Here is a 52,567-nt window from a genome sequence, read left to right as displayed (position 1 = left end):
CTGGGCAAGAAGAAGAAGGAAGTCCAGGGCAAGCTCGCCGAGGCCCAGAAGCTGCTCAACACCCTGACGGCCAAGGAGAAGGCGGCCCTCGCCGCCGATCAGGAGCGGGCCAGCCGCTCTTCCACCCAGCGCGTCGACCTCGGCGACACCCCGACCGCCTCCGGCCGGGCCGCCGCCGCCTTCGCCGCCGCCCAGAGCAAGATCGGCACGCCCTACGTCTACGGCGCCTCCGGCCCGTCCTCCTTCGACTGCTCGGGCCTGACCTCCTGGGCCTACGCCCAGGCCGGCGTCTCCATCCCGCGCACCTCCGAGGCCCAGACCGGCATCGGCACCCGCCTGACGCGCAGTCAGCTCCAGGTGGGCGACCTGGTCTTCTTCTTCAACGACCTCCACCACGTCGGCCTGTACGCGGGCAACGGCCAGATCCTCCACGCCCCCCGCACCGGCACGGTCGTGCGGTACGAGTCGATGGACACCATCGGCGGCCCGTTCATGTTCGGCGTCCGCGTCTGACCCGCCCCGCCTCCCCCGTCACCTCGATGTGAGGTCCTTCGGCGCCGGCACGCCGATCCTGCTGCCGTGCGGCGCCGATGCCGTGGAACCGCGTACCACCAGCTCCGGCATGAACACGAACTCGCTGTGCGGCGCGGGCGTTCCGGCCACTTCCTCCAGCAGCGTGCGCACCGCGGCCTGGCCCATCGCCGGCACCGGCTTGCGGATCGTGGTCAGGGGAGGGTCGGTGAAGGCGATCAGGGGCGAGTCGTCGAAGCCGACGACGGAGAAGTCCCGGGGAACCTCCAGTCCGCGCTGCCGCGCCGCTCGTATCGCTCCGAGCGCCATCATGTCGCTGGCACAGACCACCGCCGTGCAGTCCCGCTCGATGAGGGCCGCCGCGGCGGCCTGGCCGCCTTCCAGGCTGTAGAGGGAGTGCTGGATCAGCGTCGACTCGGTCACCTCCGACGACAGGTCCAGCTGGTCCTGCAGCGCCCGCACAAAGCCCTCGATCTTGCGCTGGACGGGGACGAAGCGCTTGGGACCCACCGCCAGGCCGATCCGGGTGTGGCCGAGGGAGACCAGGTGGGCCACCGCCAGCGTCATCGCCGCACGGTCGTCGGGCGAGATGAACGGAGCCTGTACCTTCGCCGAGAACCCGTCCACGAGCACGAACGGCACGCCCTGGGCGCGCAGGTGCCCGTAGCGCCTCATGTCGGCGGTGGTGTCCGCGTGCAGTCCGGAGACATAGATGATGCCCGCCACCGCACGGTCCACCAGCATCTCGGTCAGTTCGTCCTCCGTGGAGCCGCCGGGGGTCTGGGTGGCCAGCACCGGGGTGTAGCCCTGCCGGGTCAGCGCCTGCCCGATGACCTGCGCGAGCGCCGGGAAGATGGGGTTGTCCAGCTCCGGGGTGATGAGACCCACCAGGCCCTCGCTGCGCTGCCGCAGCCGCAGCGGGCGCTCGTAACCCAGGACGTCGAGGGCGGCCAGTACGGACTGGCGGGTGCCTGCCGCGACGCTCGGCTTTCCGTTGAGGACGCGGCTGACGGTCGCTTCGCTCACCCCGGCCTGCGCGGCGATGTCGGCGAGCCGGATGGTGACGGGGACGGACTGTACGGGACGCATGTCAGACTGCCCACCAGACGGCACACTCCCCGGGCAGTACCGTCGTCTCGGCGGCCAGTTCGACCTCGGCGGTGGCCAGCAGCAGTGCACCGGGGGTGGTCAGCGCGACGGGAGCGGCGGTGAGGTTGACCGTGCAGACCAGGGAGCCGTTCTCACTGTCGCGGCGGAAGGCCAGCACGTTCTCGGGGCTGTCCAGCCAGGTGATCTGACGGCCCGCGCCCAGCGCCGAGTACTCGCGGCGAACGGCGAGTGCGCTGCGGTAGAACTCCAGGGTCGAGGTCGGATCACCCTGCTGCGCCTGGACGGTCAGATGCTTCCAGTCGGTCGGCTGGGGCAGCCAGCTCGGCCCGCCCTCGACGGCCCCGAAGCCGAACGGCGGTTCCTGGCCGGACCACGGGATCGGCACCCTGCAGCCGTCGCGGGTCCCGTCCTGGCCGGTGTTGCGGAAGAACGCGGGGTCCTGGCGTACCTCGTCGGGCAGGTCGACGACCTCGGGCAGGCCGAGTTCCTCACCCTGGTAGAGGTAGGCCGAGCCGGGCAGCGCCAGCATCAGCAAGGTCGCCGAGCGCGCCCGGCGCAGGCCGCGTGCCGCGTCTCCTTCCGCGAGGCGCGTGGCGTGGCGCACCACATCGTGGTTGGACAGCACCCAGGTCGCCGGCGCGTGCACGGAGTTCATGGCGCGCAGCGAGCGGTCGATGACGTCACGCAGTTCGGCCGCGTTCCAGGCGGTTCCCAGGAAGTCGAAGTTGAAAGCCTGGTGGAGCTCGTCCGGACGCAGGTAGAGGGCGCTGCGCTCCACGGTCGGTGTCCATGCCTCGGCGACGGCGATGCGCTCACCCGGGTACTCGTCGAGGATGCGCCGCCAGCTGCGGTAGATGTCGTGAACGCCGTCCTGGTCGAAGTACGGCACGGCCTGCGTGCCGAGCAGCCTGACCTGCCCGTCGTGACCGACGTCCGGCAGGCCGACCGCCTTGACCAGGCCGTGTGCCACGTCGACGCGGAAGCCGTCGACCCCCAGGTCCAGCCAGAAGCGCAGGATGGAGCGGAACTCGTCGTGGACGGCGGGATGGTCCCAGTTGAAGTCGGGCTGCTCGGGAGCGAAGAGGTGCAGGTACCACTCGCCGGGCGTGCCGTCCGGTTCGGTGACCCGGGTCCAGGCGGGGCCGCCGAAGATGGACTCCCAGTCGTTGGGCGGCAGTTCACCATGGACGCCTTTGCCCGGACGGAAGTGGAAGCGCTCCCGGAGAGCGGAGCCGGGCCCCTCGCGCAGCGCCTTCCTGAACCACTCGTGCTGGTCGGAACAGTGGTTGGGCACCAGGTCGACGATGACCCGCAGACCCAGTGCGTGGGCGTCGTGCACCAGGTCGTCGGCATCGGTGAGGGTGCCGAACATGGGGTCCACGGCACGGTAGTCCGCGACGTCGTAGCCGCCGTCCGCCTGTGGAGAGGCGTAGAACGGCGAGAGCCAGACGGCGTCGACACCGAGCTCCTTCAGGTAGGGGAGCCGTGCGCGGATGCCGGGCAGGTCGCCGATTCCGTCGCCGTTGCTGTCGGCGAAACTGCGCGGGTACACCTGGTAGATGACCGCGTCGCGCCACCACTCCCGGCGCGCGGAGGCCGAGGTGGGGGCTTCGGTGGGAACCGTGTCGGTGACGTGCTGGGTCATGGAATCCCTTAAGGGGCGTGGGGGTAACGACGGATGTGCTTGCTCGCCGGGCAGATGACGGGTTCCGGCCGGTGTGGGGCCGGTCACGACTTCGTGCCGCCGGCCGTCAGCCCGGAGACGAGGCTGCGTTGCACGAGCATGAACACCAGGGCGGCCGGGATGGTGATGATGATCGCGGTGGCCGAGGTCCACGCCCAGTCGGGCCGCTGGTCCTGGGCGAAGGTGCGGATGCCGACGGCGAGGGTGTAGTGGTCGGACTGCATGAACTGCGTCGCGTAGGCGACCTCACCCCAGGCGGTGAGGAAGCTGTAGAAGGCCGTCACCGCGAGTCCCGGCCTGGCCAGCGGCACGATGAGCCGCCAGAACGTGCCGAAGGGGGTGAGGCCGTCCACCCGGCCCGCCTCGTCGATCTCCTTGGGGATCGTGTCGAAGTAGCCCTTCATCATCCAGGCGCAGAACGGTACCGCCGTGGTGGCATAGGCCAGGACGAGCCCGAGGTAGTTGTCCAGCAGGTGCAGCTGGGACATGAGCAGGTACAGGGGCACGATCAGCACGATGCTGGGAAACATCTGGGTGACCAGGAACGTCCACATCAGCTGCCGGCTGCCCGGGAACCTCATCCGGGACACGGCATAGCCGGCCGTCGCCGCGAGGAAGACGCCGAGCACCGTGGTGCCCGCCGCCACGATCACGGTGTTCCAGAACCACTGCGGCAGGTCCGAATGGGTCAGCACGTCGCCGTAGTTGTGAAGGCTGAGGTGCTTCAGCACCTCGCTCGGCTGCTGCCAGGCGTTCTTCGGCCCCAGGGAGATGAACAGGATCCACACCACGGGGAAGGCCGCGATCACGATGGCGAGGAGCAGCGTGCCGTGCAGGGCGATCGAGGCGGCGGGGCCACGCTCCTCCCGCCCGCGCACCTTGCGGGGACGCGCGGGGACGGGGGCGGACAGCGGGGTGGTGCCGCTGGGCGTGGCGGCGGTCTCATGGGTTGCTGCGGTCATGACGATGGCTCCTTACGCCTGCTCGGACTTCAGCGTGCTGCGGCGGTAGAAGGTCGAGAAGGCCAGCAGGAGAGCGAGGATGATGATCCCGTAGGTCGCCGCCCCCGCGTAGTCCGAGATCCCGTTGAAGGCCTTGTGGAAGGCGAAGGTGACGAGGATGTCGGTGTCGCCGGTGGTGTTGTTGCCCAGCAGCAGGTAGATGACGTTGAACATGTTGAACGTCCAGATGCAGCCCAGCAGGACCACGGTGCTCGACACCGGCCGCAGTCCCGGCAGCGTGACGTTGACGAAGCGCTGCCAGGGCGAGGCGCCGTCCGTCTCGGCCGCTTCGTACAGCTCCTTGGGGATCGACTGCAGTCCGCCGAGCAGGGCGACCATGTTGAACGGAATGCCGATCCAGACGTTCACCATGATGACGGCGATCTTCTGGGACAGGGGGGTGCCGAGCCAGTTCTGCGCGGGCAGGCCGACCGCCTGGATGATCTCGTTGAACACCCCGTACTGGGAGTTGAGCATCAGCCGCCAGGCGAAGACCCCGATGAACGACGGGACGGCCCAGGGCAGGATCAGCATCGCGCGGTAGAAGCCCCGAAGACGCATCTTCCGGTTGAGCAGCACCGCGAGCGCCATGCCGAGACCGACCTGCAGCGCGACGCAGGACACCGTCCACACGACCGTCCACCACAGCCGCGGGTAGAAGTCACCGTCCGCGCCGGACAGGATGTGCCAGTAGTTGTCGAGCCCGACGAAGTCGTACGTGGCCGGGCGGTGGAAGGCGCCGATGGTGGTGGCGACGTTGGACTCGTTCGCGTTGGTCAGCGACTGGTAGAAGCCGTATCCCAGCGGATACAGCACCAGCAGGGTGATGACGATGGCGACCGGGGCCACCATGGCCCAGGCGTACCGGTACTTCTCCCATGCACCCCTGAGCGCCGTTCCACGTGCGCGTGGTGTCCCGTGGCCGTGTGCTGTCTCGTCGGTCTTTCCGGTGCTCGTTGCGGTCGTCATACTCATCGGCTCTTTCACGGACGAAGTCGGGTGGTGCCGCAGCCCCGGGGAGCCCCGGTCGGGGCGGCAGCGGGGAAGTCGGTCCCCGGGGCTGCGTGTCCTTCGGTCACCGTCGGGCGGCTCCGGCCGCGGGTCAGCCGATGGAGTAGCCGGGCAGGAGCTTCTGGAACTCCTTGGCGGTGGCGTCGAGGCCGCCCTTGACCGACTCGTCGCCCTGGAGGATCTTCACGTAGTTCTGGGCGAGGGGGGTGAAGAGCGAACCGACCTGCGGGAGGGCGACACGGGCGCGCGCCGTCTGCTCCAGGATCGGCTTGAAGCCGGCGATCTTGGGCTCCGCGGTGACCTCAGCGGTGTAGGCCGACGTGCGGGTCGGCAGGGTGCCGGTGCCCTTGGCGATCGCGATCTGGCTCTGCGTGGACGTCATGAACTGCGCGAACAGGTAGCCGGCGTCCAGATTGCGGGACCCCTGGTAGACGGTGAGGTTGTGACCCCCGGTCGGGGCCTGTGCCTTGCCGCCGGCGCCGGCCGGGACGGGCGCGAAGCCGAGGTTGCCCTCGTCGCCCTTGAACGCCGTGCCGGTCAGGTCGTCGCCGACCGACCAGGGCCCCTGGATCAGCATGGCGACCTTGCCGTCCTTGAAGGCGGTCTGCATGTTCTGGTAGGCGTTCGCGAAGTCGACCTTCATCGACGCCTCGTCGTTGATCTTCTTCGCGACGGTGAGCGCCTTGACGGCGGCGGCGTCGCTGATGGTGACCTTCTTGGCCGACGGGTCGGCCAGGTCCGCACCGTTGCTGTAGAGCAGCGGGAGCAGGAAGTAGGAGTCCGGGTTCAGGTAGGTGCCGTAGGCCCCCGTCTTCCGCTTGACGGTCTTGGCGTCGGCGATGAACTCGTCCCAGGTGACCGGCGGCTCGGCGATGCCGGCCTTCTTCAGGAGCTTCTTGTTGTACAGCAGGCCCAGGGTGTCGGTGACCGACGGCACGCCGTAGGTCTTGCCCTTGTACTTGGCCGTGTTCAGCGGGACGGAGTTGAAGTCGGCGGTATCCTTCAGCGCCGGGGTGCCGTCGAGGGGGGCGATGTAGCCCAGCTCGGCGTACTCGGCCATCAGGCCCACGTCGGTCCGCACGACGTCCGGTGCGCCCTTGCCGCTCTTGGCGGCCGACTTGAACTTCTGCTCGACGTCGGTGAACGGGACGTTCTGGTAGTTCACCTTGATCTTCGGGTACTTGGCCTCGAACTGCTTGACCAGGGCCTTGTACGTCGGGGCTTCGGTCGCGGCGTCCGAGGTGTCCCAGTAGGTGATCGTCCCGGAGATGTCCTTGGGGTCCTTCGGCTTGCTCGACGAGCCACCGTCCGAGCCACCGCAGGCCGAGGCGGCGAGGGCGAGCACGGTGACCGCGGCGGCGATCGATACGCGACGTCGCATATGAACTCCTTGAGATGGATGCCCGGATCATCCCTCGAGAGGGCAGGGGTTGCCGCCTGTCCCAACCGACGGCCGCCGGGCGCGAGTTGAACATAACAAGGTTGCAATCCCTTGCGAAAGACATTGCAGTGAGATTCCCGGACGATTTCGCGAGCGTGACGACCTCGTTATCTGCGGGTACGGTTGTGCGAGATCATGCGCCAACGCCGCTTTGCTGAAGTGCAGTTGAGGCCAGGCATCCACTGTGGAGCTGCTCTTGCGTCCTCACGACCGCCTGCCCCCGTGCCCGGTGAGCAGGCCCCGGACGACGGCGACCGACCGGGATGCATACCCGCTTTCCGGCTCATCCGAGGGAACGTCAGGTCATTGAGTGCAGTGTCTTGCTGCAGCTTTCATATCTCTTGCAGACGGACTCCGGTGGCGGCGGGCAGGGCCCCGGCGGCGGCCCGTTGCGTGGCGACGAGCTGGGCGCGCAGGGCGGCCGGTACCCGGTCGCGGTCGCGGGGGTCGATCGTGAACGCCGGGTCATCGGCCGGCTCCGGGTGCGCCGGCCTCTGCGCGTCCGTCGGTTTCGACGGAACCAGCCGGAGCCGGTGGTCGCGCTGTCGGATCGGTGGGGAGCAGATGCACGGTGGTCGCTCCGAGCAGGGCGCCGTCCTCGCCGCGTTGGGTGGCGACCACCTGGCGGCCCGCCCGGGCCTCGGTGATCCGGCCGCGATCGCGGGGGTCGACGGTGAAGGCCTGGTAGTCCGCGAACTCCGGATGGGCGGCCCGCTGGGCCTCGGTGAGCCGAGTGGGGGTCAGGCGCAGCCACCGGCCCTCGTCCGACAGGGACCCGTGCTGGAGGGTGATGCCGCCGTCCGGCGCGTACACGAGCTGCTGACTGGCGACTCCGGCACCGGTACCCCGCCACACGACGGTGGTGCCGTCCAGCCAGGTCGCGGCCGACGTGCCGAGGTCCAGGCCGAAGGCGCCACCGAGGGAGGGCGTGAGGTAGGCGGGATCCCCGGCCACCCGCCAGACCTCGTGTCCGTAGAGGGAGAAGTCGAGGCTCTCGTCCGTGGGGACGTCCTTCTCCTCCTTTTTGTGCAGGAGGTAGCTGAGGGAGTTCGCGTGGTCGGTGAGCGGGACCTCGAAGACCAGGCCGAAGGAGTCGCGGCGCACGGGCCGGATGGGGTCGTTCCACTCCGGCGGGTGCGCCGCTCCGGTCCACGCGTGAAGGCCCCAGCCGTCGTAGTCGCCGTCGGGCCGGTGGTAGTGGATGACCGCCGTCGTCGGGTCCTGCGGCGGGTACGCGTCCACGGGCCGGGTACGGGTCGCCGTCGTGCTGCCCTGCTCGGTCCACACCTCGGGGGCCGCGGCGAAGTCGAGGGTGCGCTCGGGGCCGTCGGCGGTGCCGTCCTTCTCCACGGTGAAGGAGACGTCGGTGGCGCCCTCGGGCGGGGCGAACCAGGCGAAGGCCCCGTAGGCGTCCCGGCCGCTGAAGTCGGCCGTGCGGCCGTCGGCCGTCCGCATCCGCAGTCCCGCGTAGTCCCCGTCGGTGCGCCGGTAGTGGACGACCGCCCAGTGGCGTCGCGCCGTCGGTCTCGGGACCGCCGGTGCCTGGCCCGCGCTGCTCGTGGCGAGGCCGCTCGCGGTCCGGCCGGCGCTGTCGACGACGACCGCCTTGTACCGCAGCGGTGTGCCGGCCGGGACCGAGGCGGCGATGTTCTGGGTGATGCGGTAGGGGGCGTGGTCGGCGGTGCCGAGTGTCCGCCAGGCACCGTCGCCGGTCCGGGCGGCGAAGACGACCCGGTTGTGCCCGCCACCGGTGACCTCGGCGGAGATCTCGACGGTGCCGGTGGCGCCCGCGTCCGGGGCGTGGAGCGTGAGGGAGGGCTCGGTCCCGGGCGGGGCGAGCGGCCGTGTCGCCTCGTACACGACCGACGACAGGGCCGGGACGGTGACGGTGGTCCTCCCGTCGGCGTCGGTGCGCAGCCGGCCGGTGGTGCCGTACAGCGCCCGGTACGGCATGTCGGCCGAGCCGGTGGGCAGGGTGACGGTCCTGTCCTCGGCCGCGTTGTTGAAGGCGACCAGGTAGTCGTGGCCCTGGCGGACGTCGGTGCGGGAGAAGGCGTACACGGAGCCCTCGGAGCAGCGCTCGGTCTGGACGCCGTCGCGCAGGGCGGGATGGTGCCGGGTCAGCCGGGAGAGGGCGGCGATGGCCCGGTAGAGGGGATGCGTGGGGTCGTAGGCGTCGGAGGCGGCCGTGCGGTCGGTGCCGATCTCGTCGTCGTCCAGGTAGTCGGGGACCTTCGAGGCGAACATCGTCTGGCGGGCGTCCACGTCCCCGCCGGAGCCGGTGAATCCCTGCTCGTCGCCGGAGTAGATCACCGGGTTGCCGCGCGAGAGGAACATCAGTTCGTGGGCCAGACGGTCCCGGCGCAGCAGGTCCGCGTCGCTCGCGCCGGGGTTGTCCTGGGAGACGAAGGTGCCGATCCGCCCCATGTCGTGACTGCCGAGGAAGGTGACCTGGCTGTAGGCGTTCGTCTTCTCCGTGCTGTAGCGGTAGTCCTGCGCGAAGACGTGGGCGAGGTCGGCCGCGGGCCCGCCGCGCGAGGCGAAGTTGCGGGCGGCGGCCTGGAACGGGAAGTCGAGCGTCGCGTCGAGCCGGCCCTGAGTGACGTAGGGGGCGGTGATGGACGCGTCGGCCGAGAACGCCTCGGCGAAGAGGAAGAAGTGCCGGTGTCCGTGCCGCGCCGCGTACGTGTCGAGTGCGGTGGCCCACTGGGTCCAGAAGTCCATGCCGACGTTCTTGGCCGTGTCGACCCGGAAGCCGTCCACGCCGTAGTCGTCGGCCCACTTCTCGTAGATCCTCTCCATGCCGCGCACGACCTCGGGCCGCTCGGTCCACAGGTCGTCCATGCCCTGGAAGTCGCCGTACAGCGCGCTCTCCCCGGCGAAGGTGGAGTTGCCGCGGTTGTGGTACACCGACGGGTCGTTCAGCCAGTCGGGCACCTTGCGGTCCTGCGGGTCGGTGGAGACCTGCGGGGTGTACGGGGCGCCGGACGCGTCCGTCGGCCGCATGCCGGTGCTGTCGTCGAAGGGGCGGCCGTCGGTGTCGAGGTAGGGGTAGGCGCCCTTGCTGCGGTATCCGTACCGCTGCTCGGCGTAGTCGATGGTGTCCGCGGTGTGGTTGGTGATGACGTCGAAGAAGACCTTCATGCCCTTGGCGTGAGCCTTGTCGATCAGTTCCGACAGGTCGGCCTCGGTGCCGAAGTGCGGGTCGACCCGGGTGAAGTCGGTGATGGCGTAGCCGTGGTAGTTGCCGGTCGCCCTGCCGTCGCGGACCGTCACGGGCTTGTTCTTGAACACCGGTGCGAGCCAGAGGGCGGTGGTGCCGAGGCCCTTGATGTAGTCGAGGTGGTCGATGACGCCTCTGAGGTCGCCGCCCTGGTAGAAGTCCTTGTCGGTGGGGTCGTACCCGGTGGCCGTGCGGTCGCCGCTCAGGCCTCCCCGGTCGTTGGCGGTGGTTCCGTCGGCGAACCGGTCGGGCAGCAGCAGGTAGAACTGTTCCCTGCTCGCGGCCGGACGGGCCGCTTGCCGCGCGAGCCGTGCGTCCGCCGGGGGCGGGGGCTGCTCGTCGGCCGCCGCCGGGGGCGCCGGCGGTGACAGCGCCGTGGCGAGCAGCGCGGCGGCCAGGACGGTTGCGTGGTGTAAGGGGCTGCCGACCACGTGACGCATCTCCTCGGGATGTCGGTTGCGGGCAAGGACGGGGCCACCGCCGTGCGGCGGTGCGCCAGACCGCCCGGCACCGGTGGGGCGGGCCGGGCGGTCCTTGCCCGCGATCACCGTTGGCCGGTGATCGGAGTGCGTCGCCGGGAACGGCGGTCAGCTGCGCCAGGTGTCGTTCAGCGTGACGACACCGCTGGACCCAACGGTGGCCGAGCGGTTGGAGCCGCTCTCCCAGGTGACGTTGCCGGCCGCGTCCTTGCGGATGTACTTGTACTCGAACGAGGTACCTGCGGGCAGGGACACGTCAAGCTTCCAGACGGGGTAGCTCGCCGGGTCCAGCTTGAGGGCGTTGGAGGTGTTCCAGTTGCCGAGGGCGGAGTTGCTGCCGACGACGTAGATGTTCTCGCCCCACTGGGTGGTGGCGTTGACGTTGAAGGAGGCTCCGGTGGTGGGTGTGGGATCGGTCGGGGGGGTGGTGGTGCCGCAGTCCTTCGCCCCGACGTGCAGGGCGAGCGCGGTGTTGGCGCCGAGGGTGGCCGTGAACTGACCGGACGAGTTCACCGTCACGCCCTTGCCGCTCTGCACGTCGCAGTAGCTGCCGGCGGGCAGGGAGGTCTGGAACGTGCGGGTCAGCGAGGAGCCCTCGTGGTTGATGGCGACGTACGCCTTGTCACCGCGGCCGAAGGCGATCTGGTTGTTGCCGTTGTCCCACCAGCTGGTCACCGCCGTGCCGGCGGCCGTGTTGCGGAACTTGACCATGCTCGCGATCTCGCGCCAGGCGTGCTGGCACTTCCAGCCGTCGGTGTAGCAGGCGTTCACCTGCCCGTTGTTCGGGCCGCCGGCATCGGTGTTGCTGAACTCGTAGCCGGAGTGCACGTCGGGCGAGCCGTAGGGCCAGGCCAGCATGAAGACGTGCGCGAGCGTGTAGTTGGCGCCGTCCTTGTAGGTGAGGGTTCCTCCGTTGCGTTCGGTGTCGTGGTTGGTGACGAAGACGGACGCCTTGCCGCTGGAGACGTAGCCCCAGGCCTCGCCGAAGTTCTTCAGCTCGGCGAGCTTCTCGTTGTTGAAGACCCGCTTGAGGTCGTAGGCGTAGTGGAACTCCTGGACGTCGCCGGTGTTGTAGAACTCGGGCGGCTGGACCGCCTCGCCGGAGGCCCCGATGGTCTCCTGCTTCCAGTACACGCCCGGGTTGGTCAGGCGGGACTTGATGTTGGCGAGGTCTTCCTCGGCGATGTGCTTGGCGGCGTCGACGCGGAAGCCGTCGACGCCGAGGGAGAGCAGGTCGTTCAGGTAGCCGGCGATGGTCTTGCGGACGTACTCCTCGCCGGTGTCGAGGTCCGGGAGGCCTCCCATCTCGCAGTGCTGGACGTTCCAGCGGTCGGCGTAGTTGGTGATGGGCGAGGTGCAGTCGTCCATGTCGGCGGCCGAGTAGGTGCCGGGGTAGTTGTACTTGCTGAAGGACGACCCGGCCGTGCCGGTGCCGGAGGCGTTCGCCATGTGGTTGATCACGCTGTCGGCGACCACCTTGACGCCTGCCGCGTGACAGGTGTCGACCATGCTCTTGAAGGCCGAGCGGTCGCCCAGCTTGGTGCCGATCTTGTAGCTGACGGGCTGGTAGGCCGTCCACCAGGAGGAGCCCTGGATGTGCTCGTTCGGCGGGGAGACCTGGACGTACCCGTACCCGTCGGGACCCAGCTCGTCCGTGCAGGCCTTGGCGACGGAGCTGAAGTTCCATTCGAACATCACCGCGGTGACGTCCTTGCCGCCGGGCGCACTGGCCTGCGCCGGCGTCGGTGCCGTGACGGCCACAGCGGCTCCCGCCAGGACGGCGAGTGCAGCGGCCACGGTCTTTCTGGCCATGATTGCTCCAGTGTGAAGTGGGGGTGGTACCGGAGACCGGCCTCGATTGACAACGCGCCATGCCAGGAGGGCCGTTCGATGGTTCTTTCTGCAAGAAATTGCGGTCGAGACCGTACGGCGCCGCTTGCCGCAGGTCAACCCTTCCTGGAAAAGAAGCAGATCAGCAGGCCGTGGTCGAACGTGATCCGTGCAAGCCCTTTCGCAAAGGTTTCATCGGTGTTACCTTCAACCAACTCCGGCCCCCGGTCGAGGGGTTCGCGTGGAGCGCGGCCCCGACGCGCCCGGCCGAGCAAGCCGGAGTGCCGCGCGGTCCCGGCTGCCGTGCGCACCCCGACCGGGTGCGGAGCCGGGCCGTGCGGAGCCCCCTGGCAGGGCCGTCGCGGTCACCCCGGACGGGGCCCGCCGCCGTCAGACGGACGCCAGCAACGGCTGCCACCACGACCAGTGGGTGCGGTACCAGTCCACCGTGGCGGCGAGCGCCGACTCGAAGTCGGCCCGCGGCCGGTATCCCAGTTCCGCGGTGATCTTTCCGTGGTCCACCGCGTAACGGCGGTCGTGGCCCTTGCGGTCCGCGACGTGCCGGACCCGTTCCGGGCCGGCGCCGCACCACCGCAGCAGGCGGTGGACGAGTTCCAGATTGGTCAGGGAGGTGCCGCCGCCGATGTTGTACGTCTGGCCCGGCCTTCCCGCCGTGCGCACCAGCTCCACCGCACTGACGTGATCGTCCACGTGCAGCCAGTCGCGCACCTGCCTCCCGTCGCCGTACACCGGCAGGTCCCCGCCGGTGAGCAGGGTGGCCACGAAGCGCGGAACGGCCTTCTCCGGATGCTGGTAGGGGCCGAAGTTGTTGGAGCACCGGGTCACCCGGACGTCCAGGCCATGGGTGTGGTGGTGGGCCAGCGCGACGAGGTCGGCCGCGGCCTTCGACGCCGCGTACGGCGAGCTGGGCCTGAGTGGGTCCTCCTCCCGTGCGGCGCCCTCGGGTACCGAGCCGTAGACCTCGTCGGTCGAGATCTGGACGAACGTCCGGACCCCGTGCCGCAGTGCCGCGTCCAGCAGCGTCTGGGTGCCCACCACGTTGGTGAGGGTGAACCCGGAGCCGTCCTCGATGGAGCGGTCCACGTGCGACTCCGCCGCGAAGTGGACGATCTCGTCGTGCCCGGCCGCCAGCCGCCGCACCGTCGCGGCGTCACAGACGTCACCGTGCACGAAGGTCAGGCCGGGGTGGCCGCGTACCGGGTCGAGGCGGGCGAGGCTGCCCGCGTAGGTGAGCTTGTCGAGGACCGTGACCGCGACGCCGGGTGGACCCGACGGGCCGAGCAGCGCGCGGACGTAGGCGGATCCGATGAAGCCGGCTCCGCCGGTGACGAGGATGCTTGACGTCATGGGGTGAGCTGCACCTTGCTGTGGTCGCCGATGACAAGACGGTGGGCCTGGGGAGAACGGGGCGCCGCGGCCACGACCGCTTCGCGGCCGATGAGCGACCGCTCGATGCGCGGGGCGCCCTCCACGCACGCGCCCTGGAGGAGCACCGAGAACTCGATCGTGCTGTCCTCGATCCGGCAGTCCTCGGCGATGGCGGTGTAGGGGCCGACGCTGGAGTTGCTGATGACGGCGCCGGCTCCGACCACCACGGGGCCGACGATCCGTGACCCCCTGACCACGGCGCCCTCCGCGATGCGGACCCTGCCCACGAGGACACTGTGCGGGTCGACCTTGCCGTCGACGCGTCCTTCCATCCGGTCCAGGACGTGCCGGTTCGCCTCCAGCAGGGCGTCCACGCTGCCGGTGTCGTGCCACGGCCGGGTGGTCGTCTCCGCCCGCACCCGCAGACCGCGGTCGATCAGCCACTGCACCGCGTGGGTGATCTCCAGCTCGCCCCGCCCCGAGGGACGGATGGCGCGCACCGCCTCGTGCACGGCGGGGGTGAAGGCGTAGACACCGACCAGGGCGAGGTCGCTGCGGGGCCGCTCCGGTTTCTCCTCCAGCCGCCGCACCATCCCTTCGTCATCGACCTCCGCGACGCCGAACGCGCCGGGGTCGGGCACCGGGGTGAGCAGCAGCCGGGCGGCGTCGCGGTGCGCGGCGGCGCGCCGGACGAACCCCGTCACGCCGTCCTGAAGGTGGTTGTCCCCGAGGTACAGCAGGAAGTCGTCGTCCGCCAGGAAGTCCCGGGCGACCGCCACCGCGTGGGCGAGTCCGAGGGGCCGGGACTGGTGCAGGTAGGTCAGGCGCAGCCCGAAGGCGGATCCGTCCCCGACCTCGCGACGGATGTCGTCGCCGTGGTGGCCGACCACCACGCCCACCTCCTCGATGCCGGCGTCGGCGATCGCCCGCAGTGCGTAGTGCACCACCGGCCGGTTGGCGACGGGGAGGAGCTGCTTGGCACGTGTGTGGGTGAACGGCCGCAGTCTGCTGCCGGTGCCACCCGCCAGGACCAGGGCTTTCATGTCGGCCACCGATGTCGCGGAAGTGGCTGGGTCTGTGGTCTCACGGATGTCTCCTTGCGCGAACTCGCGGGGTCACCGGTGGAACTCTCCCGACTCAAGCAGAAGCCGCACGAGCCACGCAAGCACGTTCCGCAATTTTCAGCAACTTCTTGCATACACCGGGAGGTTGGTGTTTGACTCCTGCTCGGCATCACGCAACGGCGTTGCCAGGCACAGCAGTTCGCACGGAAGGGGGTGGGCAGCAATGACAGCTCGGCACCAGCGGGAACAGCTGGAGCGGGAGGCTCGGCACCTGGCTCCGGGCGCCTCCGAGGAGGCGGCCGTCGGGCGCCGGGTCTTCGCCGAGGGGCACGGCCCGGTCCTCACGGACCTCGACGGCAACCAGTACCTGGACTTCGCGGCGGGCACCCTGACCCAGTCCCTGGGACACGGGCACCCGGAGGTCGTGGAGGCGCTGACCGGGCAGGCACGGCGCCTGTGGAACGTGCACGATTCGGCGACACCCGATCGTGCCGCGCTGCTGGAACTGCTGGCCCGGCTGCTGCCCGAACAGCTGAACACCTACGCCCTGTTCTCCACCGGCGCGGAGGTCGTCGAGGCCGCGTTGCGCGTGGTGCAGGCGACGGCCGAGCCGGGCCGCAACCGGGTCGGCGCCCTGCGCGGGGGCTTCCACGGCAAGACGATGGGCGCGCGGATGCTCGTGCACTGGGACGTCGGCCACCAGGCCTTCGCCGGCAACAGCGTCCTCGGGTACTCGGCCTACTGCTACCGCTGCCCGCTGGAGCTCACCCACCCCTCCTGCGGGCTGCGGTGCGCCTCCCTCGTGCGCAAGCACATCGCCGCCAAGCCGAACGTCTCGGCGCTGGTCTTCGAACCCGTCCTCGGTGCCGCCGGCGTCGTCGTGCCGCCCCCGGGCTACTGGGAGCAGATCGCCGACGCCTGCCGGTCCAACGGGGTGCTGCTCGTGGCCGACGAGGTGCTGACCGGGGGCGGCCGGACGGGGACGTTCCTGGCGAGCGAGCAGTTCGGCATCGAGCCCGACCTGGTCACCCTGTCGAAGGGCCTGGCCAGCGGATTCCCCTTCGCGGTCCTGGCGGGACGGGCGGAGCTGCTGCACCATCCGGCGGCCGGCGGGGCCGGCGCCTACGCGTCGACGTACGCGGGCAACCCGCTCGGCATCGCGGCCGCCCGGGCCACCCTGGAGGTCATCGAGCGCGACCGCCTCGTCGAGCGCGTGCGCGTCCTGGGCGAACTGCTGCACGAGCGGCTGTCCGCCCTCCCCTCCCGCTTCGAGAACCTCGGGGACGTGCGCGGCCTGGGGCTGCTGTACGGGCTGGAGTTCGTCACCGACCGGCAGAGCCGTACCCCCGCGCCGCACCTCGCGCGGTCCGTGTACGCCACCGCCCTCGATCTGGGGCTGCGAGTGGCCCTCGGCGGTCACATCCTGCGCCTGGCACCCCCCTTCACCCTCGACGAGCCCCTCCTCGACGAGGGCGTCGGACTCCTCGAACAGGCTCTGGAGCAGGTCCTGTCGTGATCGTCGCGGAGAACCTCGTCAAGGAGTTCCGGCTCACCGAGCGCAAACCGGGCCTGGTGGGCAGCCTCGCCACCCTCTTCACCCGCGAGCACCGGATCGTCCGCGCGGTCGACGGCGTGTCCTTCACCATCCCGGCCGGCTCGAAGACGGCGTACATCGGTGCCAACGGAGCGGGCAAGTCCACCACGATCAAGATGCTCACCGGCATCATGACGCCCACCGGCGGGCGCTGTCTGGTCCGCGGCATCGAGCCCTACCGGCACCGGCAGGCCAACGCCCGGGGCATCGGGGTGGTGTTCGGCCAGCGCAGCCAGCTGTGGTGGGACCTGTCGGTGCCGGACTCGTTCCGCATCCTGCGCCGTGTCTACGACATCCCCGATCCGGTGTACCACCGTAATCTCGCCCTGTACCGGGAGCTGCTGGACATCGACGCCCTCGGCACCACGCCCGTGCGCCAGCTGAGCCTGGGGCAGCGGATGCGGGCCGAGATCGCGGCGAGTCTGCTGCACGACCCGGCGGTCGTCTTCTGGGACGAGCCGACCATCGGTCTCGACATGGTGCTCAAGGACGCGGTACGGCACCTGGTCAACCGGGTCCACGAGGAGCTGGGCACGACCGTCCTGCTCACCAGCCACGACATCACCGACATCGCCGCCATCTGCGACAGCGCGCTGGTCGTGGACCGGGGACGGGTGGTGCACCAGGGCAGCATCCGGGACCTGCTGCGCACCGCCGACCGGCGGTCCGTCGTGTTCGACCACCGGGGCGGCCCGGACACCGGGCGCGCCTGCGCGGAGATCGAGGGCGGGCTGCCCGGGGTGAGCGCCTCGTCGGCCGAGGACGGCCGGATCAGGGTCGACTACCCGGCCGACCGCTTCACCTCCCGGCAGGTGCTCACCTTCCTGCTCGAACGCTTCGACCTGGCGGACTGCTACGCGCCCGAACCCGATCTGGAGGACGTCCTGCGGAGGATCTACGGGGGCGGGCACCGCGAGACGGTCCCGGCCGAGCTGCCCGGCCCGCGCCGGGAGCGTGCGTCATGAGCGGCCCGCTCCACCGGACGCGGGAGCACCGCGCTCCCCTCCCCCGGTCCGCGCGTGCCCGGCACTATCTGCCGTTCGCCACCGGGGGACTGCAGTCCCTGCTCCAGTACCGTTCGACGTTCGTCACCACCGGGATCACGGCCGCCGCCGGCGCGGCGGTCACCGTCTTCCTGTGGCGGGCCGTGTACGCGGGCGCCCCGCCCGGCGGCGGTCCGGGCGGCTTCACGTCCCAGAGCATCACCACCTACCTGCTGGTGGCGCAGGTGCTGCAGATCCTGCACGCCAACCGGGTGGACGACGAGGTCGCCGCCGAGGTCTACCGCGGTGACGTCGCCGTCATGCTGGTCCGGCCCGTCAGCTACCCGGTGGTGCGGTTCTTCGCCTGCCTCCCGGTGGTCGCGGCCAACGCCGTCCTGGTCGGCGTACCGGTACTCGGCCTGTTCGCGCTGATCGTGCCGCTCACCGTGCCGCGCCCCCTGGACGCGCTGCTGTTCCTGGTGTCCACCGCGCTCTCCGTCCTGCTCGCCTTCCTCGTGAACCTGCTGGCGGGGATGACGGGCTTCGTCACCACGAACACCTGGGGGGTGCGCATGGTGAAGCAGAGCGTGGTCGCCTTCTTCGCCGGACAGCTGGTGCCCCTCGCGCTGATGCCGCGGCCGCTCGCGGCCCTGGCCGACGCGCTGCCCTTCCGGGGCATGGTCGACGGGCCTCTCACGCTGCTGCTCGGCCGCTACTGCGGGGTGGCCGGCGCGGCGGACGTGCTGGCCCGCCAGATCGGCTGGGTGGCCGGTCTGACGCTGCTCACCGGCCTCCTGTGGCGGGCCGCGCTGAGCCGTCTGGAGGTGCTCGGCGGATGACCGGCACGGTGTGGCGCCATGTGCGGCTCGCCTTCTTCCTCGGCGGGGTCGGGCTGCACCGGCTGAGCGCGTACCGCGTGGACTTCGCCCTCGGGGCGGGGGCCTTCCTGGTCCGCGTGGGCCTGCAGACGGCCGTGGTGGGCCTGGTCTTCCGGCAGGTGCCCGCAGTGGGCGGCTGGACCTATGACGAGGTGCTGTTCCTGCTCGGCTTCTCGCTGCTGCCCCGCGGCCTGGACCACCTGTTCACCGACCAACTGTGGGAGCTGGGCCGCAAACTGGTCCAGCGCGGCGAGTTCTACCGCTACCTGATCCGCCCCGTGAACCCGCTCTTCTCCCTGCTGTCCGAACGCTTCTTCCACCCCGACGGATTGGGCGAACTGGCCGTGGGCGCCGTCCTGGTGGGCTGGTCCGGCAGTGAGCTCGGCCTCGGCCTCACCCCGCTGCAGTGGCTCGTCGCCCCGTTGCTCGTGCTGTGCGGCGCCCTGATCCACACCTCGGTGAAGCTGCTGTTCGCCTCGCTGTCCTTCTGGACCGTGACCAGCCTGCCGTCCATGTACGCGGCGAACCAGGTGTCCGAGTTCGCCGGCTATCCGCTGGACATCTACCACCCCTCGCTGCGCGCCCTGCTGACCTGGGTGCTTCCCTTCGCCTTCACCTCGTACGTGCCGTGCGTCTACCTGCTGACCGGCGCCACGGGGCTGGTGGTCTGGCTGCCGGTCGTGACGGCCGGCGCCCTCGCCCTCGCCCTGACCGTCTGGCGGCGCGGCATCAACGCCTATGAAATGACCGGGAGTTGAGCTCACACGTGATCCGCGACGAACACCTCGAGCCCCTGCTGCGCACCGCGTCCTGGATGCCGCGCGACCTCCGCGCCGCCCACCGCTACGAAGTGGCCGACCATGCCGAGCTGGGCGCCGGCGACCTGCTGCTGGTCGTGGCGGCCGTCGGCGGTCCCGCCTCGGGCGAGCGGATGTTCGTCCCCGTCCGCGGGGAGCCGTCGGGCGCCGTGACCGAGGCCCGCGGCGAAGGAGCGCACGGACTCGCGGCCGTGCGCCGTGTGCTCACCGGCGCACGGCTGCGCACCACGCGCGGTGGGTACGTGGACTTCCGCCGGGCACCCTCGGCGCCGGCCGGGCAGGTGCGGTCGCTGCCCTTCGACCAGGGCTGGTCCTCCAACTCCCTGTCCCTGGTGGAGGTGGACGGCTCCCCTTACATCCACAAGACCTACCGCCGCCTGACCGGGGCGGTCCACGAACCCGAGCTGCTGCGGCTCATGAGCGGCACCGGACACACACCCGAGTGGACCGGGGACTACACCTACACGGACCCCGTCCACGGGACCCGGCACCCCGTGGGCGTGCTCTACCGCCATGTACCGGGCCGCGGCATCGACGCTCCGCTGCGCGAGAACCTGCGCTCACTGTGGCCGCGGCTCACCGACGGCACCGCGCCGGAGCAGCTCGTACGCTCCCATCTGCTGCCGCTGGAGGCGGGGCTGCGCACCGCCGGGCGTTTCCTGCGCGCCTTCCACCGTGACCTGTCGGCGCGCCTGGGCGCCCCCGCCACCGGCTACCCCGTGGCCGACGCCCTGGCGCGGTCCTCGGCACGGCTGGCCGAACTGGCCCGGGCCGACGCCCCCCTGCCCCGGGAGGCCCGGAACGCGGCCTTCGACGCCCTCGCAGCCGAACTCAGCGCACTGGAGATCGAGTTCACCGACCGGACGACGACCGTCGGGGCCGGCCCCTGTCACGGCGACCTGCACCTGTCGCACCTGCTGTACTCCGACGCGGCCGTCGGTGCCTGGCGCATGAGCGTCATCGACCTGTCGACGCCCGCCCTGTCCCCGGACGACCCCGGCTACGCGGCCCAGTCGCCCCTGCAGGACCTCGTCGCCGTGCAGCGCGCCCTGGAGTACTTCACCGCCGACGAGGCCGCCTTCGAGAGCGCCCGTCGCCTGGGGATCGACTCGGCCGAGACCATGAACGGCTCCCTGGACGGCGCGCCCGGCCTGCCGCCCGCTCAGCGGGCCGTGCTGCACAGCGTCTTCCACACCGCCGGCATCTGGCGCGAGCGGGTGCTGCGGCTGCTGCTCGGCCCCGCCTCCGGCAGTCCGCTGCGGCGGCTGCTGTACCTGCGCCGGCTCCTGCACGAGCTGGGCTACAACCACGACCACGCCCGCCCGTACCACGCCGCGATCGACCTGCGCCACGCGCTCGCGCTGGCCTCCCCCGCCCCGACGACCTACGCGAGGACATGACCGTCGTGAACGCGTTCCGGATGCACATCATCGAGACGTACTTCGAGTGCTGCGGATTCGACCACACCTTCCTGCAGGGCGGCACGTCCGTGTACCTGTGGAACCTGTCGAAGACCTTCGCCGCCCGGGGTCACCGGGTCTCCATCGTCACCCCGGCCCACGGACGGCTCGACGACCTGCGGCAGCGCTACGAGGTGGAGGACCTGCCCTACGAGGACACCTACACACTGCCGGTGGTCCTCGACCCCCGGGTGTGGCAGGGCTTCCCGGAGCGGGTGGATCTGCCGCTGCGCACCACGGCCCACCGCATCCGCCTGGAGGGCGTGGACCTGTACTTCCTCGCCAACGAGTACCTGGACCGGCTGCCGGACACCTTCTACCCGCCCTACTCCGCCAAGGGCCGGGACCTGGTGTTCTTCAAGCCGCTGGTGTTCCAGGTGGACAGTGTGCGGTTTCTGCGCGCCTGGTTCGACGGTGAGAAGGCGATCGTCCACGCGCACGAGCCGTACTACCACTACCTGCTGCCGGGCGCCCTGCGCGACGACCCGACGAAGCTGGTGGTCAGCAACGTGCAGAGCAACATGCCGATCGCCAAGAAGGTGTACGCGCCGGAGGTGGAGCGTCTCTTCGAGCTGCTCGGCGCGGACGTCAAGCTGCCCGGCCCCGATCCCGAGCCCGAGGTGCCCGCGGCGGTCGTGCAGTACCAGCAGCGCACGCACCTGCACTACACCTATCCGCCGGACCACGTCGCGATCTACGAGCTGACCGCCGAACACGCCGACCTGATCGACTTCCTGTCGCCCGGCCAGCTGGACTTCTATGCGGGCTTCCGGGACACACCGTTCGAACCGCTCTTCCGGCGGCTGCCCATCGCCGGCGTGGTACGCCGCAACGCCCACAAGATGTTCGTCGGCGGCTGTGCCATCTCCGACCGGTGGCTGGTCTGGGATCCCGCCGGCGTGGACCGGGCGGAGGTGCTCGGCGGCCTCGGTCTCGACCCCGCGCTGCCGACCTTCTTCCACAACGCCCGCTACGCCGTCCACCACAAGGGCCAGATCGAGCTGATGCGGGCCGTGGACCGGGTGCTGGGCGAGGGGCTGGAGGCCAACTTCGTCATCCGCTGCATCTCCGGCAACGGCATCGACGACCCGTTCTTCCACGAGGTGGCCGCCCGCCATCCGGGCCGGCTGCACTTCGAGTGGGAGCGTGTCGAGGAGGCGCGCGTCTTCTCCTTCGCGGCCGCCTCCGACTTCGCCCTGTTCCCCTCCAAGTTCGAGATGGACACCTTCCTGATCGCCCAGGGCGAGGCCATGGCCGTGGGAGCGGTACCGATCGCCACCGACCAGCGCGGTATGGAGCACTTCCGGCACGCCGACGGCCCGGAGACGACCACCGGTTTCGCGGTGAATCGTTCCTTCGCGGAGGACGACGAACTGCTCACCGCCGCGCTCGCGGAGCGCATCCGGCAGGCGGCGGCGCTGTGGTCGGAGGATCCCAGCCGCTACCGGACGCTGTCCGAGCGCGCCGCGGCCGTCGCCCGGGTCTTCACCTGGGACCACTGCGCCGACCTGCACCTGGCGGCGTTCACCCGGCTGTGGGAGGGCCGGCCCGCCGTCCTGTCCACCGAACTGGCGCTCCGTCACGGCTGGTTCGACCTGCTCACGGACGATCTGGTCACCACCTGCGCCGCGATCGAGCACGGTGACATCGAGGCCTACGAGCGCCGCGCCCCGCTCGACCCTGACGCGGCGCTGAGGATCTTCCGTGCCGCGTGGCAGCGGGCCGACTTCGCCGCGTGCGAGCGGGTGCTCGCACGGCTCCCCGGGGCGGTGCCCGCGGCGGAGACCGCCCGGCTGCGCGACCGTTCCCGCATCCTCCCCGACGGGCGTCTGGAGTACCGGCTCCCGCACGCCGAACGGGTGGAGGTCGTCGAGGCGCGGCGCGGCCCGGACCGGGCCCTGCCCGACGTACACACCCTGGAACGCACGGCGCCCGGCGTGTTCGTGGGCGAAGCTCCGGGCGCCGAAGGCCGGCTGCTGCTCACCCTGTCCTCCGGTCGGGTGACCTGGGACGAGGTGCGTCATGGCTGATCTGCGCACGGTGCGGGCGGTGCTGCTCGCGGGCGGTGAGGGACGCCGGATGGGCCCGCTCGGCGCGGGGCGGCTCAAGCCGCTGGTCCCGTACGGGGGCACCTGCCGGCTCATCGACTTCAGCCTGGCCAACGCCCGCGCATCGGGCCTGGGTCAGGTGCTGCTCCTCTCCCAGTACGAGGAGCGGCTGCTGATGGACGACCTGCACCGGGAGTGGAACACCGGACCTGGCTTCCGGGTGCACTTCGGGCCCTACGACGCCGCCTACCGCGACCGGGAGCCGCCCGCCGAGCTGCCGCGGCGCACCTGGCCGCTGGAACGGGGCACGGCCGACGCGCTGATCCGCAAGGCCGAGTACGTCTTCACCGAGGGCACCGAGGACGTCCTCGTCCTCCACGCCGACCACGTCTACCGGTACGACTACGGTCCACTGGTCGAGGCGCACCGGGCCTCGGGCGCGGCGCTGACCATCGCCTACCAGCGCATCGACACGCGCTGGGTGCACCTGTTCGGCATGGTCCGCTTCGACGGCGGCGGCCGGCTCACCGAGTTCACGGAGAAGCCCGAGAACCCCACCTCCGACCTGGTCTTCGCCGCCTTCTGCGTCTTCGACGCCACCGTGCTGCGCCGGTATCTGACCCAGCTGGACGGCAGCGACTGGCAGCACGACATCAGCCGCGACGTGATCCCCGCGATGCTCGCGGCCGGAGAGCACATCCGCGGCCACGAGGTGCACGGCCACTGGGAGGACATCGGCACCGTCGAGCGCTACCACCGGGCGCACCTGGCCCTCGCCTCGGGGCCACGCGCCCCCCTGCCCGTCGAGCGGATGCCCCGGACGGTGCGGCCGGGGACCGCGCGGCGCTGGGTCCGGGACGCCCCCGGAGTGCGCACGTCGGTGATCCCGTCGGACCTCGTCAACGCCGGGCTCGTGGAGGACAGCGTGCTCTTCCCCGGGGTCCGGGTCGGCGCGGGCGCCCGGGTGCGGCGCAGCGTGGTGCTGCCCGGCGCGGTGATACCGCCCGACGCCGACGTCGACGGGGCGGTCGTCCTGGAGGACGGACACATTCAGCACGTTGCCGAAGGAGTGAGCTCATGACCCTGCGCGAACCCCCCCACAGCGAACGGCGGCCGAGCGACTACGACGTCCTCGTGGTCGGCGGGGTCGGCGTGGACACCATCGTGCGCGTGGACGAACTGCGCGTGCCGCCGGGCGACTCGGTTTTCGTCGAGCCGCTGCGGGACTACGTCGGGCACACCGGCAACGGCGTGGCCCTGGGCTGGCACGCACTCGGCCTGCGCACCAAGTTCATCGACTTCCTCGGCGACGACCCCCAGGGCCGGATGGTGCTGGAGCACTACGCCCGTCACGGCCTCGACTTCAGCCACCTCGTCTCGCCGCACGGCACGCCGCGTTCGGCGAACCTCGTGGACCCCGAGGGCCGCCGCTTCTCCTTCTACGACGGCCGCCACCCCGCCGACCTCCGGCTGCCACGCGACTTCTACCTGCCCTTCCTGCAGCGGTCCGCGCATGTCCATCTGTCGATCACCGGTCACAACCAGGACATGTACGAGGACATCCACCGCCTCGGCGTGACCAGCTCCACCGACCTGCACGACTGGGACGGCCGCAACCCGCACCACCGCCGCTACGCCCTCGACTCCGACTACGTCTTCCTGAGCGCCGCGGCCGTCCCCGACCGGCTGCACACCGTGCTGCGGACCGTCATCGACGAGGGGCGGGCCCGGTTCGTGGTCGCGACCGACGGCGCCGACGGCTGCTACCTGCTCGAGCGCGGGGACGACACGATCCGCCACTTCCGCGCCGTACGCCCCGAGCGTCCGGTGGTGGACAGCAACGGCGCGGGGGACGCCTTCGTCACCGCGTTCCTGCACTCCTGGTTCGAGGGCCGCGCGCTGGAGGACTGCGTGCTGAGCGGTTCGGTGGCCGGGGCGTTCGTGTGCGGGAGCGCCGGCACCCACACCGAGTTCATCGACCTGCCGGGTCTGCGCGCGGCCCGTGCGCGGGCCGCGGTGGACTGGTGAGGCGCGGGCGCATGCACATCATCCACTTCGCCTTCGAGTGCGGCGGGTTCGACAACCGCCTGATGCGCGGCGGACTGTCCCCGCTGGTGTGGAACCTGTCGCGGGAGTACGCAGCACGCGGTCACCGCGTCTCGCTGGTCACCCCCGCACACGGCCTCCTCGACACGCTGCGGCGCGACCATCCGATCGAGGACCTCCCCTACGTCCACGAGCACCGCGTCCCGCTGGTGCTGGACCCCAAGACGTGGCCGGACCACCCGGCCGAGATCACGCTGGAGCTGACCACCCGGGCCCACCGGCTGCGGACGGACGGCGTGGACGTGTACTTCCTCTCCGACGCCTTCCTGGATCTGCTCCCCGACCGGCTGTATCCGCCGCCCGGCACCGAGGGCAGGGATCTCGCCCACTTCAAGCCGCTGGTGTTCCAGGTCGCGGGAGCGCACTTCATCCAACGGCAGCTGAGGGACGAGCGGGGCGAGCAGGCGGTGGTGCACGGCTTCGAGCCGTACTACCACTACCTCCTGCCGCCCCTGTTCGCCGGTGACCCGGCCCTGCGGACCGTGAGCACGGTCGCGGCCAACGCGCCCGTCACGCAGAAGGTGTACCGCCCGCAGGTGGAACGGCTGCTCGAGATGTTCGGCGTGCGCGCGGACCTGGACGCGCTCGAGGATCCGCCGCCCGAGGAGGACAGCCCGCAGGCGACCATGGCGCGGGTTCTCGCCGGCACCCGGATGCACGTCGAGTACGGCCCGGACCACGTCGCCCACCTGCCGCTGGTCCTGACGTACGCCGATCTGGTCGACTTCGTCTCGCCGGGCCAGCGGGACTACTACAGCACCTTCCGCGACACCCCGTTCGAAGACCTGTTCCGGGCCCTGCCGGTGTCCCGCATGCTGCGCGAGCAGGCGCACAAGCTCTTCACGGGAGGCTGCGGGATATCCGACAGCTGGCTCGCGCGGGACCCGCGCGCCGTGGACCGCGAGGCGGTCCTGCGATCCCTTGGCCTCGATGCCCGGCTGCCCGTCTTCTACCACGCCGCCCGCTACGCGGTGCACCACAAGGGGCAGTTGGAGCTGGTCCGCGCTGTCGAGGACGTCCTGGCGAGCGGTACGGAGGCGGCGTTCGTCCTGCGCTTCGCCACCAGCGGGGGCGGACAGGCGGCGCCCGTCGGCAACGCGTACTTCCAGAGCGTCGCCGACCGGTACCCGGGCCGGGTCCACCTGGAATGGCGCCTGGCCGACGAGGACACCCTGTTCGAGCAGGCCGCGTGTGCCGACTTCTGCGTCTTCCCCTCGAAGTTCGAGCTCGACGGCTTTCTCATAGCCCAGGCCGAGGCGATGGCGTGCGGCGCGGTACCGATCGCCACCGCGCAGAGCGTCACGGCGCACTTCGGTCACGCGCTGCCCGCGCACGATCCGCGGGCGACCGGGTTCTCGCTGCCCGGCTCGTTCCGCGACGACGACCCGGCCCTCGCCGAGAAACTCGCCGAGCGCATACGCCAGGCCGCGGCACTACGGCGCGCGGCCCCCGCGGACTACGCCCGGCTGTCGGCCAACTCCCGGATCACCGCACGCGAGTTCACCTGGGCGCGGAGCGCGGACCGGCGCCTGGCGGCCTTCGAGGACCTGCTGCGCGGCCGCCCCAGGCCCTTCCCGGCCGAGGACGCGGTCCGGTACGGCTGGTTCGACGCCCTGCCCGCCGCCGCCTGGGTCCGGCACCGCGGACCCATCGCCCGGTCCGCGGCGCTCCTGGGGGACACGGAGGCCTACGGACGCTGCGCGCCGCTGGACGAGGAGGCGTACGAACGTCTCTTCGAGGCCGCTTACGCGCGGGCCGACTTCGACCGGTGCGCCGAGACGGCGCGGGCGGCTGTCCGGGGCGACTGGGCCGAGCGGGTGCGCGGGCGGTACGAGGTGCTCCGGGATCCGTCGGGCCGCCGGCACCTCGAGTACCGCCACCCGCACGCGCGGCACGTGGAACTGGCGGTGCCCGCCACCGGTGGTACCGGTGCCTCCCGGGCGGGCCTGGAGTCCCGCGCGGAGGCCGTGGCCTCCGACGAGGCCGTGCCCGCGGACAGCGGCGTGGCGCTGATGCCCCTGACACCGTCCGGGGAGGGCGTCTTCCGGGGCGTACTGCCCGGACCTCCCGTCGGACGGCACCTGCTGGTCATGCTGACCCTCGACTCGGGGCGGGTCACCTGGGACACCCTCCGCTACGAGGACCCCGCCGGCCCGCCGCCCTTCCGGCTGGTGGCGACCGATCTCGACGGCACCCTGCTGCGCAGCGACCAGACCGTCTCCGACCGCACCCTGCGCGCCCTCGCCAGGGCGGCCGAGGCCGGAGCACGCCATCTCGTGGTCACCGGGAGGCCCGCCGCGGCCTGCCGGCAGTACCTGGCGGCGCTCGGCTACCGCGGGCTGGCCGTGTGCGGGCAGGGCGCCCAGCTCTACGACGCGGGCGCCGACCGGCTGCTCACCTCGGCCTCGCTCGACCTCGACGTCGCACGCGAGGTGGTGGAACGCGTCGAGGCGGCCCTGGGGCCCCTGGAGCTGGGCGTCGTGACGGCACCGCCGGAAAGCCGCTTCAAGGTCACCCCCGGGTTCGGTGAACGGGTCCGCCACGGCTGGGACGTCACGACCGACCGCGGCCTGCTGTGGACGGACCCCATCGACAAGCTGGTCCTGCACCACCCGAGCGTGCCGGAGGAGGAAGTCGAGTCCGTGGCACGGAGGTTGTGCGGTGACCGGGTCACCGTGGTGCATTCGGTGCGGGGAATGGTGGAGGTACTGCCGCCGGGCACCACCAAGGCGGCCGGGGTGGAGCGGGCGGCGCGGCTCCTCGGCTGCGACGCGGCCGGGACCGTCGCGTTCGGCGACATGCCCAACGACATACCGCTGCTGGCCTGGGCCGGGCACGGCGTGGCCGTGGGCAACGCCCACCCGGCGCTGCGGGCGATGGCCGACGAGATCGCGCCCGGAAACGACGAGGACGGCGTCGCTGTCGTCCTGGAACGCCTCTTCGGCGCCCCGGAGCAGGGGTCATGACCGAGGTCCTGCGCGAGCTGGCCCGCGCCCACGGGACAGCCACCGCCTACACCACCGACCGGGGGCGGCGGGTGGCGGTGGCCCCGGACACCCTCGTGGCCGTGCTCGCCGCGTGCGGGGTGGACGCGGCCACCGACGCGGCGGCCCGCGCCGCTCTCGCTGCCCACCGCGAGCGTGCGGCGGCCAGGCTGCTGCCCGAGTGCGTCGTCGTGCGCGGGGGCGCCGTGCCCTCGCTCGGCCTGCCCGGGAACGCCACGGCCGAGGCGGAACTGGAGGGAGGGGGCACCGCCGCCCTGTCCGGCTCCCTGCCGGCCGGCCGGCACACCCTGCACGTGAGCGTGCCGGGGCGGAGCGAGTCCGCACCGCTGCTGGTCGTGCCGGAACGGCTGCCCGTGCCGGCCGCACGGCACTGGGGGTTCCTGGTCCAGTTGTACTCGGTGCTCTCGCGCCGCTCCTGGGGCATGGGCGATCTGGGTGACCTGGCGGAACTGGCGTCCTGGTCGTCCCGCGCGCTCGGGGCGGACTTCGTGCAACTCGGCCCGCTGCACGCCGTGGAGCCCGGTCCGCTGCCGGACCCGTCGCCGTACCGGCCCGGTTCGCGCCGGTATCCGGATCCCATGCACCTCAGGGTGGAGGCGATCCCGGAGTACGCGTACCTCACGGGTGAGGCACGCCGTAACGCCGACCGGTGCGTGACCCGGGCACGGGCCCTGAACGAGGCCGTGCTGCGCGGCGAGGCGCTCATCGACCGGGAGACGGTGCGCCTCCTCAAGCACGAGGCGCTGCGGGCGGTGCACGAGGTGCCGCTGTCGCCCGGGCGGGCCGCCGCGTTCGCGGAGTTCACCGCGCGTGAGGGCAGCGACCTGACGGACTTCGCCACCTGGTCCGCGCTGGCCGGCGTGCACGGCGGGGCGTGGCGTTCCTGGCCCGCCGGGTTGCGGGATCCGCGTTCGCCCGCCGTGGCCCGCGCCCGCGAGGAGCTCGCCGCCGAGGTGGGCTTCCACCGCTGGCTCGCGTGGGTCACCGACGAGCAGCTGGCCGCGGCGCAGGCGGCGGCCACCGACGCCGGCATGGGGATCGGCCTCATCCACGACCTGGCGGTCGGGGTGGCTCCGGAGGGCGCCGACACCTGGGCGCTCCAGGACTGCCTGGCCGGGGGGATGAGCGTCGGCGCGCCGCCGGACGACTTCAACCCGCACGGTCAGAACTGGGGGCAGCCGCCGTGGCGTCCGGACGGGCTCGCCGCGTCCGGCTACCGGCCGTGGGCCGGGCTGCTGCGGGCAGGGCTGCGGCACGCGGGCGCGCTGCGCATCGACCATGTGATGGGCCTGTTCCGGCTGTGGTGGGTGCCCGAGGGCCGGCCGCCGTCCGAGGGCACGTACGTCCGTTACGACGCCGAGGCCATGCTGGGCGTGCTGATGCTGGAGGCGCACCGCGCCGGGGCCGCCGTGATCGGCGAGGACCTCGGCACGGTCGAGGCAGGCGTGCGCAGGGCACTCGACGAGCGGGGGATCCTCGGCACGGCCGTGCAGCGGTTCGAGTACCTCGGGGGCTCGGAAGGACGACACGGTCCGCTGCCGCCCGATCAGTGGCGGCGCGACTGCCTCGCCACACTGACCACGCACGACCTGCCGACGACCGCGGCCTGGCTCAGCGGCGAGCATGTCGGCCTGCGGGCCCGCCTGGGCCTGCTCACGCGTCCGGAAGCGGAGGAGCAGGCCGAGGCCGCGGCCGAGCGCGACGCCTGGCTGGCGGAACTGGAGCGGCTCGGGCTGCTGCCCGACCCGGACGGTGACGTCGTCGCCCTGCACCGCTTCCTGGGCCGTACCCCGGCTCGTCTGCTCGGCGTCTGGCTGCCGGACGCGACCGGCGACCGCAGACCCCAGAACATTCCCGGCACGTCCACGGTGCACCCCAACTGGCGGCTGCCCGTGAGCGACGGCCAGGGCCGTCCCGTACCGCTGGAGGACCTTCCCGGACGGCCCCTCGTGGCCGCTCTGTCCCGGGTGTTCGCGGACCTCCGGCAGCACCGTGAGAACACTTGAGGAGAAAGATGTCAGGCCAGGTTCTTGATCGGGTCGACCATCCGCCCACGGGGGTCCGAGAGGATCCCGGCGGATTCGACCTGAGAGCGCCGGACGGCACCCGGTACCGCGTCGACCTCGGCACCGGGGTGCTCGACCCGCACAACACGCTGCTCGCCGGACACCTCCAGGGCCGCCGTGTCGTGGCCTTCGTCAGCCCGACCGTCGACCGGCTCTACGGAGACCGGCTGCGCGCCTATCTGGAGGCCCACACCCGGCCCGGCCAGTGGACGCTGCACGTCATACCGACCGGTGAGCACCACAAGACGCTCGCCGCGGCGGAGAGCGTCTGCGCCCTCGCTAAGGCGGACGGTCTCGACCGGCACGGAGTGATGCTCGCCGTCGGCGGTGGCATCGTCGCCGACGTGGTCGGTTTCGCCGCGTCCATCTACGCCAGGGGCATCCGCTACATCAAGGTCAACACCACCCTCGTCGGCCAGGTGGACGTCGGCGTCGGCGTCAAGACCGGGGTCAACGCCCTGCAGACGAAGAACATGTTCGGCGCCTACCACCCGGCCCATGCCTCCCTGAACGACCCGGCGTTCCTCTCGACGCTCGCGCACCGGGAGATCCGCTGCGGGCTCGCCGAGATCGTGAAGATGGCCGTGATCCTGGACGAGGACCTCTTCCGGACGCTGGAGCAGCACCCGGACGCGTTCCGGCGCCCGGGCACCGCCGGGCACCCCGGCCATGCCCACGGGCACCTGGAGACCTACATCCTGCGCACCTCGATGCGGCTGATGATGGAGGAACTCTGCCCCAACCTCCACGAGCACGAACTGGCCCGGCTCGTCGACTTCGGCCACACCTTCAGCCCGGTCGTCGAGACGGCCGGCGGCCACCGCCTGGAGCACGGCGAAGCGGTCGCCGTCGACATGGCGCTGTCCGCGCACCTGGCGCGGCTGCTCGGTCTGGCGGACGACGAGACCTGCGAGCGAATCGTCCGGCTGCTGCGGCGGATCGGGCTGCCGGTGTTCGATCCCGCGACCTGCACACCGGAGCTGATGACACAGGCCCTGCGCGCCTCCTGGCAGCGCCGCGGCCGCAAGCTGCACCTGGTCGTACCGACGGGGATCGGCAAGGCGGCCTTCGTGGAGGAACTGGAGAACGTACCCGGGGAGGTCCTGGTGGCGGCACTGGAGGCGCTGGCGGCGGACGGAGGACGGCGCGATGCCTGAGGCCGTGGTCAACCTGCGGGAACTGCTGGCCGGCAAGGAACGGGACCACGGCGGTCTCGGCACCATCCTCGCGCACCGGGTCTTCGCACGCCGGCCCGGCTCTCCCGGTGCGGACTTCATCGACCTGGCGGTCCTGCCGCCGGGCACCTCGATCGGCCGGCACCGGCACGGCGCCGACCGCGAGACCTACGTCGTATTGGACGGCAGCGGCCTGATGTACCGGGACGGCGAGGAGTTCCGGGTGGGGCCGGGCGACGTCGTCGTCAACGACGCCTACGGCGAGCACGGCCTGCGCAACGACGGTGAGCGGGAGCTGCGGCTGCTCGTCTTCGAGGAGGAACTGGAGGAGCGGCGTGCCGGCTGACGAGGTGTTCACCGTGCTCGACGTGGGCGGCACCACGCTGCGGGTGGGCACCTACGATCCCGCGACGGGAGCCGTGTCCCGGGTGCGCCGGGTACCGGTCGACGGCATGCACCGCGACCCCGGAGCCCCCGTGCCGGTGCTGCAGCGGCGGGTGCTGGAGCAGATCGTGCGCGAGGTCGCCGCGCACACCGGCGGACGGCAGCCGCGGGCGCTGGGTGTGGCCTTCGCCGGGCCGATCACGGCCGCAGGGCTCGTGCTCGCCGCCCCCACCGTCTGGGGACGCCGCGGGGAGCCGTTGCCGCTCGGCGAACTGCTGACGGAGCGGACCGGGACGCCGGCCGTCGTGGTCAACGACCTGACCGCGGCGGCCTGGCGGTACGCCGCCACCGAGCCGGGCGACTTCTGCCTGCTCACCATCAGCTCCGGAATCGGCAACAAGGTGTTCCGCGGCGGCGAGGTCCTGGTGGACGCCGACGGCCACGGCGGCGAGCTGGGGCACTGGGTCTGCGACCCGTCCCCCGACGCGCCGCTGTGCGACTGCGGGGGTCGCGGACATCTGGGCGCCATCGCCTCCGGGCGGGGCGTGCTGGCCGCGACGCGCCGGGCCGCGCGCGTCCACGAGGTAGCCTTCCGCGGCTCCCGGCTCGCCGCGCTGTGCGACGGCAGCCCGGAGCGCATCGACAACCGGGCGATCGCGGAGGCGGTCCGCGCCGGTGATCCCTTCGGCACCGAGGTGCTGCGCGGCACCCTGACCCCGCTCGCCCAGGCGGTCACCGGGGTGTTCGCGTCGGTCGGGGTGTGCCGATACATCCTGATGGGCGGCTTCGCCCTGGCGGTCGGCGAACCGTACCGGCGCCTGCTGGTCGCGGAGTTGGTGCGGCTGGGCTGCTTCGGCCTCGACCCCGGGCAGATCGACGCGATGGTGTCGCTCGGGGTCGCCGACGACGACCACGGACTGATCGGTGTGGGCCGGCTGCTGGCGGAGCGGACACCCGTGCCCTTCTCCCAGGGGGCGTCATGACCGGTGAACCGGTCCTCGTCGTCGGCAGCGGCCTGGTGGGCACCGGGATCGCCCGGCGGCTCGCGGCGGCCGGGGAGCCCGTGACGCTCGTCTCGCGCCGCCCTCCCCTGCTGCCGCCCGACGGATACGGAGCCCGCTGGGCCGCTCTGGACGCCACCGACGCCGAGGCCTGCCGACGGCTGCTCGACCGGCTGCGTCCCGGGCGCATCGTCCTGGTGCACGGCCCGTCCGACGTCACCTGGTGCGAGAGCCATCCGGAGGAGGCCCGCGCCGCACACGTCTTCGTGGCGGACACCTTCGCCACCCTGGCGCCGGACACCCGGATCGTCATGATCTCCACCGACAACGTCTTCGACGGCGGTTCGGCGCACAACACCGAGAGCACCCCCGTGTCGCCGGCCAATGCCTACGGCCGGGCGAAGGCGGCGGCCGAGGAGGCACTGCTCGCCAAGGCGTCTCCGGCGGTGGCGCTGCGGGTCAGCCTCGTCTACGGCCACGAGCCGGCCGACGCGGGCAAGTGGCTGAACTTCTTCGCCGCGTGCGCCCACCGGCTGCGGCGCGGCGAGCGGGTCGAAGCCCCTGACGACCACTGGACGACACCGGTGCTCCTGGACGACGTGGCCGAGGTGACGGCGGCGCTCCTGCACGCCGAGCACCCGCTGCCACCCGTGCTGCACCTGGGCGGGCCCGACCGCGTCACGCGCGCCGAATGGGCCACCGTCATCGCCCGGGCACTGGGAGCACCCACGGATCTGGTGACACCGGTACCACGGGCGCGCACCCGCTACGCCTCCCGCCCGGTGAACGCCTGCCTCAGCAGTGGGGCGCTGGCGGCCCTGCCCGCCACCGGGAGCATCGCGGTCCGGGGGGTACGCGAGGGAGCCCGCCTGCTGGCGTCCGCGTTCACCGGAACTTTGGCCGTCTGACGGTGTGTTCCGGTTCGCCCCGGTGACTGGCGAGACCGTGCCCCTGACCGACACCCCGAACCTTGCCGGACGCTGATGCGTGTGGTGACCGAGTCGCAAGGGAGCGACCATGACCAGTTCATCCGTCCCGTCCGGCTACGACGTCGTCGTCCTCGGCGGCGGAGTGGCCGGATGCGTACTGGCTGCACGCCTCACCGAGGATCCCGGCCGGTCCGTATGCCTCGTCGAGGCGGGCCCCGACTACGGACCGCGGCAGCGGACGTGGCCGGAAAAGATCTTGAATGCCCGTGTCCTGCCGCGCGACGACGTGTGGGAGCGGCACACCGCGTTCTACCGCATCCGGGCCCGGATCCTGGGCGGCTCGTCGTGCATCAACGGCGCCTGGAACACCTGGGGGTCGCACGCCGACCACGCGGAGTGGACACGCGCCGGCGGTGAGCGGTGGTCGGCCCGTGCGCTCGAGCCGTACCGGCTCCGGGCCGTGGAGCGCATGGGGCTGCGCGCCGTTCCGGACAACGAACTCTCGGCCTGGGCCTCGGCCGCGCTCGGGGCGGCGCGCGAACTCGGCTACCGGGAGGTGGACATGGGTGCCCCCGGCCGGCCCGGCTACGGCCGGCCGCTGCTCAACTCGGCCGGCGGGCTGCGCCGGAACGCGGCCTTCGCCTACCTGGACCCGGCGACCCGGTCACGGCCGAACCTGACGATCCTCGCCGATGCCCTGGTGGACCGGCTGTCGGTACGCGCGGGCCGGGTGTCCGGGGTGCACGCCGTCCTGGACGGGGAGCGGGTGACCCTTCAGGCCGACACGTACGTACTGGCGTCCGGCACGTTCGGTTCCCCCGCCGTGCTCCTGCGCAGCGGCATCGGTCCCGCCGCGCAGCTGAAGGAGAACGGGATCCGCTGCGAAGCGGACCTGCCGGGCGTCGGCGCCAACCTGTCCGACCAGCCGGGTGTCTTCGTACCCCTGTCGCCCACGGACGGCCTGAACGGGGCGCTCGCGGCCAAGGAGGCGGCCGGGGAACTGTACAACAGCCGCATGCTGATCCGGGCGGCCAGCGAGTACTGCCCGGACGGGGCGTGGGATCTGCACCTCCTGCCCACGGCCGGCGCGCCGCTGTTCGGCGCGCTTCCGCCCGGGCGGTACGAGGCGGGTGTCTCCGCCTTCCTGATGAAGCCGGTCTCCCGTGGGCACGTCCGGCTCCGCTCGGCCGATCCCCTGGAACCCCCAGAGATCGCCCCCGCCTTCCTGACCGATCCGGCCGGCCGTGACATCGCCGTTCTCCGGGCCGGTCTGGAGAAGGCGGAGGAGCTCGCCGCGGTCCTGAAGCCGCTGGCGGTCCCCTCGGACGGGGCACCGGCCCACGCGCTGTCCGACGCCGGCCTACGGGACCGGGTAGGCACCTACTGGCATCCCGTGGGGACCTGCGCCATGGGCCCGGCGGAGGATCCGCGGTCCGTGGTCGACGGGCAGGGCGCCGTACACGGTGTGGCGGGGCTGCGCGTCGCCGACGCCTCCATTCTGCCGACCGTACCCGCCGCCAACACCCAACTGCCGGTCCTGGCCGTCGCCGAGATGCTCGCCGACACCCTGCGCACCTGACCGACGGCCCTCCCGCCTCTCTTCTCCCCCCCACCCGCACTCACCACGGAGACCCGCATGGCGGCAGTGACCGACATACGCGCGCACAAACTGCTCTACGGCTGCATGGGACTCGGCGGCGGCTGGGACCCGACGCCCTACACACCCGAGGACGTCCAGCGGGCCGAGACCGCGATCGAGGCTGCCCTGGCCGCCGGCATCACGGCGTTCGACCACGCCGACATCTACCGGTACGGCAAGTCGGAGGCCGTCTTCGGCGAGGTGCTCGCCCGCAGCCCCGGGCTGCGCCGACGTATCGTGCTGCAGACCAAGTGCGGCATCCGGCTGCCCGACGGCGACCGGCCCGGCCACTACGACCTGCGGGCGGCCGGCATCCTGCGGCGGGTCGAGGAGAGTCTCGTCCGGCTGCGCACGGACGTCCTGGACGTCCTTCTCCTGCACCGGCCCGACCCCCTCGCCGATCCCGCGGAGATCGGCGGAGCGCTGGCCTCCCTGCGTGCCCAGGGGCTGGTCCGGCAGTTCGGCGTGTCCAACATGAGCGGCCCGCAGATCGCCGCCCTCCAGGAGCACACGGATGTGCCGCTGGTCGTCAACCAGCTGGAGATGAGCCTGGCGCGGCGCGACTGGGTGGAGGCGGGTGTCCTGTTCAACACACCGGACGCCACGCGGAACGGCTTCGCGTCCGGCACGCTGGAATGGTGCGCGGCCAACGGCGTCCGGCTGCAGGCCTGGAGTCCACTCGCCCGGGGCCGCCTGACGACCCACGCGGACACGGGGGTGAACCGGCTCGTCGCGGACCTCGCACGGCGCAAGGACACCACGCCGGAGACCATCCTGCTGTGGTGGCTCCGGCGCCACCCCGCGGGCATCGCCCCCGTCGTCGGCACCACCCGCCCCGAGCGCATCAGCGCCTGCGCGGACGCGGCACTGCGCGACCCGGGCCTCACCCACGAGGAGTGGTACGGACTGTGGGTCGCCGCACGCGGCGCCTCCCTGCCCTAGTAGGGCTTCGTCAGGTATCCCAACTAGTGCCCGGCAGGCAACGTTTGCCCGCCACGGAGCGGCGTCCGGTGCGTGCTCTGGGGGAGCGTGCCGGGCGTCGCGACGGGGCGAACGTTGCCTACCGGGGCACCAGAGGTGTCGCCCAAGGCTCACCACCCAGTGGGGCGCGGGCCCGCGGTGCCCCGAATCCTCCCGTCGGCGAGTCCGATGCAAGCAGGATGACGCGCACGAAGGCACTCCTGTCGCCTGGTGGCTCAGGTACCCGTTCGCGACCCATCACCCCTGCACCGGTGAAGCAGCCCGGACCGGTGGCGAACGAAACCGGTGCTGTTCTACGGTCTGGAGACGATCGCCGAGGCGGGCATCACGCAGGTCGGGATCGTGGTCGGGGTCCTCGGCGACAGCTTCGCCGTCGGGGGGCACCACCGAGGAGAAGCCCAGGCGTCCCGGACGCGAACTGGCTCCGGTGGGCGGGTAAACATCCGAGTGCCGAACTCGAGGAAAGGTTCAGCCCATGAACGTCAGGGTCCAGCCGACCGCCCAGGTCGACGAGACGGCCACGATCGGCGACGGAACGACGGTCTGGGACCTGGCCCAGATACGCGAGGACGCCCGGCTGGGCAGCGGCTGCATCGTGGGCCGGGGAGCGTACGTCGGCCCGGGGGTGCGGATCGGCGACCGAGTGAAGCTCCAGAACTACGCGCTGGTCTATGAGCCCGCGGTGCTCGGTGACGGGGTGTTCGTCGGCCCGGCGGCGGTGCTCACCAACGACTCCTTCCCGCGTTCGGTGGACCCGCAGGGCCGGCTGAAGCGCGGTGGCGACTGGGAGGCCGTGGCCGTGGTGGTGGCCGAGGGGGCCTCCCTGGGGGCCCGTTCGGTGTGCGTGGCGCCGGTGCGCGTCGGGCGCTGGGCGCTGGTCGCGGCGGGGGCCGTGGTGACCCGGGACGTGCCGGACTTCGCGCTCGTGGCCGGCGTGCCGGCGCGCCGGATCGGCTGGGTGGGGCGGGCCGGCGTCCGGCTGGTGGGACGGGAGGACGAGCCGGGCGCGTGGGAGTGCCCCGAGACGGGCGCGGTGTACGACGAGAAGGACGGCGGACTCGTCGAACGCGCATGACGCCTGTTTTCAGCTGTTTCCCTCAAAAGGCAAATCCTCGAACATCTAGCGGCATAACATGTGCGCGAACTGTGCAGGGCAAGCACAATGAGCACACAAGCCAGTAGTGCCCAGGGGGGGTACCGGGTGGTGGGGACACCCGTGCCTGCAGCCAGGAGCGACAGCCGCTCCGACGGCTGACGTCTGCCTTGCTTCGTTCCGCCCGGCCGCCGCCGAGGCGCTCTCGAGTCTGCGCACAAACAGGACCCACAGGGGGGTTGGTGTGCCCAAACGATGACCACCACACGTCTGACGGCGCTCGGTCACGAGGACCCGCCGCTGTTCGCGCTCGCCGGGCGACTCCTCGCGGTCGCCGAGTCGGGACTGCCGTCGATGCTGCTCCCGGGTGGTGAGGCCTTCGCCTTCACCATGGCCGGCCGGAAGGGTCCCGACGGCTCCTGGACCCTGGAGCGGCGCGGGATCAGCACCCGGTACGCGGCCATCACCGTGCTGGGCGCCCGGTACCTCCCCGAGGACCGCCAGCGCGCGGTGCTCGGCGGGCGTACCGCCCAGGAGTTCGCGGGGCTGCTGGTCGAGTCGCTGCCCGCGGTGACCAACCTCGGTGACGCGGCGCTCATCGCCTGGGCCACCGCCGAGACCGAGCACCCCAAGCTGTCCGACGCCCTGGCACGGGTCGAGGCGCTGGACGTGCCGGGCCGTCCGCAGTACACCGTCGAGGCCGCCTGGGTGCTGTCCGCCCTCGCGGCGGCTCGCGACACGGTCGATGTGGAGAGACGTTTCACCGCAGCTCGGGACCGTCTGTTGCGGGCCCGGATCGGCGACAGCCCGTTGTTCCCGCACGCCACCGCGACGGGCCTGGTGCCCTGGTACCGGGCGCATGTCAGCTGCTTCGCCGACCAGACGTACCCGCTCCAGGCCCTCGCCCGCGCCCACGCCAGCGGCGAAGGGGACGGCGACCCGGAGGCGCTGGCGGCCGCGGAGCGTTGCGCGGCACGCATCTGCGAGCTCCAGGGCGACGGCGGGCAGTGGTGGTGGCACTACGACGCGCGCACCGGCGGTGTCGTGGAGGGCTACCCGGTCTACAGCGTCCACCAGCACGCGATGGCGCCGACCGCCCTGTTCGACCTCGCCGACGCCGGCGGCACCGACTTCGGCGCCGCGATCCGCAAGGGCCTGCGCTGGATGACGGACGTGCCCGAACTGGCCGGTTCGGAGCACCGGGAGCCGATGATCCTCGACGAGCTCGGCGCCACCTGGCGCAAGGTCCACCGGGGCGACCCGAAGAAGGCCGTACGCGCCGCCCGGGGTCTTGCCACCCGGGTGGCTCCGGGCCTGCGGCTGAAGCCGCTGGACCGGGTCTACCGCCCGCTCTCCGTGGACCGCGAATGCCGGCCGTACGAGTTCGGCTGGCTGCTCCACGCCTGGCAGGGGGGCCGGATATGACCGCACGTCGGACGCTGTTCGGAATCGAGCTGGACCCGCTGACCATGGACGAGACCGTGGCGCGCTGCCTGGAGGCGGTGCGGGACGGCAGACAGCTGGAGATCGGCGTGGTCAACGCCGCGAAGCTGGTGAACATGCGGCGGGACGACCGGCTCGCCAAGGCCGTCGCCGGCTGCGATCTGGTCCTCGCCGACGGACAGGCCGTGGTGTGGGCCGGCCGGATACTGCGCGCCCCGCTGCCGGAGCGGGTGGCCGGGATCGACCTGTTCCTGCGGCTGCTGGCCGAGGCGCAGGCCTCGGGCAGCTCCGTGTACTTCCTCGGCGCCAGGCAGGAGGTGCTGGACCGGATGCTGCTGCGGGTGGCCGACCGCTTCCCCGGGCTGAAGGTGGCCGGCAGCCGCAACGGCTACTTCGACGACTTCGAGCAGGCTGAGATCGCGGACGCCATCGCCGGAAGCGGCGCCCACATGCTCTTCCTCGGCATGACCTCGCCGAAGAAGGAGGTCTTCACCGCCGCCTACGGCGCCCGCACCGGAGCCCGGGTCGTGCACGGGGTCGGCGGCTCCTTCGACATCCTGGCCGGGGTCACCAAACGGGCCCCCGAGTCCTGGCAGCGGTGGGGCATGGAGTGGCTCTACCGCGCCGTGCAGGAGCCGCGCCGTCTGGGCCGCCGCTACCTCACCACCAACGCCTCCTTCCTCCTCATGACGGCGCGCGAGCTGATCCGGCTCACCCCGTCGGCCGCTCCCGCGAACAGGAGTCACTGATGCGCGTCGTCGTGGTCGGACAGGGATACGTCGGCCTGCCGCTGGCCGTGCGCGCCGCCGAGGTCGGGCACGAGGTGATCGGCTACGACGTCGACGCCCGGCGGATCAAGAGCCTCGCCGCCGGTGAGTCCTTCGTCGAGGACGTCTCCTCCGAGCGGATCCGCGCGGCGCTGGACAACGGCACCTACCGCCCCAGCGAGTCGGCCCGCGACTGCGGCGGTTTCGACGTGGCCGTGGTGACGGTCCCGACCCCGTTGCACGAGGGCACTCCCGACCTCCGCTACATCAAGGAGTCGGCGGTCACCCTCGCTCGCTACCTGCGCCCCGGGGCCACGGTCGTCCTGGAGTCGACGACCTATCCCGGCACCACCCAGGAGCTGTTCGCCCCGATCCTGGAGGAGGGCTCCGGCCTGACCGCGGGCACCGACTTCCACCTCGGCTACAGCCCGGAGCGGATCGACCCGGGAAACACCGTCTGGGGCTTCAAGGAGACCCCGAAGGTCGTCTCCGGTGTCAACGAGGCCTCCCTCCAGGCCGTCCAGGACTTCTACGCGCGGCTCGTCGACACCACCGTGCCGGTGAGGTCGCCCAAGGAGGCCGAACTCGCCAAACTGCTGGAGAACACCTTCCGGCACGTGAACATCGCGCTGGTCAACGAGATCGCGATGTTCGCCCACCACCTGGACATCGACGTCTGGCAGGCCATCGACGCCGCGTCCTCCAAGCCGTTCGGCTTCATGAAGTTCACGCCCGGACCGGGTGTCGGCGGCCACTGCCTGCCGATCGACCCCTCCTACCTGTCCTGGCGGGTGCAGCGCGAACTGGGGCAGAGCTTCCGCTTCGTGGAGCTGGCCAACGACATCAACGGCCACATGCCCGAGTACGTGACGCGCCGGATCAGCGACCTGTTCAACGCCAGGCGCCGTTCCGTGAACGGCTCGCGCATCCTGCTGCTCGGCCTGGCGTACAAGAAGAACACCGGCGACGCGCGCGAGTCGCCCGCCCTGCGCATCTCCCAGCTGCTGCTGGACATGGGGGCCCAGGTCAGGGCGGCGGACCCGCACGTCGTCGAGAGCCTGCCGATGGACACCCGGCTGGTACGGGTCGAGCCGACGACGCAGGAGCTGGCGGACGCCGACGTGGTGGTCCTGCTCACCGACCACGACGGCTTCGACTACGAACGCGTCGCCGAACACGCCCGCTCCGTCCTGGACTGCCGCCGCCGGCTGCCGTCCGGACCCACGATCGAGGTGCTCTGAACCATGCGAGTCGTCTGTGTAGCCGGGGCACGCCCCAACTACATGAAGATCAAACCGGTGATGGACGCCCTGGAGCGCCGGGGCGCCGAGGTGGTCCTCGTCCACACCGGCCAGCACTACGACCCGGCCATGAACGACGTGTTCTTCACTGACCTCGGCATCCGCCCGCCCGACCGCTTCCTCGGGGTCGGCTCCGGGACCCACGCCGAGCAGACCGGACGGGTGATGACCGCGTTCGAGCCACTTCTCGACGAGGTGGCCCCGGACCTCGTCGTGGTGGTTGGCGACATCAACTCCACACTGGCCTGCGCCCTGGTGACCGCCAAGGCCGGCCCCCTGCTCGCCCATGTCGAGGCCGGGCTGCGAAGCCGGGACTGGAGCATGCCGGAGGAGGTCAACCGGGTCGCCACCGACCGGGTCAGCGACTACCTGCTGGCCCCCTCGCCCGACGCCGTCCGGAACCTGCGCGCGGAGGGGTACCGGGAGGACCAGATCCACCTGGTCGGCAACGTCATGATCGACACGCTGCTGGCCAATCTGGAGCGTGCCCGGGCGTCCGACGTCCTCGGCCGGTACGGCCTGGCCAGGGGCGAGTTCGGCCTGGTCACCCTGCACCGGCCCGGCAACGTGGACGACCCGGCGGTCCTCACCGGGCTGCTGAAGGCCCTGGGCGAGATCGCCGGCCGCTGCCCGCTCGTCCTGCCCGTGCACCCGCGCGCGGCCGGACGGCTGGCCGAGACCGGCGTTCCCGGGGGCATCCGGCTGGTACCGCCCGCCGGTTACCTGGACTTCATCGCCCTGCAGGACTCCGCCCGCGTCGTCCTCACCGACTCCGGCGGTGTGCAGGAGGAGACCACCGCGCTGGGTGTGCCGTGCGTGACCCTGCGGGACAACACCGAGCGTCCCGTCACCGTCGAGCAGGGCACCAATGTGCTGGCCGGCCGGGACCCGGCGCGGATCGTGGCCACCGCCAACCGGGTGCTCGACGCTCCGCCCCCGCCGCGCCGGCCCGAGCTGTGGGACGGCCGCGCGAGCGACCGTATCGCCGAGGTGCTGCTGGCCGGAGGCACCGCGGGCACCCGGGCGAGACCGACCGACCAGCCGGGACCCACCGACCGAACCTTCCCCATATGATCCGCTTGCAACCTGTGCTCGTCGAACGTCTGGTCGCGAGGGGGAACCGTCATGGATCTCGCTGAGATCTTCCGGGTCATGCGCAGGCGCTGGTACGTACTGCTGCCGGGACTGCTGCTGACCGCCGGCCTGATCGTCGGCGTGACCAGGGTGGTTCCGGTCACGTACCAGTCGCAGAGCACGGTGGTTCTGCTGAACTCCCAGAAGGCCACGCGGGCCTACGACGGCAACCCCTTCCTCAGCACCCAGACCTCGCTCACCGGCATGGCCGACAGCCTGGCCCGCAACCTCAACTCGGACGACTCGCTGCGCGAGCTCAAGTCCCGTGGCGCCAGGGGCACGTTCCAGGCGAAGCTCGCCGACAACGCGCAGGGGCCGCTGGTGTGGCTGACCGTCACCGGCACCGACCGGGACTCCGTCCTTGCCTCGGACAAGATCCTGACCGCGTACGCCGAGGAACGGCTGGACCAGTTCCAGAAGCAGCAGTCGGTCACCCCGAAGGCCATGATCCGCATGACGACGATCGTGCCGCCGCAGAACCCGGTGGCACAGACCAGGACACGGCTCGAGTACATGGTCATGGCCGGGGCCCTGGGCCTGGTCCTCACCCTGGTCGCCGCCTTCTACGTGGAGGCGCGCAAGAGGTCGTCGCACACGCCCGGTCCGGAGGCCGGGCCCGCCCGGCCGGAGGAGGGGACGACCGCCCCCGTCCGCCCGGCCCGGGAGCCGGCCGTGGAGGAGACACCCGCCGTCCGGCAGCCGCCGAGCTGGTCGCGGCCCGCCGTGGACGGTCCGGGCGCCGCAGAGACCGACGCGCCACGGCCCGCCATGGCCGTGGCGTCCGCCGCAGAGCCGCTCGACGAGGAGTCGACTCATGGACATCGCCCGCGCACCGGACAGCGGGACCGGTGAGACGAGTGACGCCCCCACTCCTCCCGCACCCGCACCCGCCGGCCCCGTGGTCCCCCCTGCTCCCTCCCTCGGCCGCAAGGTCCGCTCGGCGGCCCGGTGGAGCCTGATCAACACCGTCGTCCTGCGGCTGGGCAACTTCGCGACCGGCATCCTGCTGGCGCGCTTCGCCCTCGGCCCCGCGGAATGGGGCGTGTACGGCATCGCCCAGACCGTGCTGCTCGTCCTGCTGTCCGCGAACGAGCTGGGCGTGGGCCTGGCCATCGTGCGCTGGGAGGGCGACGCACGGCGGTTCGCACCGACCGTGCTGACCCTCAGCACCCTCTCCAGCGGTCTGCTGTACGTGGCGCTGTTCGCGGCGGCACCGACGGTGGCCGCCCTGGTCGGCTCGCCGGACGCCGCGGACGTCCTGCGGGTGATGTGCCTGTGCGTGGTGATCGACGGGGTGGCACAGGTGCCCGGCGGCTTCCTCACCCGTGAGTTCGCGCAGGGCAGGCGGATGGTCATCGACGGGCTCAACTTCGTGCTCGGCACCGCGGTGACGCTGCTGCTGGCCTTCGAGGGCTGGGGCGCGATGAGCTTCGCCTGGGGCGCCGTGGCCGGGAACGTCGTCACGCTGATCGGCTGCGCGCTGGCGGCACCGGGCACCCTGAAGTTCGGCTGGGACCCCGGGCAGGCCCGGGCGCTGCTGAGGTTCGGGCTGCCGCTGGCCGGGGCGAGCCTGCTGGCCCTGGCGGTGGTCAACGTCGACACCATGGTGGTGGGCGCGACGCTGGGCAACGTGTCGCTGGGCTTCTACGTGCTCGCCTTCAACATCTCCGGCTGGCCCGTGCGGATCATCTCCGAGGCCGCCCGCCGGGTCTCCTTCGCCGGGTTCTCCCGGCTGGCCGGCTCGCCGCAGGCGCTCGCCCAGGGCTTCAGCCGTGCGCTGGGCGTGGTGATCACCGGCACCGTCCCGCTGTGCGTGCTGCTGGCCGGCCTCGCGGAGCCGGTCATCCGGCTGGTCTACGGCGACCGGTGGGCCCCCGCCGCCCCGGCACTGCCCTGGCTGATGGTCCTCGGCCTGATCCGTATCGGCGGCGAACTCGCCTACGACTGCCTGGTCGCGATCGGGCAGCGCCGGTCGCTCTTCCTGGTGCAGGGCCTGTGGCTGGCGGCCCTGGTCCCGGTGCTCCTCCTCGCCGCCCGCGTGAACGGCGTCGTCGGCGTCTCCCAGGGCCATGTCCTGGTCGCCGGCGGTCTGGTGGTGCCCGTCTTCCTGATCGCCCTGCGCCGTGGCGGCATCGGCACCGGCCGGATCGCCCGGGCCTGCGCCTGGCCCTTCCTCGGCGGGGTGGTGATGGCCGCGATCGTTCTCGGCCTCCAGCGCTCCCTCGGCGACGGGCGGCTCGCGCTCCTCACCATCGGCACCCTGGCCCTGGCCGGCTACACGGTGTGCATACTGCCCAGCCGCGACTTCCTGCGCGGTGCCGGCCGACAGGACATGGGGTGAGCACGATGTCACGGCGTACCGGCCGGAGCCCGCTCGTGTGGTCGCTGCTCGGCGCCTTGCTGGCGGTCATGGGGACCGCCTGCTCGGGACCGGAGAACTCCGCCGCGCCGGACTGCCCGGACGACGCGCTGACCTGCCCCGCGAGCGGATCCCCCGCGAGGCCGGGCGCCGGTCCGTCGACCGCGGCCGGCGCGACGGCCCAGAGCCCCGCCCCCGCACCGTCCCCGACGGCGCGGCCCACGGCGACGGCGGGCCCGGGCGACACCTCCGGGACACCCGCGGCCCCGGCCGCGTGCGCCTCCCCCGCCGCCTGCGGATTCCCCGACGCCCGCACCACCGGCCCCCGCATCCCCCTCACCCCCCACCGGACCGGGTACCTGGCCGTCCGCGAGAACGGGACGGTCATCCGGGGCTGGGACATCACCGGCTCCCTCGACATCTACGCGGACGACGTCACCGTCATCGACTCCAGGATCACCTCGGACAACTGGTGGGGGGTCAACCTGCGCCCCGGTCACCACGGTCTGCGGGTCCTGCACTCGACCATCACCGCCGTGCCCGGCAAGGGACCGGACAACGGCGGCGTGGACTACGCGGTGTCGAACATGGGGACCAGTTCCGTCGAGGTCGGCTGGTGCGACGTCTCGGTGTTCGGCGACGCCCTGGCCATGGGGCAGGGCCATCTGCACGACAACTACGTGCACGACCTCGCCCCCTTCGTCAACCAGGGCGGCGAGTGGCAGCACACCAACGCGGTCATCAGCAGCGGCGGCAACACCGGGCGGCTCGTCATCCGCCACAACACCCTGCTGAATCCGACCGGCCTCGACGAAGGGGCCTCGGGAAGCATCGGCCTGTTCGCGGACTTCGGAGTGGTCCGCAACGTCACCGTCGACCACAACTGGCTGGCCGGCGGCGCGTACGCCCTCTACGGCGGTGACAAGGGCGCCACCGGGATCACGGTCACGGACAACGTCTTCTCGACCCAGTACCACCCCGCCTCCGGCGGCTACGGCACGGTCGCCCACTGGAACGCGGGCGGCGCCGGAAACGTGTGGCGGAACAACCGGATGTCCGACGGCCGCCCGGTCCGGCCGGAGCCGGCCTCGTGAGCGGCGGCACGACCCGACGTGTCGCGCGGGCGCCCTGGACGCTCCTCAAGGCGTTGTTCGGCTGGCTGGTGCTCTTCGAGGCGAGGAACAAGGTCCTGCTGGCCCCCACCGCGGTGCGGCTGCGCCGGATCGAGGACGCCGAGACCCGGCGGCTGGCCGCGGTCCTGCCGTCACCGCCCGCGGCGCTCGTCGCCACGGTGATCGCCACCCACCGACGCCCCGAGGCGCTGTGCGCCGCGGTGCGCTCGGCCCTGGACCAGACCGTCCGCGATCAGGTCGTCATCGTGGTCGACGACGGCGCCGGGCTGCCCGCGCTCCCCGACGACCCACGGCTGTCCGCCGTCTCGCTGGCGGCCAACACCGGCGTGGCGGGCGTCGTGCGCAACGTGGGCATCCGCCTCACCCGCTCGCGGTACGTGGCGTTCCTGGACGACGACAACCTGTGGGAACCCGACCACCTGGAAAAGGCGTTGGCGGTCCTCGAATCCCCCGGCGGACCCGACGGCGTCTACACGGCACTGCGCCGGGTCCTGCCCGACGGCACCGAGAAGGACGTCCTGTCGGTGCCCTTCGACCGGCGCCGCGCCGCACGCGAGGCGTTCCTCGACACCAACGCCTTCGTCGCCCGCCGCGATCGCTCCCTGCGCTTCAGCCGTCTGCGCCGGACACCGCAGGTGCTGCCCCGGGAGGACTGGGAGCTGATCCGCCGGTACGGCCGCAGGCACCGGGTGCGCCACGTGCCGCACCCCACCGTCCGGTACCTGATGAACCCGGCCAGCTTCTACACGCAATGGCGACAACCCAGTTGAGACCCGCTCCCGTTCCGCTCCGACCACAGGTGGTTGACCCGATGCCACGATCCCGCGCCCTCAGGAACAGATTCGTCGACGCGCCCGGCTCGCTGGGCGAACGACTCCGCACCGCCCGCTGGGAACGGTTCCGGCGCTGCTTTCCCGGCATCGAGAACATGAGCGTGGTGGACCTGGGCGGGACGGCCGAGATGTGGCTGCGCGCACCGGTACGCGCCAAGCACGTCCACCTGATCAACCTGGAGGCGCACCCCGCCGGACTGCCCGATTGGATCACCGCGGAGAACGCCGACGTCACCGACCCGGCGGTCGCCGCCGCCCTGAGCGGCGACGGCGGCTACGACCTGGTGTTCTCCAACTCGACCATCGAGCACGTGGGCGGCCACAGCCAGCGGCGGAAGTTCGTCCTGGCCGTCGAGCGACTCGCGCCGCTGCACTGGATCCAGACGCCCTACCGCTACTTCCCCGTCGAGCCGCACTTCGTGGCGCCCGGCTTCCAGTTCCTGCCCCTGGCCGCCAGGGCCCGTCTGGTACGGCACTGGCCGCTCGTCCACAGCCGGCCCGACAGCCCGGAGTCGGCGATGAACGCCGTGATCAACATCGAGCTGCTGACCCGCGCCGAGATGCGCTATCTGTTCCCCCGGTCGGAGCTCCTCAGCGAGCGGGTGCTCGGTGCGCCGAAGTCGCTCATCGCCGTCAGGACGGAGTCCGCATGCTGAACAACCTGGTCAACAGAGAGGACGCGGACCGGCTGCTGCGCAAGGTGCGGAGGCTGGACCTGGAACCGGTGCTGGCCAAGCTGCGGGTGCGCGGCGGCGCCCGGGTGGTCCAGCACTGGTCCCGGGTCGACCCGTCGCTGACCGAGTGGTGGGCGATACCGGCGGTGATCAAGCGGTGGAACCTGCTGATGACCGGCGACGCGGACACGTCGTTCCCCGAGTACGTGGCCGCCGAGCACTTCGCGCCGCGTACCGGCCTGCGCGGCCTGTCGCTGGGGTGCGGCACCGGCGGCAACGAGCTCCTCTGGGCGAGGACCGGCGCGTTCTCCCTCCTCGAGGGCGTGGACGTGGCACAGCAGCGGATCGACTTCGCCACCCGCGCCGCCGCCGAGAACGGTCTCGCCGACGTCCTGCGCTTCCGGGTCAGCGACGTCAACCGGATGACCGACGACGGGGAACGCTTCGACGTCCTGCTGGGCCTGCAGTCGCTGCACCACTTCGCCCACCTCGACGAGACCCTGCCACGGCTGGCGCAACTGATCGAGCCCGGCGGGACGTTCGTGATCGACGAGTTCGTCGGGCCCACCCGGTTCCAGTGGACCGACGCTCAACTGGACGCGGCGAACGCGCTGCTGGCCCAGCTCCCCGAAGAGCGGCGACGGCTGGCCGACGGCCGCATCAAGCACCGTGTCGTGCGGCCCAGCAGGCTGTCGATGGTGCTGGACGACCCCTCGGAGGCGGTCGACGCGGCGGCACTGCTGCCGGGGCTGCGGCGCCATTTCAAGGTTGTCGAGGAACGGCCCTACGGAGGCACGGTACTGCACATCGCGTTCTCCGGGATCGCGCACAACTTCCGTTACCAGGACCCGGAGACGCTGGCCCTGCTGGACCGCTGCTTCGCCGCGGAGGACGCTGCCCTGCCGGAGGTGGGACACGACTTCGTCGCCATGGTGTGCCGGCCGCGGAGCGCGGGCTAGCCCGCCTTCCCGACGGCTGCCGACGGGCCACCGTACACGCCCACAGCGCCGGCACCCGCCGCGCGAGCGAACGCGTGCTGCGCCGACGACGGAGCCGGCAGCCCCGACACCGAGATGTGGAAGCAGAAGACGAGGAACGCGGCGACGAACCTCAGCCCCGTCAGCGAGGGGAGCCTCGATGCGTCGGCCTGCGTCCGGGCGGGCCCGTCCGATCTGTCGGTGACCTCGACTGCACCCATGAACCCCCTACGAGTCGGCGTGCGAACCGGCCGGTGACAGGTGAGCGCCCGGGCGGACCAGGGCGGCGGCGGCAGCTCGGCTGGCCGGACGGCCGAGGGCGGCGCGTGAGGTCTCTCTGAGGAGGACCGCCGTGCGGAAGGCGGCCGTGGCGAAGGGGCCGTGCCGACGGCGGTACAGGCGGACGCGGTTGAGGGTGAGCAGAGTCCAGAGGCGGGGCGAGACCCGGGAGTCGCCGCCGAGGTGAACGGCTTCGGCCGACGGCTCCAGTTGGGTGGCGTATCCGCTGTCCCGCGCGCGCAGACAGTACTCGGTCTCCTCGGAGTAGAGGAAGAAGGACTCGTCCCAGCGGCCGCAGGCGGCCAGGCACTCCCCCGATATCGCCATCAGGGCGCCGGTCGCCCAGTCCGCGCGCGTGGGCCGCAGGTACGCGGCGGGGTCGGTGACGAGTTCGCTCAGGGCCGGGAACCGCCCGGCCCGGGTGTTGCCGATGACGGCCTCGCCGAGGGCCCGGAGCACGCTCGGCTCGCGGCGCAGCGAGCGATGGGGCGTGTCGCTGCCCTCTTCGTAGAGGAGGGGGACGGCGATCCCGACCCCGTTCCCGAGCGTGTCCACCAGGCGTTTGGCGCAGCCCTGCCGCATCCGGATGTCGGGGTTGCAGATCAGAACGGCTTCGTGGTCCCCGGCGGCGGCGAGCGCCGCGTTGATCCCGGCCGCGTACCCGGCGTTGCGGCCGGTCTGGACGACGGTGGCGTCGGGGGCCAGCGCCCGGAGGACCTCGACGGTGTCGTCGGCGGAGTCGTTGTCCGCGACGACGAGCCGGTGGTCGAGGCCGGCCATGCCGCCGGCGAGCGCGGCGAGGAACCCGGGGAGCACCGCGGCGCTGTTCCAGGTGACGACGATGACGGCGACGGAACTCATCGGGACTCCACGAGTTGGGGCACCTCGGATTCGGATGCCTGACGGGGGGCTGGGACCGCGGCGGCCGCCGCCTCGCGGCGGACGAACCCGAGGTAGCTCCCGCCGGCACCCAGGGTCAGGAAGAACATCCCGGCGTACATGGGGAAGCTGAGCGCGTCGAAGGTGGCGCTGATGACCAGGGCGACCAGGGCGGAGGCGAGGAAGGCCTGCCCGAGCTCCCGGTCGGACTCGGTGCGGGCGAGCCGGCGGACGGCACCGCCCTGGTGGATGCCGGTGACGAACAGGACGAGCAGCGCGCCCAGCCCCACGGCGCCCGTCTCGGCCAGGGTCAGCATGTACTGGTTGTCCGTGAAGAAGTACAGGTCGGGGGTGAAGGTGCCGAATCCCCGTCCGAACCAGGGGCGTTCACTGAGGTAAGGGACGATCGCGCCGTACTTCACGGTGCGCGCCTGAGTGCTGCTGTCGGAGTTGGACAGGAAGGTGGCGAACAGGTTGGTGATGGTGCCGATCAGCCCGGGGATGATCACCTTGAAGCCGGCCACCGAGCCCAGGACGATGCCGATCGCGGCCCAGCGCCGCTGCGGCTTCCAGCGCGGCACCATCACCAGGATCACGATGAAGGCACCGATGATGGACGTCCGGGACACGGTCAGCGGAAGCGCGCCCGCCATGATCGCCACCGGGGCCCAGCGGCGCAGCACGCCGGCGTGCCGGCGCACCGGGTCGAACGCCTGGTGGACGGCGAAGGGGACCAGGATGGCCAGCATCCCCCCGAACTCCAGCGGATGGGCGGTGGTGGAGCGCGGCCGGGTGAACGAGCCGCGGTCCATGGCGCTGAGCCCGGCGGTGCTCGAGTGCAGGCCGGGGATGCGGATGGAGTCGGCGATGTTGGTCGCGGCGAAGAAGTCGTAGTAGCCGATCAGGGCGACCACCGTGCCCAGGACGACGAGCCGGCGCATCAGGGTCTGAAGCCGGCTGCGCTCCTGGATGCCGGCCGAGGCCAGCACCACCAGGGCCACCCACACCCCGAGCCCGATCAGCCCCCGGTCGGCTCCGAGGACCTCCTCGTGCGAGCTGTCACGGGACGCGGCGGCGAGGTACGACAGCAGCACGGCCGCGGCGAGCACGCACATCGCCACGCGCGGCAGCCTGGTGCCCGGCGCCGGCAGGATGCGGCCGCCGAGCCAGGTGGCGAGGTACCAGAGCAGTCCCAGCAGGGCGAAGACGTTGGCGGGGGTGCCGACGCCGCCCAGCGCGGGCAGCGTGAGGTTCGAGGGGACGAAGAAGGCCAGCACCAGATAGCCGGTCAGGATCGTCGTCGCGTCCAGTCTGCGCACCAGCAGGCCCTTGGGCCGCTCGGGCGGCCGGGCGCGATGCCGCCGGGGCACGTATCCGGCCAGGGCGCGGCCCCGCCGCCGGACCACCGCGACGCCCTCGGCCAGGATGGACAGCAGGAACGCGCTGACGACCCCGACGATGACGACCGCCGCGATGCCCTGGTACCGGTGCTTCGACTGCGAGACCGGTGTCTGGGGCAGGACGACCGGCGCGGTCTGCACCGCGTACACCTTGGGCACCTTGGAGGCGGCCTGCAGTGCCTTCAGCTGCTCCCCGGTGAACCTGGTGAGGGTGGTGGTCTCCCGGAGCACCTTCGTGCGGTCGGTTCCGGTGACGCTCAGGGTGAGCAGCGGGCTGTCGGCCTGCGGCGCGAAACCGACCGTGTACTGGTCCGTGACGCCACGGGAGCGCAGTTCCTTCGCCGAGTCGCTCGACTGGAGCGTCCTGATCAGGACGTCGGCCGTGACGACCAGCGAACCACCCGCGTTGGACAGGGGGTTGCCGAAGGTCGGCGCGAGTTCGGCGATCGCCGTGGAGTCGAGGAGGGTGACGGAGCTCTGCGACTCGTAGGACACCGGGATGGCCCGGTACAGGTAGCCGCCCGCGAGCAGACTGAGCAGGGTGAGCGGCACCATGAAGTACCAGCGCCGGCGGATGATCGCCAGGATGTCGGCAAGGCTCACGAGAACTCCCTTTTGGTGGCGGTCCGTCCCGGCGCCTGCGAGGATCGGTGGCGACGGAAGGAACCCCCGTGTCGCCTCGTGACGTCGCCGAAGCGCTGCTCCGCCGCTGGTACGTGCTGCTGCTCGCGCTCGTTCTGACGGCCGCCGGAGCCTACAAGGTGCTGCATCCCGCCCCGGAGTACCTGAGTTCGGCGGTGGTCGTGCTCAAACCGCCCGTGACGGGGAACCAGCCGAACCAGCTGACCAATCTCCAGCCGCCGCTGGCCACGCTCTCGTACGGGGTCGTCCAGCAGCTCGAGTCGCCCGCCGGGCGCAGGGAACTGGACGCGGCCGGCGTGCACGGGACGTACCAGCTGATCCCGCGCAACAGCGGCACCAGTGCCACGCCGCGCTATCTGATCCCCTCGGTGCAGGTGCAGGCGCAGCGGGCCGGCGCCGTCGAGGCGGACACGGCGGTCAGCCGGGTCATCGAGGTGTACACCGAGCATGTGACGCGGCTGCAGGACGCCCAGGGGATCGCGCCCGCGTCGCGGATCAGCGCGTCCGTCCTGGTCGCCCCGAGCGCCGCCCCGGTGCGGGGCACCAGGACCCGCGGTCTGGCCGGTACGGCACTGCTGGGCGGCACCGCCGGGATCCTGGGCGCGCTGTGGTGCGACCGGTACGCGCTGCGCCGCAGGAAGCGCAGGGGCGAGCACCCGGACCCGGAGCGCCGTGCCGACGGGGTCGCGGTGGCGGGCTGAGCCGAGGCGGTCACGCATCAGACACCGCGGCGCTTCCAGGACTCCCACCACAGCCACTCCCGGCCGCGCTCGGCCACGGCCGACCACACCAGGGGCTGCAGATACGGCATCGCCTTCGGCCCGATCCGCCGGCGCAGCCGCAGCGCGCGGTACTCGGGCAGCGCTCTGTATCCCGGCAGGCACTGCTCCGCGAACGCCACGCACGCCTCGACCGGTACGACGCCGGTGCGCCCGCGGTCGAAGGCCCGGTAGGCCCGGCGCAGGGCGTAGCGGGCGAGGCGGGTGTGGACCTGCTCGGCCAGCCGGTCGGGGTGGGGCAGCCGGTCCGAGCACTTGGCGAGCACCGAGTCGAAGGCGACGAGGCGCTGGCGCAGGTCGTCGAGCTGGCCGCCGAAGTCGACGGTGGACATGTTCTTGCCGTGGACGCGGTAGAAGGCCTGGTCGGCACCGCGTATGTAGCCGACGTCGGCGTGGGCGGCGAGCCGCATCCACATCTCGATGTCGCCGGCGTGGGGCAGGGCGGGGTCGTAGCCGCCGACCTCGCGCTGGAGGCGGGTGCGGACGACGACCTCCGGCGAGGTGATGCAGCCGGTGCCCTCCCGGAACCGCCGTTCCAGCCACCACTGGCCGGGGTAGACGACCGAGCCGGTGCTCCGGGTACGGGCCTTCGGCAGCGGGCCGCCGTGCCGGAAGCGCAGGGGGCGTCCGTAGGCGAACCCCGCCTCGGGGTGGGCGTCCAGCAGCGCGGCCGCCCGGACCAGCGCGCCCGGGACCAGCCGGTCGTCGGCGGAGAGCAGGGCCACGTAGTCGCCGTCGGCCCATTCCAGCAGGCCTTCGTTGTACGTGGCGATGTGGCCCTTGTTGGTCTCGTGGACGTGGACCTCGATGCGCGGGTCGGCGGCGGCCAGCTTGAGCGCGACCTCCGCCGAGTCGTCGGGCGAGGCGTCGTCGATGATGAGTACCCGGACGTCAACGCCGTCCTGCTCGTCCAGGACGCTGCTCACGCAGTCGGCGAGGAAATGGCCGTACTTGTAGCAGGGGATCACAACACTGACGCTGCTCATCGGTGGGGAAGCCAATCCCCGTCGGTGGTCCGCGCCCGGCCGGGGGGGGGCCCCCGGA

At 71.8% G+C, this 52,567-nt stretch carries 42 protein-coding genes and 2 pseudogenes; 30 read left to right on the top strand and 14 right to left on the bottom strand.

Features of this window, described 5'->3' with window-relative positions:
• Positions 1–513: C40 family peptidase (locus ABZX30_RS24915; RefSeq protein WP_355937088.1), on the top strand; the 513-nt coding region annotated here is incomplete at its 5' end.
• A gap of 18 nt (positions 514–531) precedes the next feature.
• Here ABZX30_RS24915 and ABZX30_RS24910 read toward each other — a convergent pair.
• The 10 genes and pseudogenes from ABZX30_RS24910 to ABZX30_RS24865 all read right to left on the bottom strand — a co-directional run bounded on the left by ABZX30_RS24910 (position 532) and on the right by ABZX30_RS24865 (position 14,742).
• Entirely contained in the window at positions 532–1,620 is a 1,089-nt protein-coding gene (locus ABZX30_RS24910) for a LacI family DNA-binding transcriptional regulator (RefSeq protein WP_355937086.1), read from the bottom strand.
• Position 1,621: 1 nt separating this feature from the next.
• Positions 1,622–3,286, bottom strand: a complete 1,665-nt coding sequence (locus ABZX30_RS24905) for a glycoside hydrolase family 13 protein (RefSeq protein WP_355937084.1) — start codon at positions 3,284–3,286, stop codon at positions 1,622–1,624.
• An 83-nt stretch (positions 3,287–3,369) separates the two neighbouring features.
• Positions 3,370–4,287, bottom strand: coding sequence for a carbohydrate ABC transporter permease (locus tag ABZX30_RS24900; protein WP_355937082.1), 918 nt, complete (start codon positions 4,285–4,287; stop codon positions 3,370–3,372).
• A gap of 12 nt (positions 4,288–4,299) precedes the next feature.
• Positions 4,300–5,295 (bottom strand): sugar ABC transporter permease, encoded by a 996-nt coding sequence (locus ABZX30_RS24895; protein WP_355937079.1) that lies wholly within the window; start codon positions 5,293–5,295, stop codon positions 4,300–4,302.
• A gap of 133 nt (positions 5,296–5,428) precedes the next feature.
• Positions 5,429–6,718, bottom strand: a complete 1,290-nt coding sequence (locus tag ABZX30_RS24890; RefSeq protein WP_355937076.1) for an extracellular solute-binding protein — start codon at positions 6,716–6,718, stop codon at positions 5,429–5,431.
• 392 nt (positions 6,719–7,110) lie between these two features.
• Positions 7,111–7,302: a hypothetical protein gene (locus ABZX30_RS24885; protein ID WP_355937090.1), complete on the bottom strand. Its 192-nt coding sequence runs from the start codon at positions 7,300–7,302 to the stop codon at positions 7,111–7,113.
• Positions 7,303–7,345: 43 nt separating this feature from the next.
• Positions 7,346–10,441, bottom strand: a pseudogene (locus tag ABZX30_RS24880) (alpha-amylase family glycosyl hydrolase); the annotation flags it as partial.
• 147 nt (positions 10,442–10,588) lie between these two features.
• Positions 10,589–12,292 carry a carbohydrate-binding module family 20 domain-containing protein gene (locus ABZX30_RS24875; protein ID WP_355937073.1) on the bottom strand — a complete coding sequence of 568 codons (1,704 nt, stop codon included), beginning with the start codon at positions 12,290–12,292 and terminating at the stop codon, positions 10,589–10,591.
• 408 nt (positions 12,293–12,700) lie between these two features.
• Positions 12,701–13,678 (bottom strand): dTDP-glucose 4,6-dehydratase, encoded by a 978-nt coding sequence (gene rfbB, locus ABZX30_RS24870; RefSeq protein WP_355937071.1) that lies wholly within the window; start codon positions 13,676–13,678, stop codon positions 12,701–12,703.
• A complete protein-coding gene (locus tag ABZX30_RS24865; RefSeq protein ID WP_355937068.1) occupies positions 13,675–14,742 on the bottom strand; it encodes a glucose-1-phosphate thymidylyltransferase in 1,068 nt (355 codons plus the stop codon). Before ABZX30_RS24865 ends, rfbB begins: the two co-directional genes overlap by 4 nt.
• Positions 14,743–14,986: 244 nt before the next feature.
• Here ABZX30_RS24865 and ABZX30_RS24860 point away from each other — a divergent pair, with 244 nt between their 5' ends.
• The 28 genes and pseudogenes from ABZX30_RS24860 (at position 14,987) to ABZX30_RS24725 (ending at position 47,526) form a co-directional block, all read left to right on the top strand.
• Complete coding sequence (locus tag ABZX30_RS24860; protein ID WP_355937066.1) at positions 14,987–16,279, top strand: aminotransferase class III-fold pyridoxal phosphate-dependent enzyme; 1,293 nt, start codon at positions 14,987–14,989, stop codon at positions 16,277–16,279.
• Positions 16,276–17,322, top strand: coding sequence for an ATP-binding cassette domain-containing protein (locus ABZX30_RS24855; RefSeq protein ID WP_355937063.1), 1,047 nt, complete (start codon positions 16,276–16,278; stop codon positions 17,320–17,322). The genes ABZX30_RS24860 and ABZX30_RS24855 overlap by 4 nt, the downstream gene beginning before the upstream one ends.
• The gene (locus tag ABZX30_RS24850; protein WP_355937060.1) at positions 17,319–18,179 is read left to right on the top strand and encodes an ABC-2 family transporter protein; all 861 of its coding nucleotides are present in this window, start codon (positions 17,319–17,321) and stop codon (positions 18,177–18,179) included. Before ABZX30_RS24855 ends, ABZX30_RS24850 begins: the two co-directional genes overlap by 4 nt.
• A complete protein-coding gene (locus ABZX30_RS24845; RefSeq protein ID WP_355937057.1) occupies positions 18,176–18,976 on the top strand; it encodes an ABC-2 family transporter protein in 801 nt (266 codons plus the stop codon). Before ABZX30_RS24850 ends, ABZX30_RS24845 begins: the two co-directional genes overlap by 4 nt.
• Positions 18,973–20,436: a hypothetical protein gene (locus ABZX30_RS24840; RefSeq protein ID WP_355937054.1), complete on the top strand. Its 1,464-nt coding sequence runs from the start codon at positions 18,973–18,975 to the stop codon at positions 20,434–20,436. Before ABZX30_RS24845 ends, ABZX30_RS24840 begins: the two co-directional genes overlap by 4 nt.
• A complete protein-coding gene (locus ABZX30_RS24835; protein WP_355937052.1) occupies positions 20,433–22,526 on the top strand; it encodes a glycogen/starch synthase in 2,094 nt (697 codons plus the stop codon). The genes ABZX30_RS24840 and ABZX30_RS24835 overlap by 4 nt, the downstream gene beginning before the upstream one ends.
• The gene (locus tag ABZX30_RS24830) at positions 22,519–23,625 is read left to right on the top strand and encodes a sugar phosphate nucleotidyltransferase (RefSeq protein WP_355937049.1); all 1,107 of its coding nucleotides are present in this window, start codon (positions 22,519–22,521) and stop codon (positions 23,623–23,625) included. The genes ABZX30_RS24835 and ABZX30_RS24830 overlap by 8 nt, the downstream gene beginning before the upstream one ends.
• Entirely contained in the window at positions 23,622–24,572 is a 951-nt protein-coding gene (locus ABZX30_RS24825) for a carbohydrate kinase family protein (protein ID WP_355937046.1), read from the top strand. The genes ABZX30_RS24830 and ABZX30_RS24825 overlap by 4 nt, the downstream gene beginning before the upstream one ends.
• A gap of 11 nt (positions 24,573–24,583) precedes the next feature.
• Positions 24,584–27,616, top strand: coding sequence for an HAD hydrolase family protein (locus ABZX30_RS24820; protein WP_355937043.1), 3,033 nt, complete (start codon positions 24,584–24,586; stop codon positions 27,614–27,616).
• Positions 27,613–29,661: a 4-alpha-glucanotransferase gene (malQ, locus tag ABZX30_RS24815; RefSeq protein WP_355937040.1), complete on the top strand. Its 2,049-nt coding sequence runs from the start codon at positions 27,613–27,615 to the stop codon at positions 29,659–29,661. The genes ABZX30_RS24820 and malQ overlap by 4 nt, the downstream gene beginning before the upstream one ends.
• Positions 29,662–29,669: 8 nt before the next feature.
• Positions 29,670–30,878 carry a sedoheptulose 7-phosphate cyclase gene (locus tag ABZX30_RS24810; protein WP_355937037.1) on the top strand — a complete coding sequence of 403 codons (1,209 nt, stop codon included), beginning with the start codon at positions 29,670–29,672 and terminating at the stop codon, positions 30,876–30,878.
• On the top strand, positions 30,871–31,242 hold the full coding sequence (locus ABZX30_RS24805; RefSeq protein ID WP_355937035.1) for a cupin domain-containing protein: 372 nt from the start codon (positions 30,871–30,873) through the stop codon (positions 31,240–31,242). The genes ABZX30_RS24810 and ABZX30_RS24805 overlap by 8 nt, the downstream gene beginning before the upstream one ends.
• Complete coding sequence (locus ABZX30_RS24800) at positions 31,232–32,263, top strand: ROK family protein (RefSeq protein ID WP_355937032.1); 1,032 nt, start codon at positions 31,232–31,234, stop codon at positions 32,261–32,263. The genes ABZX30_RS24805 and ABZX30_RS24800 overlap by 11 nt, the downstream gene beginning before the upstream one ends.
• On the top strand, positions 32,260–33,189 hold the full coding sequence (locus tag ABZX30_RS24795) for a sugar nucleotide-binding protein (protein ID WP_355937029.1): 930 nt from the start codon (positions 32,260–32,262) through the stop codon (positions 33,187–33,189). The genes ABZX30_RS24800 and ABZX30_RS24795 overlap by 4 nt, the downstream gene beginning before the upstream one ends.
• Before the next feature lie 109 nt (positions 33,190–33,298).
• Complete coding sequence (locus ABZX30_RS24790) at positions 33,299–34,789, top strand: GMC oxidoreductase (protein ID WP_355937026.1); 1,491 nt, start codon at positions 33,299–33,301, stop codon at positions 34,787–34,789.
• A 57-nt stretch (positions 34,790–34,846) separates the two neighbouring features.
• Positions 34,847–35,791 carry an aldo/keto reductase gene (locus tag ABZX30_RS24785; RefSeq protein WP_355937023.1) on the top strand — a complete coding sequence of 315 codons (945 nt, stop codon included), beginning with the start codon at positions 34,847–34,849 and terminating at the stop codon, positions 35,789–35,791.
• 218 nt (positions 35,792–36,009) lie between these two features.
• Positions 36,010–36,181: pseudogene (locus ABZX30_RS24780) on the top strand (sugar phosphate nucleotidyltransferase); the annotation flags it as partial.
• A gap of 124 nt (positions 36,182–36,305) precedes the next feature.
• Positions 36,306–36,905: an acyltransferase gene (locus ABZX30_RS24775; protein ID WP_355937021.1), complete on the top strand. Its 600-nt coding sequence runs from the start codon at positions 36,306–36,308 to the stop codon at positions 36,903–36,905.
• Positions 36,906–37,178: 273 nt separating this feature from the next.
• On the top strand, positions 37,179–38,348 hold the full coding sequence (locus ABZX30_RS24770) for a hypothetical protein (protein ID WP_355937019.1): 1,170 nt from the start codon (positions 37,179–37,181) through the stop codon (positions 38,346–38,348).
• A complete protein-coding gene (locus ABZX30_RS24765; RefSeq protein ID WP_355937016.1) occupies positions 38,345–39,115 on the top strand; it encodes a WecB/TagA/CpsF family glycosyltransferase in 771 nt (256 codons plus the stop codon). Before ABZX30_RS24770 ends, ABZX30_RS24765 begins: the two co-directional genes overlap by 4 nt.
• Positions 39,115–40,374, top strand: coding sequence for a nucleotide sugar dehydrogenase (locus tag ABZX30_RS24760; protein ID WP_355937014.1), 1,260 nt, complete (start codon positions 39,115–39,117; stop codon positions 40,372–40,374). Before ABZX30_RS24765 ends, ABZX30_RS24760 begins: the two co-directional genes overlap by 1 nt.
• Before the next feature lie 3 nt (positions 40,375–40,377).
• A complete protein-coding gene (gene wecB, locus ABZX30_RS24755) occupies positions 40,378–41,508 on the top strand; it encodes a UDP-N-acetylglucosamine 2-epimerase (non-hydrolyzing) (RefSeq protein WP_355937011.1) in 1,131 nt (376 codons plus the stop codon).
• 51 nt (positions 41,509–41,559) lie between these two features.
• Positions 41,560–42,420, top strand: coding sequence for a chain length determinant protein (locus ABZX30_RS24750; protein ID WP_355937009.1), 861 nt, complete (start codon positions 41,560–41,562; stop codon positions 42,418–42,420).
• Entirely contained in the window at positions 42,383–43,909 is a 1,527-nt protein-coding gene (locus ABZX30_RS24745) for an oligosaccharide flippase family protein (RefSeq protein WP_355937007.1), read from the top strand. The genes ABZX30_RS24750 and ABZX30_RS24745 overlap by 38 nt, the downstream gene beginning before the upstream one ends.
• Positions 43,910–43,914: 5 nt before the next feature.
• Complete coding sequence (locus ABZX30_RS24740) at positions 43,915–45,021, top strand: hypothetical protein (RefSeq protein ID WP_355937004.1); 1,107 nt, start codon at positions 43,915–43,917, stop codon at positions 45,019–45,021.
• Positions 45,018–45,830 (top strand): glycosyltransferase family A protein, encoded by an 813-nt coding sequence (locus ABZX30_RS24735; RefSeq protein ID WP_355937002.1) that lies wholly within the window; start codon positions 45,018–45,020, stop codon positions 45,828–45,830. The genes ABZX30_RS24740 and ABZX30_RS24735 overlap by 4 nt, the downstream gene beginning before the upstream one ends.
• Positions 45,831–45,871: 41 nt before the next feature.
• Complete coding sequence (locus tag ABZX30_RS24730) at positions 45,872–46,549, top strand: class I SAM-dependent methyltransferase (protein WP_355937000.1); 678 nt, start codon at positions 45,872–45,874, stop codon at positions 46,547–46,549.
• Entirely contained in the window at positions 46,543–47,526 is a 984-nt protein-coding gene (locus ABZX30_RS24725; RefSeq protein ID WP_355936998.1) for a class I SAM-dependent methyltransferase, read from the top strand. Before ABZX30_RS24730 ends, ABZX30_RS24725 begins: the two co-directional genes overlap by 7 nt.
• Here ABZX30_RS24725 and ABZX30_RS24720 read toward each other — a convergent pair.
• The 3 genes from ABZX30_RS24720 to ABZX30_RS24710 are packed head-to-tail and all read right to left on the bottom strand — an operon-like array spanning position 47,523 to position 50,705.
• Entirely contained in the window at positions 47,523–47,765 is a 243-nt protein-coding gene (locus tag ABZX30_RS24720) for a hypothetical protein (protein ID WP_355936996.1), read from the bottom strand. The two genes, ABZX30_RS24725 and ABZX30_RS24720, sit on opposite strands and share 4 nt — an antisense overlap.
• A gap of 7 nt (positions 47,766–47,772) precedes the next feature.
• Positions 47,773–48,684: a glycosyltransferase family 2 protein gene (locus ABZX30_RS24715; RefSeq protein WP_355936994.1), complete on the bottom strand. Its 912-nt coding sequence runs from the start codon at positions 48,682–48,684 to the stop codon at positions 47,773–47,775.
• The gene (locus tag ABZX30_RS24710) at positions 48,681–50,705 is read right to left on the bottom strand and encodes an O-antigen ligase family protein (RefSeq protein ID WP_355936991.1); all 2,025 of its coding nucleotides are present in this window, start codon (positions 50,703–50,705) and stop codon (positions 48,681–48,683) included. The genes ABZX30_RS24715 and ABZX30_RS24710 overlap by 4 nt, the downstream gene beginning before the upstream one ends.
• A 68-nt stretch (positions 50,706–50,773) precedes the next feature.
• On the opposite strand from ABZX30_RS24710, the gene ABZX30_RS24705 reads away from it, so the two are divergent.
• The gene (locus tag ABZX30_RS24705; RefSeq protein ID WP_355936989.1) at positions 50,774–51,445 is read left to right on the top strand and encodes a hypothetical protein; all 672 of its coding nucleotides are present in this window, start codon (positions 50,774–50,776) and stop codon (positions 51,443–51,445) included.
• A 17-nt stretch (positions 51,446–51,462) separates the two neighbouring features.
• Here the strand turns inward: ABZX30_RS24705 and ABZX30_RS24700 are convergent, their stop codons facing one another.
• Positions 51,463–52,509 (bottom strand): glycosyltransferase, encoded by a 1,047-nt coding sequence (locus ABZX30_RS24700; protein WP_355936986.1) that lies wholly within the window; start codon positions 52,507–52,509, stop codon positions 51,463–51,465.
• Positions 52,510–52,567: the final 58 nt, after the last annotated feature.

Source organism: Streptomyces sp. NPDC004542 (genome assembly GCF_040610035.1).
Classification (GTDB): domain Bacteria; phylum Actinomycetota; class Actinomycetes; order Streptomycetales; family Streptomycetaceae; genus Streptomyces.
The sequence above is the reverse complement of the archived record's forward strand: the minus strand, read 5'-3'. Positions and strand labels throughout refer to the sequence as shown.

What these genes read in the sequence shown, in the direction of transcription:
- ABZX30_RS24860 (WP_355937066.1), top strand. Translation starts at nt 14,987, where the DNA reads ATGACAGCTCGGCACCAGCGGGAACAGCTGGAGCGGGAGGCTCGGCAC.
- ABZX30_RS24760 (WP_355937014.1), top strand. Translation starts at nt 39,115, where the DNA reads ATGCGCGTCGTCGTGGTCGGACAGGGATACGTCGGCCTGCCGCTGGCC.
- ABZX30_RS24795 (WP_355937029.1), top strand. Translation starts at nt 32,260, where the DNA reads ATGACCGGTGAACCGGTCCTCGTCGTCGGCAGCGGCCTGGTGGGCACC.
- ABZX30_RS24835 (WP_355937052.1), top strand. Translation starts at nt 20,433, where the DNA reads ATGACCGTCGTGAACGCGTTCCGGATGCACATCATCGAGACGTACTTC.
- ABZX30_RS24805 (WP_355937035.1), top strand. Translation starts at nt 30,871, where the DNA reads ATGCCTGAGGCCGTGGTCAACCTGCGGGAACTGCTGGCCGGCAAGGAA.
- ABZX30_RS24715 (WP_355936994.1), bottom strand. Translation starts at nt 48,684, where the DNA reads ATGAGTTCCGTCGCCGTCATCGTCGTCACCTGGAACAGCGCCGCGGTG.
- ABZX30_RS24770 (WP_355937019.1), top strand. Translation starts at nt 37,179, where the DNA reads ATGACCACCACACGTCTGACGGCGCTCGGTCACGAGGACCCGCCGCTG.
- wecB (WP_355937011.1), top strand. Translation starts at nt 40,378, where the DNA reads ATGCGAGTCGTCTGTGTAGCCGGGGCACGCCCCAACTACATGAAGATC.
- ABZX30_RS24895 (WP_355937079.1), bottom strand. Translation starts at nt 5,295, where the DNA reads ATGACGACCGCAACGAGCACCGGAAAGACCGACGAGACAGCACACGGC.
- ABZX30_RS24825 (WP_355937046.1), top strand. Translation starts at nt 23,622, where the DNA reads ATGACCCTGCGCGAACCCCCCCACAGCGAACGGCGGCCGAGCGACTAC.
- ABZX30_RS24810 (WP_355937037.1), top strand. Translation starts at nt 29,670, where the DNA reads ATGTCAGGCCAGGTTCTTGATCGGGTCGACCATCCGCCCACGGGGGTC.
- ABZX30_RS24845 (WP_355937057.1), top strand. Translation starts at nt 18,176, where the DNA reads ATGACCGGCACGGTGTGGCGCCATGTGCGGCTCGCCTTCTTCCTCGGC.
- ABZX30_RS24725 (WP_355936998.1), top strand. Translation starts at nt 46,543, where the DNA reads ATGCTGAACAACCTGGTCAACAGAGAGGACGCGGACCGGCTGCTGCGC.
- ABZX30_RS24875 (WP_355937073.1), bottom strand. Translation starts at nt 12,292, where the DNA reads ATGGCCAGAAAGACCGTGGCCGCTGCACTCGCCGTCCTGGCGGGAGCC.
- ABZX30_RS24830 (WP_355937049.1), top strand. Translation starts at nt 22,519, where the DNA reads ATGGCTGATCTGCGCACGGTGCGGGCGGTGCTGCTCGCGGGCGGTGAG.
- ABZX30_RS24730 (WP_355937000.1), top strand. Translation starts at nt 45,872, where the DNA reads ATGCCACGATCCCGCGCCCTCAGGAACAGATTCGTCGACGCGCCCGGC.
- ABZX30_RS24750 (WP_355937009.1), top strand. Translation starts at nt 41,560, where the DNA reads ATGGATCTCGCTGAGATCTTCCGGGTCATGCGCAGGCGCTGGTACGTA.
- ABZX30_RS24775 (WP_355937021.1), top strand. Translation starts at nt 36,306, where the DNA reads ATGAACGTCAGGGTCCAGCCGACCGCCCAGGTCGACGAGACGGCCACG.
- ABZX30_RS24765 (WP_355937016.1), top strand. Translation starts at nt 38,345, where the DNA reads ATGACCGCACGTCGGACGCTGTTCGGAATCGAGCTGGACCCGCTGACC.
- ABZX30_RS24865 (WP_355937068.1), bottom strand. Translation starts at nt 14,742, where the DNA reads ATGAAAGCCCTGGTCCTGGCGGGTGGCACCGGCAGCAGACTGCGGCCG.
- ABZX30_RS24905 (WP_355937084.1), bottom strand. Translation starts at nt 3,286, where the DNA reads ATGACCCAGCACGTCACCGACACGGTTCCCACCGAAGCCCCCACCTCG.
- ABZX30_RS24785 (WP_355937023.1), top strand. Translation starts at nt 34,847, where the DNA reads ATGGCGGCAGTGACCGACATACGCGCGCACAAACTGCTCTACGGCTGC.
- ABZX30_RS24790 (WP_355937026.1), top strand. Translation starts at nt 33,299, where the DNA reads ATGACCAGTTCATCCGTCCCGTCCGGCTACGACGTCGTCGTCCTCGGC.
- ABZX30_RS24820 (WP_355937043.1), top strand. Translation starts at nt 24,584, where the DNA reads ATGCACATCATCCACTTCGCCTTCGAGTGCGGCGGGTTCGACAACCGC.
- ABZX30_RS24910 (WP_355937086.1), bottom strand. Translation starts at nt 1,620, where the DNA reads ATGCGTCCCGTACAGTCCGTCCCCGTCACCATCCGGCTCGCCGACATC.
- ABZX30_RS24700 (WP_355936986.1), bottom strand. Translation starts at nt 52,509, where the DNA reads ATGAGCAGCGTCAGTGTTGTGATCCCCTGCTACAAGTACGGCCATTTC.
- malQ (WP_355937040.1), top strand. Translation starts at nt 27,613, where the DNA reads ATGACCGAGGTCCTGCGCGAGCTGGCCCGCGCCCACGGGACAGCCACC.
- ABZX30_RS24850 (WP_355937060.1), top strand. Translation starts at nt 17,319, where the DNA reads ATGAGCGGCCCGCTCCACCGGACGCGGGAGCACCGCGCTCCCCTCCCC.
- rfbB (WP_355937071.1), bottom strand. Translation starts at nt 13,678, where the DNA reads ATGACGTCAAGCATCCTCGTCACCGGCGGAGCCGGCTTCATCGGATCC.
- ABZX30_RS24720 (WP_355936996.1), bottom strand. Translation starts at nt 47,765, where the DNA reads ATGGGTGCAGTCGAGGTCACCGACAGATCGGACGGGCCCGCCCGGACG.
- ABZX30_RS24900 (WP_355937082.1), bottom strand. Translation starts at nt 4,287, where the DNA reads ATGACCGCAGCAACCCATGAGACCGCCGCCACGCCCAGCGGCACCACC.
- ABZX30_RS24890 (WP_355937076.1), bottom strand. Translation starts at nt 6,718, where the DNA reads ATGCGACGTCGCGTATCGATCGCCGCCGCGGTCACCGTGCTCGCCCTC.
- ABZX30_RS24745 (WP_355937007.1), top strand. Translation starts at nt 42,383, where the DNA reads ATGGACATCGCCCGCGCACCGGACAGCGGGACCGGTGAGACGAGTGAC.
- ABZX30_RS24740 (WP_355937004.1), top strand. Translation starts at nt 43,915, where the DNA reads ATGTCACGGCGTACCGGCCGGAGCCCGCTCGTGTGGTCGCTGCTCGGC.